This window comes from Arthrobacter sp. Marseille-P9274, assembly GCF_946892675.1.
GTDB lineage: Bacteria > Actinomycetota > Actinomycetes > Actinomycetales > Micrococcaceae > Crystallibacter.
Window position 1 is genome coordinate 54,351 of record NZ_CAMPOV010000005.1, and the last position, 55,405, is coordinate 109,755.

58 protein-coding genes and 2 riboswitches (2 of these 60 only partly in view) are annotated in these 55,405 nt (G+C 68.4%); of the genes, 40 read left to right on the forward strand and 18 right to left on the reverse strand.

The features are described 5' to 3' along the window. Positions 1-538 carry the 3' portion of a LacI family DNA-binding transcriptional regulator gene (locus OC550_RS21305; RefSeq protein ID WP_262107958.1) on the forward strand. The gene continues 503 nt to the left of window position 1, outside the view, so 538 of the gene's 1,041 nt are visible here — the last part of the coding sequence; its start codon lies beyond the left edge, outside the window; it ends in the stop codon at positions 536-538. Here the strand turns inward: OC550_RS21305 and OC550_RS21310 are convergent. Then, positions 535-786, reverse strand: coding sequence for a hypothetical protein (locus OC550_RS21310; RefSeq protein WP_262107959.1), 252 nt, complete (start codon positions 784-786; stop codon positions 535-537). The two genes, OC550_RS21305 and OC550_RS21310, sit on opposite strands and share 4 nt — an antisense overlap. Before the next feature lie 209 nt (positions 787-995). Here OC550_RS21310 and OC550_RS21315 point away from each other — a divergent pair, with 209 nt between their 5' ends. Continuing rightward, positions 996-1,652 carry a GntR family transcriptional regulator gene (locus OC550_RS21315; RefSeq protein ID WP_262107960.1) on the forward strand — a complete coding sequence of 219 codons (657 nt, stop codon included), beginning with the start codon at positions 996-998 and terminating at the stop codon, positions 1,650-1,652. Between the two features lie 34 nt (positions 1,653-1,686). Here OC550_RS21315 and OC550_RS21320 read toward each other — a convergent pair whose 3' ends face one another. Then, entirely contained in the window at positions 1,687-3,672 is a 1,986-nt protein-coding gene (locus OC550_RS21320) for an MFS transporter (protein ID WP_262107961.1), read from the reverse strand. A 112-nt stretch (positions 3,673-3,784) separates the two neighbouring features. Between OC550_RS21320 and OC550_RS21325 the strand changes: the two genes are divergently transcribed. From OC550_RS21325 to OC550_RS21365, 9 genes are all read left to right on the forward strand, one after another. Beyond that, positions 3,785-4,849, forward strand: a complete 1,065-nt coding sequence (locus OC550_RS21325; RefSeq protein ID WP_262107962.1) for a M4 family metallopeptidase — start codon at positions 3,785-3,787, stop codon at positions 4,847-4,849. Further along, on the forward strand, positions 4,846-5,277 hold the full coding sequence (locus OC550_RS22330) for a protealysin inhibitor emfourin (RefSeq protein ID WP_306556952.1): 432 nt from the start codon (positions 4,846-4,848) through the stop codon (positions 5,275-5,277). Before OC550_RS21325 ends, OC550_RS22330 begins: the two co-directional genes overlap by 4 nt. Positions 5,278-5,317: 40 nt before the next feature. Continuing rightward, positions 5,318-5,833: a DinB family protein gene (locus OC550_RS21335; protein WP_262107963.1), complete on the forward strand. Its 516-nt coding sequence runs from the start codon at positions 5,318-5,320 to the stop codon at positions 5,831-5,833. A gap of 134 nt (positions 5,834-5,967) precedes the next feature. After that, a riboswitch (glycine riboswitch) is annotated at positions 5,968-6,058 on the forward strand. A 359-nt stretch (positions 6,059-6,417) separates the two neighbouring features. Beyond that, positions 6,418-7,875 (forward strand): D-serine/D-alanine/glycine transporter, encoded by a 1,458-nt coding sequence (cycA, locus tag OC550_RS21340; protein ID WP_262107964.1) that lies wholly within the window; start codon positions 6,418-6,420, stop codon positions 7,873-7,875. A gap of 143 nt (positions 7,876-8,018) precedes the next feature. Continuing rightward, positions 8,019-8,117: riboswitch (glycine riboswitch) on the forward strand. A 153-nt stretch (positions 8,118-8,270) separates the two neighbouring features. Next, positions 8,271-11,144 (forward strand): aminomethyl-transferring glycine dehydrogenase, encoded by a 2,874-nt coding sequence (gene gcvP / locus OC550_RS21345; protein ID WP_262107965.1) that lies wholly within the window; start codon positions 8,271-8,273, stop codon positions 11,142-11,144. A gap of 21 nt (positions 11,145-11,165) precedes the next feature. Continuing rightward, positions 11,166-12,302, forward strand: a complete 1,137-nt coding sequence (gene gcvT / locus OC550_RS21350) for a glycine cleavage system aminomethyltransferase GcvT (protein WP_262107966.1) — start codon at positions 11,166-11,168, stop codon at positions 12,300-12,302. Positions 12,303-12,423: 121 nt separating this feature from the next. Further along, positions 12,424-12,804, forward strand: a complete 381-nt coding sequence (gene gcvH, locus OC550_RS21355; RefSeq protein ID WP_262107967.1) for a glycine cleavage system protein GcvH — start codon at positions 12,424-12,426, stop codon at positions 12,802-12,804. After that, positions 12,801-14,126, forward strand: a complete 1,326-nt coding sequence (gene glyA, locus OC550_RS21360) for a serine hydroxymethyltransferase (RefSeq protein ID WP_262107968.1) — start codon at positions 12,801-12,803, stop codon at positions 14,124-14,126. The genes gcvH and glyA overlap by 4 nt, the downstream gene beginning before the upstream one ends. A 9-nt stretch (positions 14,127-14,135) precedes the next feature. Beyond that, a complete protein-coding gene (locus OC550_RS21365) occupies positions 14,136-15,551 on the forward strand; it encodes an L-serine ammonia-lyase (protein ID WP_262107969.1) in 1,416 nt (471 codons plus the stop codon). 49 nt (positions 15,552-15,600) lie between these two features. Here the strand turns inward: OC550_RS21365 and OC550_RS21370 are convergent, their stop codons facing one another. Further along, positions 15,601-16,602, reverse strand: coding sequence for an Lrp/AsnC family transcriptional regulator (locus OC550_RS21370; protein ID WP_262107970.1), 1,002 nt, complete (start codon positions 16,600-16,602; stop codon positions 15,601-15,603). 141 nt (positions 16,603-16,743) lie between these two features. Between OC550_RS21370 and OC550_RS21375 the strand changes: the two genes are divergently transcribed. From OC550_RS21375 to OC550_RS21390, 4 genes are all read left to right on the forward strand, one after another. Continuing rightward, entirely contained in the window at positions 16,744-17,502 is a 759-nt protein-coding gene (locus tag OC550_RS21375; protein ID WP_262107971.1) for a DUF5058 family protein, read from the forward strand. A gap of 28 nt (positions 17,503-17,530) precedes the next feature. Then, positions 17,531-18,244, forward strand: coding sequence for a hypothetical protein (locus OC550_RS21380; protein WP_262107972.1), 714 nt, complete (start codon positions 17,531-17,533; stop codon positions 18,242-18,244). Positions 18,245-18,279: 35 nt separating this feature from the next. Beyond that, a complete protein-coding gene (locus OC550_RS21385; protein ID WP_262107973.1) occupies positions 18,280-19,506 on the forward strand; it encodes an amidohydrolase in 1,227 nt (408 codons plus the stop codon). An 85-nt stretch (positions 19,507-19,591) separates the two neighbouring features. After that, positions 19,592-20,488 (forward strand): SDR family oxidoreductase, encoded by an 897-nt coding sequence (locus OC550_RS21390; protein WP_262107974.1) that lies wholly within the window; start codon positions 19,592-19,594, stop codon positions 20,486-20,488. Positions 20,489-20,501: 13 nt separating this feature from the next. On the opposite strand, the gene OC550_RS21395 is transcribed toward OC550_RS21390, so the two are convergent. Beyond that, positions 20,502-20,843 carry a hypothetical protein gene (locus tag OC550_RS21395; protein ID WP_262107975.1) on the reverse strand — a complete coding sequence of 114 codons (342 nt, stop codon included), beginning with the start codon at positions 20,841-20,843 and terminating at the stop codon, positions 20,502-20,504. A 299-nt stretch (positions 20,844-21,142) separates the two neighbouring features. Then, positions 21,143-21,832 carry a hypothetical protein gene (locus tag OC550_RS21400; RefSeq protein WP_262107976.1) on the reverse strand — a complete coding sequence of 230 codons (690 nt, stop codon included), beginning with the start codon at positions 21,830-21,832 and terminating at the stop codon, positions 21,143-21,145. Positions 21,833-22,006: 174 nt separating this feature from the next. Between OC550_RS21400 and OC550_RS21405 the strand changes: the two genes are divergently transcribed. Continuing rightward, on the forward strand, positions 22,007-23,215 hold the full coding sequence (locus OC550_RS21405) for an MFS transporter (RefSeq protein ID WP_262107977.1): 1,209 nt from the start codon (positions 22,007-22,009) through the stop codon (positions 23,213-23,215). A 97-nt stretch (positions 23,216-23,312) separates the two neighbouring features. Beyond that, the gene (locus tag OC550_RS21410; RefSeq protein ID WP_262107978.1) at positions 23,313-23,621 is read left to right on the forward strand and encodes a PRC-barrel domain-containing protein; all 309 of its coding nucleotides are present in this window, start codon (positions 23,313-23,315) and stop codon (positions 23,619-23,621) included. Between the two features lie 45 nt (positions 23,622-23,666). Here the strand turns inward: OC550_RS21410 and OC550_RS21415 are convergent, their stop codons facing one another. The 7 genes from OC550_RS21415 to OC550_RS21445 all read right to left on the reverse strand — a co-directional run bounded on the left by OC550_RS21415 (position 23,667) and on the right by OC550_RS21445 (position 28,075). Continuing rightward, entirely contained in the window at positions 23,667-24,521 is an 855-nt protein-coding gene (locus OC550_RS21415; RefSeq protein ID WP_262107979.1) for a DNA-3-methyladenine glycosylase, read from the reverse strand. Then, on the reverse strand, positions 24,522-24,914 hold the full coding sequence (locus tag OC550_RS21420) for a universal stress protein (protein ID WP_262107980.1): 393 nt from the start codon (positions 24,912-24,914) through the stop codon (positions 24,522-24,524). It lies immediately after the preceding gene. Between the two features lie 148 nt (positions 24,915-25,062). Beyond that, positions 25,063-25,665 (reverse strand): DNA-3-methyladenine glycosylase I, encoded by a 603-nt coding sequence (locus tag OC550_RS21425; RefSeq protein ID WP_262107981.1) that lies wholly within the window; start codon positions 25,663-25,665, stop codon positions 25,063-25,065. Positions 25,666-25,701: 36 nt separating this feature from the next. Then, on the reverse strand, positions 25,702-26,379 hold the full coding sequence (locus OC550_RS21430; RefSeq protein ID WP_262107982.1) for an alpha-ketoglutarate-dependent dioxygenase AlkB: 678 nt from the start codon (positions 26,377-26,379) through the stop codon (positions 25,702-25,704). Next, the gene (locus tag OC550_RS21435) at positions 26,376-27,032 is read right to left on the reverse strand and encodes a methylated-DNA--[protein]-cysteine S-methyltransferase (RefSeq protein WP_262107983.1); all 657 of its coding nucleotides are present in this window, start codon (positions 27,030-27,032) and stop codon (positions 26,376-26,378) included. The genes OC550_RS21430 and OC550_RS21435 overlap by 4 nt, the downstream gene beginning before the upstream one ends. Next, positions 27,029-27,526, reverse strand: coding sequence for an RNA polymerase sigma factor (locus OC550_RS21440; RefSeq protein WP_262107984.1), 498 nt, complete (start codon positions 27,524-27,526; stop codon positions 27,029-27,031). Before OC550_RS21440 ends, OC550_RS21435 begins: the two co-directional genes overlap by 4 nt. A gap of 48 nt (positions 27,527-27,574) precedes the next feature. Next, the gene (locus OC550_RS21445; RefSeq protein WP_262107985.1) at positions 27,575-28,075 is read right to left on the reverse strand and encodes a methylated-DNA--[protein]-cysteine S-methyltransferase; all 501 of its coding nucleotides are present in this window, start codon (positions 28,073-28,075) and stop codon (positions 27,575-27,577) included. 146 nt (positions 28,076-28,221) lie between these two features. On the opposite strand from OC550_RS21445, the gene OC550_RS21450 reads away from it, so the two are divergent. Then, complete coding sequence (locus OC550_RS21450) at positions 28,222-28,353, forward strand: hypothetical protein (protein WP_262107986.1); 132 nt, start codon at positions 28,222-28,224, stop codon at positions 28,351-28,353. Between the two features lie 118 nt (positions 28,354-28,471). Then, positions 28,472-29,524, forward strand: coding sequence for an iron-siderophore ABC transporter substrate-binding protein (locus OC550_RS21455; protein ID WP_262107987.1), 1,053 nt, complete (start codon positions 28,472-28,474; stop codon positions 29,522-29,524). Positions 29,525-29,615: 91 nt separating this feature from the next. Here OC550_RS21455 and OC550_RS21460 read toward each other — a convergent pair whose 3' ends face one another. Next, positions 29,616-30,986 carry a short-chain fatty acid transporter gene (locus OC550_RS21460; RefSeq protein WP_262107988.1) on the reverse strand — a complete coding sequence of 457 codons (1,371 nt, stop codon included), beginning with the start codon at positions 30,984-30,986 and terminating at the stop codon, positions 29,616-29,618. A 172-nt stretch (positions 30,987-31,158) separates the two neighbouring features. Here OC550_RS21460 and OC550_RS21465 point away from each other — a divergent pair, with 172 nt between their 5' ends. Both OC550_RS21465 and OC550_RS21470 read left to right on the forward strand, forming a co-directional pair. Then, positions 31,159-32,223 carry a glutathione S-transferase family protein gene (locus OC550_RS21465; protein ID WP_262107989.1) on the forward strand — a complete coding sequence of 355 codons (1,065 nt, stop codon included), beginning with the start codon at positions 31,159-31,161 and terminating at the stop codon, positions 32,221-32,223. Then, a complete protein-coding gene (locus tag OC550_RS21470; protein ID WP_262107990.1) occupies positions 32,220-32,969 on the forward strand; it encodes a gamma-glutamyl-gamma-aminobutyrate hydrolase family protein in 750 nt (249 codons plus the stop codon). The genes OC550_RS21465 and OC550_RS21470 overlap by 4 nt, the downstream gene beginning before the upstream one ends. A gap of 88 nt (positions 32,970-33,057) precedes the next feature. Here OC550_RS21470 and OC550_RS21475 read toward each other — a convergent pair whose 3' ends face one another. Beyond that, positions 33,058-33,831 carry a TipAS antibiotic-recognition domain-containing protein gene (locus OC550_RS21475; RefSeq protein WP_262107991.1) on the reverse strand — a complete coding sequence of 258 codons (774 nt, stop codon included), beginning with the start codon at positions 33,829-33,831 and terminating at the stop codon, positions 33,058-33,060. A gap of 108 nt (positions 33,832-33,939) precedes the next feature. On the opposite strand from OC550_RS21475, the gene OC550_RS21480 reads away from it, so the two are divergent. Beyond that, positions 33,940-34,962, forward strand: a complete 1,023-nt coding sequence (locus OC550_RS21480) for a DMT family transporter (protein ID WP_262107992.1) — start codon at positions 33,940-33,942, stop codon at positions 34,960-34,962. Between the two features lie 17 nt (positions 34,963-34,979). Here the strand turns inward: OC550_RS21480 and OC550_RS21485 are convergent, their stop codons facing one another. Continuing rightward, a complete protein-coding gene (locus tag OC550_RS21485; RefSeq protein WP_262107993.1) occupies positions 34,980-36,083 on the reverse strand; it encodes a GTP pyrophosphokinase family protein in 1,104 nt (367 codons plus the stop codon). Between the two features lie 62 nt (positions 36,084-36,145). Continuing rightward, entirely contained in the window at positions 36,146-38,098 is a 1,953-nt protein-coding gene (locus OC550_RS21490; protein WP_262107994.1) for an acyl-CoA dehydrogenase family protein, read from the reverse strand. Positions 38,099-38,250: 152 nt separating this feature from the next. On the opposite strand from OC550_RS21490, the gene OC550_RS21495 reads away from it, so the two are divergent. Beyond that, positions 38,251-39,306, forward strand: a complete 1,056-nt coding sequence (locus tag OC550_RS21495; protein ID WP_262107995.1) for an LLM class flavin-dependent oxidoreductase — start codon at positions 38,251-38,253, stop codon at positions 39,304-39,306. A gap of 73 nt (positions 39,307-39,379) precedes the next feature. Here the strand turns inward: OC550_RS21495 and OC550_RS21500 are convergent, their stop codons facing one another. Then, positions 39,380-40,114, reverse strand: coding sequence for an alpha/beta fold hydrolase (locus OC550_RS21500; protein WP_262107996.1), 735 nt, complete (start codon positions 40,112-40,114; stop codon positions 39,380-39,382). Positions 40,115-40,449: 335 nt separating this feature from the next. Here OC550_RS21500 and OC550_RS21505 point away from each other — a divergent pair, with 335 nt between their 5' ends. Both OC550_RS21505 and OC550_RS21510 read left to right on the forward strand, forming a co-directional pair. After that, positions 40,450-40,809 (forward strand): iron chaperone, encoded by a 360-nt coding sequence (locus tag OC550_RS21505; protein ID WP_262107997.1) that lies wholly within the window; start codon positions 40,450-40,452, stop codon positions 40,807-40,809. Between the two features lie 27 nt (positions 40,810-40,836). Further along, positions 40,837-41,073, forward strand: a complete 237-nt coding sequence (locus OC550_RS21510) for a hypothetical protein (protein ID WP_262107998.1) — start codon at positions 40,837-40,839, stop codon at positions 41,071-41,073. A 285-nt stretch (positions 41,074-41,358) separates the two neighbouring features. On the opposite strand, the gene OC550_RS21515 is transcribed toward OC550_RS21510, so the two are convergent. After that, the gene (locus tag OC550_RS21515) at positions 41,359-42,108 is read right to left on the reverse strand and encodes an alpha/beta fold hydrolase (protein WP_262107999.1); all 750 of its coding nucleotides are present in this window, start codon (positions 42,106-42,108) and stop codon (positions 41,359-41,361) included. Between the two features lie 391 nt (positions 42,109-42,499). On the opposite strand from OC550_RS21515, the gene OC550_RS21520 reads away from it, so the two are divergent. The 15 genes from OC550_RS21520 to OC550_RS21590 form a co-directional block, all read left to right on the forward strand. Then, positions 42,500-42,685, forward strand: coding sequence for a hypothetical protein (locus OC550_RS21520; protein ID WP_262108000.1), 186 nt, complete (start codon positions 42,500-42,502; stop codon positions 42,683-42,685). Positions 42,686-42,945: 260 nt separating this feature from the next. Then, on the forward strand, positions 42,946-43,929 hold the full coding sequence (locus OC550_RS21525; protein ID WP_262108013.1) for an iron ABC transporter permease: 984 nt from the start codon (positions 42,946-42,948) through the stop codon (positions 43,927-43,929). A 59-nt stretch (positions 43,930-43,988) separates the two neighbouring features. Further along, positions 43,989-45,020 (forward strand): iron chelate uptake ABC transporter family permease subunit, encoded by a 1,032-nt coding sequence (locus OC550_RS21530; RefSeq protein WP_262108014.1) that lies wholly within the window; start codon positions 43,989-43,991, stop codon positions 45,018-45,020. Next, complete coding sequence (locus OC550_RS21535) at positions 45,021-45,830, forward strand: ABC transporter ATP-binding protein (protein WP_262108001.1); 810 nt, start codon at positions 45,021-45,023, stop codon at positions 45,828-45,830. Further along, positions 45,827-46,819 (forward strand): siderophore-interacting protein, encoded by a 993-nt coding sequence (locus OC550_RS21540; protein ID WP_262108002.1) that lies wholly within the window; start codon positions 45,827-45,829, stop codon positions 46,817-46,819. The genes OC550_RS21535 and OC550_RS21540 overlap by 4 nt, the downstream gene beginning before the upstream one ends. Positions 46,820-46,874: 55 nt before the next feature. After that, a complete protein-coding gene (locus tag OC550_RS21545; RefSeq protein WP_262108003.1) occupies positions 46,875-47,213 on the forward strand; it encodes a YnfA family protein in 339 nt (112 codons plus the stop codon). Between the two features lie 41 nt (positions 47,214-47,254). Beyond that, the gene (locus tag OC550_RS21550) at positions 47,255-48,028 is read left to right on the forward strand and encodes an SGNH/GDSL hydrolase family protein (RefSeq protein ID WP_262108004.1); all 774 of its coding nucleotides are present in this window, start codon (positions 47,255-47,257) and stop codon (positions 48,026-48,028) included. Between the two features lie 104 nt (positions 48,029-48,132). Continuing rightward, positions 48,133-48,876, forward strand: coding sequence for a VIT family protein (locus OC550_RS21555; RefSeq protein WP_262108005.1), 744 nt, complete (start codon positions 48,133-48,135; stop codon positions 48,874-48,876). A gap of 423 nt (positions 48,877-49,299) precedes the next feature. Continuing rightward, entirely contained in the window at positions 49,300-50,949 is a 1,650-nt protein-coding gene (locus tag OC550_RS21560; RefSeq protein WP_262108006.1) for an MFS transporter, read from the forward strand. A 135-nt stretch (positions 50,950-51,084) separates the two neighbouring features. Continuing rightward, on the forward strand, positions 51,085-51,576 hold the full coding sequence (locus OC550_RS21565; protein WP_262108007.1) for a MarR family winged helix-turn-helix transcriptional regulator: 492 nt from the start codon (positions 51,085-51,087) through the stop codon (positions 51,574-51,576). 394 nt (positions 51,577-51,970) lie between these two features. After that, positions 51,971-52,207, forward strand: a complete 237-nt coding sequence (rpmB, locus tag OC550_RS21570) for a 50S ribosomal protein L28 (RefSeq protein WP_262108008.1) — start codon at positions 51,971-51,973, stop codon at positions 52,205-52,207. After that, positions 52,207-52,374, forward strand: coding sequence for a 50S ribosomal protein L33 (rpmG, locus tag OC550_RS21575; protein ID WP_005266311.1), 168 nt, complete (start codon positions 52,207-52,209; stop codon positions 52,372-52,374). Before rpmB ends, rpmG begins: the two co-directional genes overlap by 1 nt. Before the next feature lie 3 nt (positions 52,375-52,377). After that, on the forward strand, positions 52,378-52,683 hold the full coding sequence (rpsN, locus tag OC550_RS21580; protein ID WP_262108009.1) for a 30S ribosomal protein S14: 306 nt from the start codon (positions 52,378-52,380) through the stop codon (positions 52,681-52,683). Positions 52,684-52,932: 249 nt separating this feature from the next. Beyond that, complete coding sequence (locus OC550_RS21585; RefSeq protein ID WP_262108010.1) at positions 52,933-53,217, forward strand: HU family DNA-binding protein; 285 nt, start codon at positions 52,933-52,935, stop codon at positions 53,215-53,217. 258 nt (positions 53,218-53,475) lie between these two features. Next, positions 53,476-55,405: the 5' portion of a bifunctional copper resistance protein CopD/cytochrome c oxidase assembly protein gene (locus OC550_RS21590; RefSeq protein WP_262108015.1), read on the forward strand. Its footprint extends 104 nt past the window's final position; the window shows 1,930 of its 2,034 coding nt (coding positions 1-1,930); the start codon lies at positions 53,476-53,478; the stop codon falls past the right edge of the window.

The window sequence follows — 55,405 nt, forward strand, 5'->3', positions numbered from 1 at the left end:
GGTCGACGTCGACGGGGCGGCGGGCACGGCGGCGGCCACCCGGTTCCTGCGGGACCGCGGATACGCCGCCGTGGGGTTTGTAGGCTGGACGGCCGAGACGGGCCCCGGCGGGGAGCGGCGCGACGGCTGGCTGCGGGCCATGTCCGGGGGCCTGTCCGCCGGGAAGCTGGCAGAGCTGCAGGCGGCGGCAGAGGACACGGTCGAGGGCGGCGCCGATGCGGCGCGCCTGCTGCTGGAGCGAGGCGCCGAAGCCCTGGTCTGCGCGAGCGATTCGCTCGCGCTGGGGGCGTTCGCCTACCTGCGCAGCGCCGTGCCGGGGCGGACACCCGCCGTCGTCGGCTTTGACGACACTCCGGTCGCGGAAGCGGTCGGCCTCAGCAGCCTCTCGCCGCCGATCGCCCGGGCGGCCCGGCAGATCATCGACGTGCTGTCCCACCGCTTGGCCGGCCGGCCGGAGGGCCAGGGGCCGGAGCAGCATCTGCTGCTGGAACCCTCGCTGGTGGTGCGGACACCCCGCGATCTGGGCCGGCCCTCCTAGATATCGAAGCCGTCCCGCTCCGGTGCCTGGTCGCCCTCCGGAGTCCAGGTCAGCGTGATCTCCACCCCGCCGCGGATCGCCCCGATCACCAGCTTCAGGTCCTCGCCGTACAGATCTTCGTGGCTCACGTCCCCGCCGTCTTCGCGCCGCTGCTCGATGAGTTCCGTCAGGGCCGCCGCCATGGCCCGGCCCCAATCCTGCGGGTGGCGGCTGCTGGCTTCCGCCGAAGCGGTATATTTCCTGATCATCGGTGGGTCCCGTCCTCGCCGGCAAGGGGCATTCCGCCCCGGGCCGCGGTGGAATGATTGCGCGTCCGAATCTGCCCGCGATCCTGTGATGCAGATCTCACTAGGTTAGGATGGGGGATGCATCTTTGCCAATGACCGGGGCGGTTTACCCTGAACATGGCGATCGGGGAACGAGCCGTGCGAAGACCGTCCGAAGACAAGGAGACGCGATGGGAGACGATTTTCCCGCGAGCCGCGGCCCCGACGTTGCGGAGGCGCTGCGCCGGCAGATCTTTGCCGGGGCCCTCCCTCCGGGATCCCCGCTTGACGAGGCCCGGCTGTCGGAGGAGCTTCATGTGGCCGCCGGGCTTGTGCCCCAGGCGCTGGCGCAGCTGACCGACGAGGGGCTGGTGGAAACACTGCCGGACCAGACCCGGCAGATCGCCGTCGTCAATGAATTGCATGCCATCCAGCTGCTCGATGTCCTCGAAGTGGTGCTCGTGGCCGTCTTCGAACGCGCCGCCCCGAGGATCGGCAGCAGCGGCATTGCCGCCATGGAGGCGCGCGCCCGGCAGCTGGAGGACGCGCTCAACAGCGGGGATATGCCGGGGTCCCGGGAGATCCTGCTGGACCTGATCCGCATCATCATCGACGCCGCCGACCATGATGAGCTGCGCGCGGTGAATGAGCATGTCCTGAAGCGTTCGCTGGGACGGCTCTATCTGTACCGGCGCTCGGAGTTCTACTTCCTCTGGATCGACGGCTGGAAGGAATCGGTGGCGCTGCTGAAAGCGGATGAGCCGGACGCAGCGGTGCAGCGGCTGCGGCGCATGTTTTGGGTCCTTACCGAGGAGCTGCGCGGCAGCGGCTCGCCCGCGGAAGCCTAACCGGACTCAGGCAGCAGGTTCTCAGGCAACAGGTTCAGAGGAGGGTTTCCCGGGCGGCGCCGACCACGTCGAAGTTGGCCACCGTCGATTCCGCCCTGAGCACGAGGGTACGGGACTGCGTGCGCTGCGTGTCGGGTTCCACCACCGTCATCACGTACCGGCCCACGGGCGGCAGCCGCAGTTCGTACCTGCCCGCGTCATCGGTCCGGGTCGAGGCGATGTACTCCCCGGAATGCGCGCTCAGCGCGACCAGGGCTCCCGGCAGGGCCGCGCCGCCGCGCAGCACCCAGCCGGTGACGGTGAGCCGCTGGGTCAGCCTGATCCGTTCGTCGCGTTCCGTTCCCGTGAAGCGGACGACTTTCGACGTCGGCGCCCAGCCGTCGGCATTGGCCACCACCAGGTACTCCCCGGGGCCGGGGAGCGCGAGGGAGAATTCGCCGTCGTTGTTGGCCCGGCTCCAGTCCACGGGCTCGCCGGACGTCTTCATGACGGTGACCACCGCGTGGGCGATCGGCTGGCCGTCGGGGCGCTGCACCGTCCCGCCGACCACCGTCTCGGCGCTCTCGCCCGCCTGGGTAACCGCCGCCGCCCTTTCCGCGGGTGCGCCTTCCGGCACAGGTTCCGGAAGGACACGCGGGACGAACCCGACCACCGCGCAGGACGCGAGGGAAGCCAGCGCCGCCAGCCAGAACACGTCCTGGAACGCGGCCATGGAGGGGTAAACCGTGCCGCCGACGCTCACCGTCACGCCCGCCAGGATGGCGGCGACGGCGGCGCTGGAGGACGAGGTTCCGATGGCCCGCAGCAACGCGTTGAGGCCGTTCGCGGAGGCCGTCTCCGTGATCGGGACGTTGGCCATGATCAGGCTTGGCATCGCGGCATAGGCCACGGCCGAACCTATGCTCACGATCGTCGAACCAATGATGACCGCGGCGATGGAATCGCTGAAGAACACACGGCCGATATAGGCGGCGGCCATGATGGCCGAACCTGTGATCAGGGTGGCCTTTCCGCCGTAGCGGTTGATCAGGGCGCCTGAGACCGGAGAGAAGACCACCATGGCGAGCCCGGACGGAATCATGGCCAGCCCCGCGGCCACGGGATCCAGCCCGAAGCCGTGCCCGGAGGCGACCGGCAGCTGGAGCTGCTGGGTGCTCAACAGCATGTTGGCGAAGAGCGCGAAGCCGACCATGATGGAGCCGATGTTGGTCAGCAGCACCGGCCGCCGCGCGGAGGTACGCAGGTCGACCAGCGGCTGGCTGACTTTCAACGAGTACGGAATCCAGAGCGCCAGCCCCACGGCGGTGACGACGAAGAGCAGGATGGTCCGCTCGCTGCCCCAGCCCCAGCTGCCGCCTTTTGAGATGGCCAGCAGCAGCGCTGTCAGGATCACCGAGAGCATCACGGCTCCGAGGAAGTCGAAGCGGCCGCGCGTCATGACATCGGATTCGGAGACGACGGCGAACACCGCCACCAGGATCGCCGCGCCGACGGCGGCGGACAGCCAGAAGACGGATTCCCACCCGGCCTGCTGGTACAGGATCCCGCCCAACGGCAGTCCGAGCGCGCCGCCGATGCCCAGGGTCGCGCTCATCAGCGCGATGGCCGAGCTGACCTTTTCGCGCGGGAGCTCGTCGCGCATGATGCTGATGCCGACCGGGATCAGTGCGGAGGAAAAGCCCTGCAGGGAGCGGCCGGCCACGATGGTGGCAAAGTCCGAGCCGAGGGCGGCAACGATGGAGCCGGCCGTCATCAGCACGATGCAGACGAGCATCATGAGCCGCTTGCCGAACATGTCCGCCAGACGCGCCACGATGGGGGTGGCGACGGCGGAGGTCAAAAGCGTTGCCGTGACCAGCCAGGAAGCGTCGTCGGCGGAGACGCCGAGCAGTTGCTGGAACGCCGGCAGAAGCGGAACCACCATGGTCTGCTGCAGCGACACCGTCGTGCCGGCTAGGCACAGGACGGTGATGACGGCCCAGATAGGCATGCGCTTGCGCGCGGCGGCAGACTCAGGCATGCCACCAGAGTAGCGGCCGGCGGTGTCCGGACGGGGGCCGGAGCAGCCGTTCGAGGGAGAGCAAAATGTCGGATCCGGCGCCTAGGCTGAGGGTAGACGCAAGGAGGTCTGCATGCACTGCTCATTCGTTCCGCCTTATCTGCTCCGCCGCCTGGCCCTGCTGGAAGACCGGTCCTTCCTGCCCGTCGCGGAAGCGGCGCAGCGTGCCCTGGGCAGGGATGCGCTGATCCGGCGGCGCCGGAACGTGTCCTGCGCCCGGATGGCGGAGCTCCCGGGGATCCTGCCGTCAACCGGGTCGGGCGGGACGGGCCTGCATCCGACGCGGCAGATCAACGACGCGCAGCATCAGGAGCGGTTGCCGGGCGTCCGTGTCCGCACCGAGGGGGAGGCCGAAGTGCAGGATCCCGCCGTGAACGAGGCGTACGACGGGCTGGGCCACACCTTCGACCTGTACGCGCAGGCGTACGGGCGCAATTCGCTGGACGGTGCGGGCGAGATCCTGCGTGCCACCGTCCACTACGGCGAGGACTACGACAACGCCTTCTGGAACGGGACCAGGATGGTGTTCGGCGACGGCGACGGCAGGATCTTCCAGCGCTTCACCAAGTCGCTGTCGGTGGTCGGGCACGAACTGACCCACGGGGTGATGCAGCATACGGCCAATCTCGTGTACCAGGGCCAACCCGGGGCGCTGAACGAATCAGTGTCCGATGTCTTCGCGGCGCTGGTCGAACAGCACCGGCTCGGCCAGACCGCGGAGGAGGCGGACTGGCTGATCGGCGCGGGCCTGTTCACGGACGAGGTGAACGGCACCGCCCTGCGGTCGATGAAGGCGCCGGGCACCGCATACGACGACGATGTCATCGGCAAGGATCCGCAGCCGGCCACCATGGCGGGCTACGTGGACACCCGCGGTGACAACGGCGGCGTGCACCTGAACTCGGGCATCCCCAACCACGCCTTCTACCGGCTGGCGGTCCAGCTGGGCGGCAAGGCGTGGGAGCGGGCGGGGCAGATCTGGTACGACACGATCACTGGAGCCCTGCTCAGCCCCGACAGCGGTTTCGCGGCCTTTGCGGAGGCTACTGCGGCCGCGGCGGAAAGCCGCTACGGTAAGGAATCAGAGGAACTCAAGGCCGTCACGGCAGCCTGGACAGAGGTGGGCGTAGTGGAATGAAGATCGCCGTCAGGCGCACCGGCGGGTTCGCCGGACTGACTACGCGGTGGGCGGTGGACGTCGCCCAGCCGGAGCTGCGCGACGTCTGGATGCCGCTGATCGACTCGTGCCCGTGGGATGACGTGCCTGACGACGCCAACCAGCCCGACCGCTATGTCTACTCCATCATCGCGGGGGAGCACCAGGCGACGCTGCCTGAACGCCATGTGACCGGCCCTTGGCGGGCCTTGGTGGACAGAACCAGGGACGCCGCCCGCGCCGGCGGCCCAAGCGAAGCAGGCCGCTCCGGACCGGAACCAGCCGTGGACCGGGACGAGGACGTCCTGGAACCGGAACGGCCGGTGACGGAGCCGTCCCGAAGGGCTACCGAACCCGGGCAGAGGCTGTTCCCGCCGCCGCAGCACGGCCCTGGCGAAGACGGCCGCTAGCGTCGCACGCGGCTCCCCGCCGTCGTCGTAGGCTAGCTCCATGAAACTCAACGACCTGCTGATCGACGCCTACGGCCGCGCCCAGGAACGCGTCCACGACATCCTCGAAGGGCTGGAGCCGGAGCAACTCGCCGTGCGGCCGGGCGGGGGCGGGAACTCCATCGGCTGGCTCGTCTGGCACCTCTCGCGCGTGCAGGACGACCACATCGCCGACGTCGCCGGGACGGGGCAGAAGTGGACCGCGGGCGGATGGGCCGCGAAGATCGGCCTGCCATTGGAGGCCGGGGACACGGGCTTCGGGCACAGGTCCGGGCAGGTCGACAAGGTGCGCGTCGCTTCACCCGCGCTGCTGCGGGAGTACTTCGACGACGTCCACGCCGCGACCATCGAGTACCTGCGCGGACTAACCGAGGAGGACCTGGACCGCGTGGTGGACACGCGCTGGAACCCGCATGTGACGCTCGGCGTCCGGCTGGTGAGCGTCCTCGATGACTGTCTGGAGCACTGCGGCCAGGCCGCATATGTGAAGGGCATGCTCGGGCGCGGGGAAGCCTAGTTCCGCGCGCGGATTCCGGTTGCGCCGGCAGGATCCCGCCGGGCCGGCCCGAACGGTCGGTCGGAAAGGAGGTTGCGTTGTGCGGCGGAAAACCGCTAAGGTGTGAGTCGCGTCACTCGTGGCGCACTAGCTTGTGATCTGCGGCGGGAGAGTCCTGCCGGTGCAGGCGCCGAAGGAGCAAACCCTCCCCGGGAATCTCTCAGGCCCACGTACCGCCGCGGCGAGGCACCTCTGGAAAGCAGCTGCGCATCAGCGCGGCTCACCGTCGGGGCAAGGGCGCATGCAGCGATGCAGCACCCCGAATCTCTCAGGTTCCATACAGAGTGGGGAGGAACCCGAATCAACGTGGCGTACCTGCGCCACCTGACGTGATGGAGTTCCTGATGGCGATCCCGAGCGAGAGCGCCAACGCCCCCCAACCAAGGCGCAGCTGCGCCTACCCCCTCCATCCGGCCCTGGCCCCCTGACTGGACCACTGCCGACCTCTATTTCCGCGCGGACAAGGGCTGGGCTTTCGGCTGACATCCGGCTGTCCTGCATCGTGCCCAAGAGGAACGAAACCCTGTCAAATCAAGGAGCTGTACGTGAAAACTGATGCCGTCTCGACTGAGAAGGCGCCCCATCTGGAGCGCCAGCTCAGCAACAGGCACATCCAGCTGATCGCCATCGGAGGTGCGATCGGCACCGGCCTGTTCATGGGTTCGGGCAAGACGATCTCCGTTGCGGGTCCGTCCGTAATCTTCGTCTACATGATCATCGGCTTCATGCTGTTCTTCGTCATGCGGGCGATGGGCGAGCTGCTGCTGAGCAACCTCAACTACAAGTCCTTCAGTGACTTCGCCGGCGACCTCCTCGGTCCCTGGGCCGGGTTCTTCACCGGCTGGACCTACTGGTTCTGCTGGGTCGTCACCGGCATCGCGGACGTCATCGCCATCGCCGGCTACGCCAATGAATTGGTGCCGGGCATCCAGCTCTGGATCCCGGGCGTGTTCACCGTGGCCGTCCTGCTGTTGCTGAACCTGGCCACCGTCAAGGCGTTCGGCGAGACCGAGTTCTGGTTCGCCCTGATCAAGATCGTCGCCATCGTGGCGCTGATCGTCACCGGCCTGGTCATGATCTTCACCGGTTTCGAGTCCGATGCCGGCCCGGCCTCCTTCAGCAACCTGTGGAGCCACGGCGGCTTCTTCCCGCAGGAGTTCATGGGCTTCGTGGCGGGCTTCCAGATCGCAGTCTTCGCCTTCGTGGGCATCGAACTGGTGGGTACGACGGCGGCGGAAGCCAAGGATCCGGAGAAGAACCTTCCCAAGGCCATCAACTCCATCCCCGTCCGCGTGCTGCTCTTCTACGTAGGCGCCCTGGTCATCCTGATGGCCGTCACCCCGTGGACCGAGTTCCAGGCCGGGCACAGCCCCTTCATCGGCATGTTCTCGCTGGCAGGACTCGGGATGGCCGCCACCATCGTCAACCTCGTGGTGCTGACCTCGGCAATGTCCTCGGCCAACTCCGGCGTCTACTCGACCTCCCGCATGGTGTTCGGCCTCGCCCAGGAAGGCGACGCTCCGACCACCCTCGGCAAGCTCTCCTCGCGCAAGGTTCCGCAGAACGCACTGTTCCTGTCCTGCGTCCTGCTGCTCGCCGGCGTCGTCCTCCTCTACGCGGGCGACAGCATCGCCCTGGCGTTCGAAATGGTTACCACGGTCTCCGCGGTCTGCTTCATGTTCGTCTGGTCCATCATCCTGGCCAGCTACCTCGCCTTCCGGAAGCGCCGGGCGCAGCTGCACAATGAGTCCAAGTTCAAGATGCCCGGCGGCATCGCGATGGTCTGGGTGGTGTTCGCGTTCTTCGCCTTCGTCCTCTGGGCCCTGACCACGCAGCCGGACACGCTCACCGCGCTGCTGGTGACCCCGCTCTGGTTCGTCGTCCTCGGCGTCGCCTGGGCCATCCTGCGCCGGCGTCCGGTGCACATGGCACGGGCGGAGATGTTCCGGGCCCAGCTGCGCGAGCAAGAGGCGCAGCAGGAAAGCCCCGCAGACGTGCACTGACCCCGCACGTCGGTCCGGCAGGCCGCCGCGGAGACCCCGCGGCGGCCTGCCCTGAACGGGCTGTCACCGGGCGGCGACCTTCTTGTGGAGGCCGGTCCGGAACGGTTACGATGCTCACATCGACAATAACTGAATCATGCCTTCGACATGCGGCGGGAGAGTCCTGCTGGTGCTAGTCAGCAGGCGCCGTAGGAGCAATACCTCCCCAGGAATCTCTCAGGCACCTGTACCGCCGCGGAGAGGCAACTCTGGAAAGCAGCCGGACACATGAAACCGGCTCACCGACGGTGCAAGCGGATTCGTTCCGCGGAATCTCTCAGGTCCAATACAGAGTGGGGAGGGACCCGATCCACATGGCGTGCCACGCATGCCAGCCCAATTAACGGAGTTCCTTCATGACGGTTCAACCCACCATCGCCCCTTTTGCCGAGCGCCATATCGGCCCGCGCAGCAGCGACGCCGAGACGATGCTCAAGCAGGTTGGCTACGCCAGCCTCGACGAGTTGGTTGACACGGCAGTTCCCGCCGACATCCGCCAGCAGGCCCCGCTGGACCTGCCGGCGGCCCGTAGCGAAGCCGAGGTGCTGGCCGACCTGCGCGCACTGGCAGCCAAGAACATCACGGCGGTCCAAATGATCGGCCAGGGCTACTACGACACGATCACGCCGCCGGTCATCCGCCGCAACGTCGTCGAATCCCCTGCCTGGTACACCGCGTACACGCCGTACCAGCCGGAAATCTCCCAGGGCCGGCTCGAAGCGCTGCTGAACTTCCAGACCATGGTCGAGGACCTGACCGGCCTGGCCATCGCCAACGCCTCCTTGCTGGACGAAGCCACCGCCGTCGCCGAGGCCGTGCTGCTCATGCGCCGCGGCAACAAGAAGCACGCCGACGGCAAGACCGTCCTGGACGCCGACCTGCTGCCGCAGACGATCGCCGTCGTCAAGGGCCGCGCCGAGGCACTCGGCTTCGAGGTCGAGGTCGCCGACCTGACCGCCGGCCTGCCCGAGGGCGACCTGTCCGGCATCGTGCTCCAGCAGCCGGGCGTCTCCGGCCGCGTGGCCGACCACACCCAGGTGATCGCCGAAGCGAAGGAACGCGGCGCCATGGTCACCGTCGCCGCCGACCTGCTGGCGCTGACCCTGATTACGCCTCCCGGCGAGCAGGGCGCGGACATCGCCGTCGGCAATTCGCAGCGCTTCGGCGTGCCGCTGTTCTACGGCGGCCCGCACGCCGCGTACATGGCCGTGCACAAGGGCCTGGAGCGCCAGCTGCCCGGACGCCTGGTCGGCGTTTCCAAGGACTCCGCCGGACGCCCGGCCTACCGCCTGGCCCTGCAGACCCGCGAGCAGCACATCCGCCGCGAGAAGGCCACCTCCAACATCTGCACCGCGCAGGCACTGCTGGCCATCGTGTCCGGCATGTACGCCGTCTACCACGGTCCCGAGGGGCTCAAGGCCATCGCCCAGCGCGCCAACGCGCAGGCCCGCACGCTCGCCACCGTGCTGCGCGACGCCGGACTGGAACTCGCCGCCGAGCAGTTCTTCGACACCCTCACCGTCAAGGTTCCGGGCAAGGCTGCCGAGGTCATCGCCGCGGCGGAGGCCAAGGGCATCAACCTGCGGGTCATCGACGGGGACCACGTGGGCATTTCCACCGGTGAATCGACGACGGCGGAGCACCTGGCTGCCGTGGCCGAGTCCTTCGGCGTGGACGGCGCCGCCGAGCGCATCGCCGCCGCGGCCGGCTCCGGCCTGGGCTTCGAGTTGGATGCGTCCGTGCAGCGGACCTCGTCCTACCTGAACCACCCGGTCTTCCACAGCCACCGTTCGGAAACCCAGATGCTGCGCTACCTGCGCCGCCTCTCCGACCGCGACCTGGCGCTGGACCGCACCATGATTCCGCTGGGCTCCTGCACCATGAAGCTCAACGCCACGGCCGAGATGGAATCCATGACGTGGCCGGAGTTCGCCACCATCCACCCCTTCGCCCCGGACCACCAGACCCAGGGCTGGCGCGAGCTGATCGAGGACCTGGAGGCGCGGCTGTCCGCGATCACCGGCTATGCCGGCGTGTCCATCCAGCCGAACGCCGGTTCGCAGGGCGAGTACGCCGGCCTGCTGGCCATCCGCCGGTACCACCTGTCCCAGGGCAACGAGCAGCGCAACATCTGCCTGATCCCGGCCTCCGCGCACGGCACCAACGCTGCCTCGGCAGTGCTGGCCGGCATGAAGGTCGTTGTCGTCGCGACGGCTTCCGACGGCACGATCGACCACGCGGACCTCGACGCCAAGATCGAGCAGCACAAGGACAACCTGGCTGCCATCATGATCACCTACCCGTCCACGCACGGCGTGTACGACGCCGACGTCCGCCAGGTCTGCGATGCCGTGCACGCGGCAGGCGGGCAGGTCTACATCGACGGCGCCAACCTGAATGCGCTGGTCGGCCTCGCCCAGCCCGGCAAGTTCGGCGGGGACGTCTCCCACCTGAACCTGCACAAGACCTTCTGCATCCCGCACGGCGGCGGCGGCCCCGGCGTCGGCCCGGTCGCAGTGGCGGAGCACCTGGTGCCGTTCCTGCCCGGCAATGCGGCGCTGGCCGAGCACGAAGGCAAGGGCGTCCCGGTTTCGGCCTCGAAGTACGGCTCCGCGGGCGTGCTGCAGATCTCGTGGGCCTACGTGGCCATGATGGGCGGAGAGGGCCTGACCAACGCCACCAAGACGGCGCTGCTGGCCGCGAACTACATCGCGTCCCGCCTGAACGAGCACTTCCCGGTGCTCTACACCGGCAATAAGGGCCTGGTCGCCCACGAGTGCATCCTGGATCTGCGCGAGCTCACCTCCAAGTCCGGCGTCACCGCCGAGGACGTGGCCAAGCGCCTGATCGACTACGGCTTCCATGCCCCGACGCTGGCCTTCCCGGTGGCGGGCACGCTGATGGTGGAGCCGACCGAGTCCGAGGACCTGGCCGAGATCGAGCGCTTCATCGAGGCCATGATCGCTATCCGCGGCGAAATCGAGCAGGTCATCAAGGGTGACTTCGGTGTCGAGGAGAGCCCGCTGCGGCTGTCCCCGCACACCGCGGCCGCCGTGGTCAGCAGCGACTGGGACCGCAAGTACTCCCGCGAGCAGGCCGTGTTCCCGCTGCCGAACCTGAAGGTGGACAAGTACTTCGCTCCGGTCGGCCGCATCGACGGCGCGGCCGGAGACCGGAACCTGATCTGTTCCTGCCCGCCCATCGAAGAATTCGCCGAGTCGGCCAACTAACGAAAAGGTTCCGTAGAGACCATGAATGCTGAAACCACCACGCAGCGCTATACCGCACTGTACGAAGAGCACCAGAAGCTCGGCGCGTCCTTCACGGACTTCGGCGGCTGGCAGATGCCGCTGAAGTACAGCAGCGAACTGGCCGAGCACCACGCCGTCCGCAAGACGGCCGGGCTGTTCGACCTCTCCCATATGGGCGAGCTATGGGTCACCGGCCCGGACGCAGCGAAGTTCCTCGACTACGCCCTGGTGGGCAAGCTGTCGGCGATCGCCGTCGGCAAGGCCAAGTACTCGCTGATCTGCAACCAGGACGGCGGTATCATCGACGACCTGATCAGCTACCGGCGCGGTGACGACCGCTACCTCGTGGTGCCGAACGCAGGCAACGCGGACGCGGTCTTCGAGGCGATGGCCGAGCGGGCCAAGGACTTCGACGTCACCGTGGAGAACGCCACGGCCGCCACCTCCCTGGTGGCTGTCCAGGGTCCGGACTCGGTGGACATCCTGCACAAGCTGGTCCCGGCCGCCGAGGCCGGCGTCGTCAGCGACATGAAGTACTACGCCGCGGAGGACGTCACCTTCACCGTGGGCGGCGCCCCGGCCAAGCTGCTGCTGGCCCGCACCGGTTACACCGGCGAGGACGGCTTCGAGATCTACGTGCCGAACGAGCAGGCCGCCGCGCTGTGGACCGCGCTGCTGGAAGCCGGCAAGGAGCACGGCCTGGTTCCGGCCGGCCTCGCCTGCCGCGACTCCCTCCGCCTCGAGGCCGGAATGCCGCTGTACGGCAACGAGCTCTCCCTCGAGTTCAGCCCGTACGATGCAGGCCTCGGCCCCGTCGTCGCGCTGAAGAAGGAAGGCGAATTCGTCGGCCGCGCGGCGCTGGTAGCCCAGAAGGAGAAGGGCTCTGCACGCAAGCTTGTCGGGCTCAAGGGCCTCGGCCGCCGCGCGGGACGCGCCCACTACCCGGTGCTGAAGGACGGCAAGACGGTCGGCGAGGTTACCTCCGGCCAGCCGAGCCCGACCCTCGGCTACCCGGTTGCCCTGGCGTACGTGGACGCCGAGTTCGCCGAGCCGGGCACCAAGCTGGACATCGACCTGCGTGGAAAGGCAGAGCCCTTCGAGGTCGTCGGCCTGCCCTTCTACAAGCGCGAAAAGTAACAAAACCACCGGCGGCTCAGGATCCGGCAACAAGGCTGAACGCCGACGCGTAGCCTTGTTGCCGGGTCCCGTCCGGTGCCACCCGTTTTCCATCACCTTCTGTTTGAAAGGGTTCCTCCCAATGAGCAAAGTCCTGTCCAGCCTGCGCTACTCCGCCGAGCACGAGTGGGTAGACGGCGCCAGCCCCGTTAAGGTCGGCATCTCCCAGATCGCGGCCGACGCGCTGGGCGACGTCGTCTACGTTGACCTGCCAGAGGCCGGCTCCGCCGTCAGCGCGGGCGAGACCTGTGGCGAGGTCGAGTCGACCAAGTCCGTCTCCGACCTCTACGCTCCGGTGACCGGAACCGTGGTCGAGGTCAACCAGGCCGCCATCGACGACCCGGCCCTGCTGAACTCCGACCCGTACGGCGAGGGCTGGCTCTTCACCGTCGAGGTCTCCGAAGAGGGCCCGCTGCTCTCCGCCGACGAGTACGCTTCGGCAAACGGCGGTGAGGTCGCATGACGCAGGCACTCACGGCGGTCACCAGCGCCAGCCTGAACGCTGACCTGGGCGCCCTCGATCCGGAGATCGCCGCCCAGATCGACAACGAGCTGCGCCGCCAGCAGGGCGGCCTGGAAATGATCGCCTCGGAGAACCACACCGCCGTCGCCGTGATGCAGGCGCAGGGCTCGGTCGTCACCAACAAGTACGCCGAGGGCTACCCGGGCCGCCGCTACTACGGCGGCTGCGAATACGTGGATGTCATCGAGCAGCTGGCGATCGACCGGGTGAAGGCGCTCTTCGGAGCCGGTTTCGCCAACGTCCAGCCGCACTCCGGCGCGCAAGCCAACGCCTCCGTCATGCACGCGCTGATCAAGCCCGGCGATACCATCCTGGGCCTGAACCTGGCGCACGGCGGCCACCTGACGCACGGGATGAAGATCAACTTCTCCGGCAAGCTCTACAACGTCGTGGCCTACGGTGTCTCCGAGCAGGACTACCTGATCGACATGGCCGAGGTCGAGCGCCTGGCGCAGGAGCACAAGCCGCAGCTGATCGTCGCAGGCTGGTCCGCCTACCCGCGGCAGCTGGACTTCGCCGAGTTCCGCCGGATCGCCGATTCCGTGGGCGCTTACCTCATGGTGGACATGGCGCACTTCGCCGGACTGGTCGCCACCGGGCTGCACCCGTCGCCGGTCCCGCACGCCCACGTGGTCACGTCCACCACGCACAAGACCCTCGCGGGTCCGCGCGGCGGCATCATCCTGACCAACGAGGCGGACATCGCCAAGAAGATCAACTCGGCGGTGTTCCCGGGCCAGCAGGGCGGCCCGCTTGAGCACGTCATCGCGGGCAAGGCGGTGGCGTTCAAGATTGCCGCATCGGAGGAATTCGCCGAGCGCCAGCGCCGCACCCTGGCCGGTTCGAAGGCCCTCGCCGAGCGCCTGTCGCAGCCGGACGTGGCCGCGAAGGGCGTCACCGTCCTGACCGGCGGCACGGACGTGCACCTGGTCCTGGTGGACCTGCGCAACTCCGAGCTGGACGGGCAGCAGGCGGAGGATCTGCTCGCCGCGATCGACATCACCGTCAACCGCAACGCCGTCCCGTTCGACCCGCGGCCGCCGATGGTGACCTCGGGCCTGCGGATCGGCACCCCGGCGCTGGCTACCCGTGGGTTCAGCGAGGAGGCGTTCCGCGAGGTCGCCGACATCATCGCCGAGGCGCTCATCGCCGGTCCGGATGCGGACCTCTCGGGCCTGAAGGCCCGGGTTGACGCCCTGGCGGAAGCACATCCCTTGTACCCGGACGTCGCTCCGGTCTCCAAGGAAACCGAAGGGCACTAGGAGGCCATCATGGCTGTAGGCGTATTCGATCTCTTCACTGTCGGCATCGGCCCCTCCAGTTCGCACACTGTGGGTCCGATGCGGGCCGCCGCCGTCTTCGCCGAGGAGCTGGTTTCGACCGGAGTCCTCGACCGGGTGGCCGGGCTGCGGGTGGACCTCTACGGTTCGCTCGCCGCCACCGGCCGCGGGCACGGCACCTTCACGGCAGTCATGCTGGGACTGGAAGGCTTCCATCCGGAGCTGATCCTTCCCGACGAGGTCGATTCGCGCCTGGCTGACATGGCGGAATCCGGCAGGCTGCAGCTCTGCTCCCAGGTCAGCGGTGCTGCCGGGGCCGCGATCGACTACAAGGTGGAGGACATGGTCCTGCACCCGTTGACCGTGCTGCCCCGGCACACCAACGGCATGAAGCTGCAAGCAAAGAACGACGCCGGGGACGTGCTCCACGAGGCAACGTTCTTCTCTGTGGGCGGCGGCTTCATTGTCCGCGAGGGCGAGGAAGACGCCGCCGCGGAGGAGCTCGAGGAGTCGAAGGAGCAGCTGCCGTACCCGTTCCGCACGGCGGCCGAGCTCCTGGACCACTGCCGCAACACGGGCCTGGGCATCAGCGACATCATGATGCTCAACGAGAAGGCCTCGCGCTCGGAGGAGGAGATCCGCTCCGGCCTGCTGCACATCTGGCAGGTTATGGAGGAGTGCAAGGATTCCGCGATCAAGCGCGAAGGCACCCTGCCCGGGGGGCTGAACGTCCGCCGTCGTGCGCCTGACTGGCATGACCGGCTGCGCAAGGAAGACAAGGACCGGGACCCCAAGTACTGGCAGGAATGGGTCAACCTGGTGGCGCTGGCCGTGAACGAGGAAAACGCGTCGGGCGGCCGCGTGGTCACGGCTCCGACCAACGGCGCCGCCGGCATCATCCCTGCCGTCATGTTCTATGCCACGCACTACGCGCCCGGCATGGACAAGGCCACCCAGCAGGATCGCGAAGACGTCGTGGTGAAGTTCCTGCTCGCCGCGGGCGCCGTCGGCGTGCTGTACAAGGAGCAGGCCTCGATCTCCGGCGCCGAAGTCGGCTGCCAGGGCGAAGTCGGCTCCGCGTCCTCGATGGCGGCGGCCGGCCTCGCGGAGGTGCTCGGCGGCTCGCCGGCGCAGGTCGAGAACGCGGCGGAGATCGCGATGGAACACAACCTGGGCCTGACCTGCGATCCGATCGGCGGACTCGTGCAGGTGCCGTGCATCGAGCGCAACGCCATCGGCGCCGCCAAGGCCGTCAATGCGGCCAAGATGGCGCTTTGGGGCGACGGCACGCACCGGGTTTCGCTGGACGAGGTCATCATCACCATGCGCGAGACCGGCAAGGACATGAGCGACAAGTACAAGGAAACCGCGATGGGCGGCCTGGCCGTCAACGTGGTGGAGTGCTGACGCCGCGCTGAAGGGGCATTGCGTCCCCTATGGTCCCGGGCGGACCGGCCTACCAGGCCTCGCCCGGGACCACGACGTCCCCGCTCGCCGTTCCGTCCGGATTGAGCATCCAGCCCACGCGCTTGGGGATCCTGGCGACGACGACGCTCTCGACCAGGTCCAGCCGCGGGATCAGCTCCCCGATGGAGCGCTCTGCGGCCATGATGTCCGCCGGGCGGCGAAGCCACATCAAGAACATGAAGTTGGTGGCCCCGGTCGTCGAGGCGCACAGGCGCAGTCCGCCCAGGCCGGCCAGCACACGCGCCGCCTCGTCGTGGTCGCCTGCCGGCAGCCGCCCGGTCCATTGGCAGACAATCGGATAGCCCGCGAGGCTGTGGGCCACCTCGCAGCGGAAGGTCATGGTCCGGCTGCTGAGGATGCGCTGCAACTGCCGCCGGGCCGTCGCCGGATGCAGCCCCGTGGCCTCGGCGATGTCCGCCGCCGTGGCCCGGCCGTTGCGGGCCAGCTGCTGGATGATGTCCCGGTAGGTGGCTGGAAGCGGCCCGTGGTTTTGCTCCGGCGGCGCGCCCAGCTCCCGCAGCCTCCGCACCTGGCCGGGGGAGAGTGCGCCCAACTGCCAGTCGGCCGCGCCGTAATGGAGCTTGGTACAGAAGGATGACTGGTAGCGGATGAGGCCGGGGATGCGGTCCAGCTGCGGATAGACGGACTCCGCCAGCCAGGTGGTGCTGGGCGTGATGACGGTGAGCATCATGTCCCGGTTGCGGTGGCACTCCTCAATGGTGAAGACATCCGGCAGCAGGGCCACGGCGGCCGCAACCTCCTGGCGGCGGGCGGGATCGCACTGCACATCATGGAACGACAGGGTCATCTGCTGCGGGTCGCCCAGCGGATGCGCGTTGATCCACGCCACTCCGGCCGAGGTGAGCCGGTCCCAGCGGGCCGCCAGCGACGTCGGATGCCGGTCCAGCACTTCGCCCAGCTGCGTCCAGGGCAGGCGCGGCCCGATCTGCAGCGCGTTGATGAGCTGCAAGTCCTCCTCGTCCAGTTCCATGGGGCTCCTGATCGTTTTTTCGATCCTTCGGGGTCTCAGTGCATATTATCAGCGATTTATCTCCGTGTGGGGCACATCACTGCAGACTATAAGTCAGTTTTCAGTACGTACCCCACGGCTTCGCACACGGAGAAGAGCATCATGACACCTCTCGCCCTACCCTTGGACGGAAGCTCCACGGACATTTTGGCGGTCGCCAACTCGCCGATCCTGTGGATCTGCGGTCTCGGCGTCTTCGCGGTGATCATCATCCAGTCGGTGATCTACATCCGCGCCGCCCGCAAGGCTGCACCCGCGGCCGGCATGACAGAGGCGGAACTCAAGACGTCCTTCCGCTCCGGCGCGATCGCCGCCATCGGCCCGTCGCTGGCCGTGGTGCTGGTGGCGGTGGCGCTGCTGGCCCTGTTCGGCACGCCGGCGGTGCTGGTCCGTATCGGCCTGATCGGATCGGCCGCCTACGAGACGGGTGCAGCCAATATCTCCGCGACCACGATGGGCGCCGCCCTGGGCGCCGACACCTACACACAGCAGGTCTTCGCCGTGGCCTTCTTCGCGATGAGCCTGGGCGGCGCGATGTGGATGCTGGCCACTTTGATCTTCACTCCGATCCTCAAGCGAGGCGGACACAAGCTAGCCAAGGTGAATCCGGCGATCATGACGGTGGTGCCCGCGGCGGCGCTGCTGGCTGCCTTCATCTCCCTGGGCACCGCGGAACTGCCCAAGAGCGCCGCCCACGTGGTGACGCTGCTGTCCGCGGCGGCCGTGATGGGACTGTGCGTCTTCCTGTCCAAAAAGCTCGCCAAGAACTGGCTGCGCGAATGGGGTCTGGGATTCGCGATCCTCGCCGGCCTGGCCGTTGCCTACTTTGCCCACGGCGCCGGCCTCGGTCCCGTCGCCTAATCCACCAGAACCGAAAAGGACTCCTCCCATGTCGACATCGCTGATCACCGAGGCCAGCACCGCCAGCCTCGACGAATTCGACCGCACCACGTCCCGCTGGGGACGCCTGACCATGATCGCCGGACTCATCATCTCGCTGGCCGGCCCGATGTACCTCGTTGTGTTCGGCAACCTGGACGTGGCAACGTCCCAGCTCTGGACGGCGTTCGCCGCCGTGGCGGGCACCTTCTTCGTCATCTGGCTGGTGGAGCCGCTGACCTATTTCCCGATCCTCGGCCCGGCCGCCATGTACCAGGCTTTCATGATCGGCAACATTTCCAACAAGCTGCTGCCCTCGGCGTTGGTCGCGCAGGCCAACATCGGCGCCAAGCCCGGAACCAAGCGCGGCGATCTTGCCGCCGTGATGGCGATCTGCGGCGCCGCGGCCGTCCACCTGACGTCCCTGCTGGTCTTCGTCGGCCTCCTGGGCACCTGGCTGATCAGCGTCATCCCCGAGGACCTCATTGCCGTGGCGCGCCTGTACGTGCTGCCCGCCGTCATGGGCGCCGTAATCGTCCAGGCCATCGTGTCCATGAAGCAGTTGCGGCCGACGCTGATCGCGTTCGGCGTCGTCCTGGTCGTCCAGTTCGTCCTCCTGCCGCTGGTGCCCGGATTGACCATGATGTCCACGGCCCTTTCCGTGATCGGCACGATCTTCATCGCGTGGTTTGCCCGCAAGCGCACCTCCGCCGTCGTAGCCTGACTGCATTACGTCCCTTCCGTAGGAGAGAACCCCTGATGACATCGCTGCCCCAGCACTTCCGACTGACCGCCGACCAGCAGGACCGCCTGCACGACCTGTACCGGCACCTCCACGCGCACCCCGAACTGTCCATGCAGGAGCACAAGACCGCGGCGCTGGTCGACGAGCGGCTCCGGGCCTGCGGGCTGGAGACCTTCGCCTGTGGCGGTACCGGCGTCGTGGGTATCCTGAGCAACGGGGAGGGGCCGACGGTCGCCTTCCGGGCGGACACCGACGGCTTGCCGATCCGGGAAGACACGGGACTGCCCTATGCCAGTACCGCCACAGGCGCCCTGGAGGACGGGACCGAGGTCCCGGTGATGCACGGCTGCGGACATGACACCCACACCGCGGCGCTGCTGACCGTGGCGGAGCTCTTCGCGGGAGCGAAAAGCCATTGGTCCGGCACGATCGTGTTCATCTTCCAGCCCGGGGAGGAGACCGCGGCCGGAGCCAAGGCCATGGTGGAGGACGGGCTGTGGTCCAAGGCGCCCAGGCCCGAGGTAATCTTCGGCCAGCACGTGATGCCCGGCCTGGCCGGGACCATCCAGTACGCCGCGGGGCACACCATGAGCCAGGCTGACTCCTGGAAGGTGACGCTGTACGGGAAGCAGTCGCACGGCTCGCAGCCGCAGGACGCCGTCGATCCCATCGTGCTTGGAGCGCACATAATCACCCGGATCCAGACGATTGTCTCCCGGGAAATCGATCCCCGGCGCGCCGCCGTCGTTACCGTGGGAACCTTCCACGGCGGGCTGAAGGAAAACATCATTCCCGCCTCGGCCGAGTTCACGCTCAACATCCGGACGTTCGACGACGACGTGCGCGGCCGGGTCCTCGCAGCGCTCCGGCGCATCATCAAGGCGGAGGCCGAGGCCTCGAACGCGCCGGAGCCGACCATCGAGGAGCTTTACACCTTCCCGCGGAACTACAACGATCCTGCTGCCACCGCCGCGGCCGTGGAGGCCCTTCGCGGAGCGCTGGGGGAAGCGAACGTGAGCGAGGTGGAGCCGCTGATGGGCTCCGAAGACTTCGGCACGCTGGCCGAAGCCATCGATGTCCCTTCCGTTTTCTGGTTCTTCGGCGGGCACTCCGAAGAGACGCTGGCCAGCGGGTCGGTGCCGGTCAACCACTCGCCGTTCTTCGGGCCTGTCATGGAGCCGACGCTCTCCACCGGAGTCGAGGCCGCCGTCGCGGCGCTCCTCTCGCGGGTCGGAGCCTGATTCCGGGCAGGGCGTTGACAGCGGGACGGCTCCCCCTAGGCTGGTAAGTAAGCTTACCAATTCCGAGGCAGATTGGAGCCGTCCCATGGCCCAGGACCAGTACACCTTCCAGGATCCCGTCACGCGCTACCCCAGCATCGAGCCGCCCGAACAGGACCAGCCGGAACCGGGGCTGGACAAGGAGTTGGTCCCGCACACGGACCGCGGCGAGGATACCTACCGCGGGACCGGCCGGCTGGAGGGGCGCAAGGCGCTGATCACGGGATCGGACTCGGGCATCGGCGCCGCGGTTGCCATCGCCTTTGCCCGCGAGGGGGCCGACGTGGCGATGTCCTACCTGCCGGAAGAGGAGGAGGATGCCAAGGTCGTCGCGGAGCTGATCGAAAAGGAAGGCCGCAAGGTGGTGCAGCTGCCGGGCGACCTGACGGATTCGGCGACCTGCCGCGACGTGGTCCAGCGCGCGGCGGACGGCCTCGGCGGGCTGGACATCCTCGTTAACAATGCGGGGCGGCAGATCGCCGTGAAGAAGCTCGAGGACCTGAGCGACGAGCAGTTCGACCGGACGTTCAAGACCAACATCTACGCGTTCTTCTGGATCACCAAGGCTGCGCTAGCGCACCTCGAGCCGGGATCCTCGATCATCAACACGACGTCGATCCAGGCATACATGCCCTCGCCCACGCTGATCGACTATGCGGCGACGAAGGGCGCGATCAACAACTTCACCAAGGGCCTGGCCCAGCAACTGGCACCGCGCGGGATCCGCGTCAATGCGGTTGCGCCGGGACCGTTCTGGACGCCGCTGCAGGTCAGCGACGGCCAGCCCAAGGAGGAACTGCCGGAGTTCGGGAAGTCGACGCCCATCGGGCGTGCCGGCCAACCGACCGAGCTGGCTCCGGCCTACGTGTTCCTCGCGTCCTCCGAGTCCAGCTACGTGATGGGGGAGACGCTCAACGTCAACGGCGGCATGCCCGCCCCGTAGCCGCAGCTGCCGGTCAGAAGCCGGCTGACTGCGGGATGTAGGCGGCCGCTTCAGTGAGGCCGAGCTGCTGGCCGAACTGGACCATGGCCAGCACGCCGCCGACCATCAGCGCGCCCAGGCCCGCGAAGGCACCCGTCATGATGCCCAGCAGCTTGCGGTCGTCAGCGGTCAGGCCCGTAAACCCCACCGTCTCCGGCATGTCGGGGGAGATCAGGTTCGGGGCCCGGTCCACCCGGCCGTCGTCCAGCAGCGCAACAACGGAGTTGGTGCGCCGGTCGAGGCGCATGCTGGTGATGGTGTTTCCGTGGCGGGCCAGCAGGATGTCGTGGCCCACACGCTGACGGGTGCGAAGCATAGGGGTCTCCCGGAAAGTGTGTAAGAAGGGGTGCCGGCCTGGATAGTGGGGGCACTTCAATTTTACGAGCCGCCAACGTCCGCCCTGCGCGAAAGAGGGGTGAATCCTACCACCCAGGCCAGTGAAGTGTGCCGCATTCCAGCCCACACCTGCGTGGCATCCCGCCCATTATTGTCCGGTCACCGGGGCGGGTCGCGCAGCGGTACTGGCCCCGTGCCTGGGAGGCTGCTGCCAGCGAACCGGCCCATGGAGCGGTGCTGCCGGCCACGTGGCTCAGGTCGCGCTGCCGGCCACCCGGCTCAGGTCGCGCTGCTGCCGTCCTTCCGGGCATTCCCGGCGGTTCCGATGCTCGGCGGGCAAGTCGGCGGCGCGGGCATCCGGGTGGGTGGCCCCGGAAGCCGGACCGGTGGTGCAGGGATACCGGCGGGCATTCGGGGCGGCCGGGCCGGGACAATGGTCCGAGGAGTGGCTGGGTCCTGGGCCGGTTCGGTCGCAGCCTTGGGAGCTGGCCGCCGGCTGGCAAGCATGGGGTCCGCGGCGGAATTGGCCAGCCGCGGAGATGCGGACGGGCGCGGCGGCACAGGCACCCGGACCAGCGCAGCGATGCGCCGCAACGTCGGCAGGCGGACAAGCGTCGGCAGGCGGACCAACGTCGGCAGGCGGACCAACGTCACGCGGGCCGGGGCCACTGTCCGGGCCAGCACCGAGACCCAGGCCCGGCCTGCCGCCCAGTCGCTCCGCCGGGGCCATTCGGCCAGCATTATGGCGCCGGCCGTGAGCCCGGCGAGAGCGGATACGGGGACGACGACGGCGCTCGCGTAGAGCACCAGGACCAGCGCCTTTGGCGATTCGGCCAAGGCATCGAGCCCGCCGGCCCCGCCCAAGAGCAGCCAGATCCAGAACACGATAACCAGAATGAGCACGGCCCGGGCACGCCGGAACCGAACCATCGACTTGGAGCCGGAGCGCTCCATCCAGCGAGTCCCCACGCGATCTTCCCCCAACAACAGGTCCCCGCCGTGGGGACACGGTTTGATCCTAGCCTCGCCGCTAGGCGAAACGCGGCAGCCGGGGCCGGGGCGCGGGTTCCTGCCGCGGCTGCCCGTGCGGGTACCCTGCATAACGGGGCAGCCGCGCTCCACGAACCAGGAGATCCTCAGCACATGACCAAGCAGCCCGCCGGCGCCCTCTTGTTTGTCCTCACCTGCGCCATGGGTGTCGGCCCGCTGCTGAACTACGGGTTGAGTGCGACGAGCCCGCTGATCATCGAGGACCTGGGCATCACCGAGGGCCAGTTCGGCCTGCTGGCGACGGCGATCTTCGCCAGCGCCGCCGTGTCCAGCATGTGGCTGGGCCGGCTCAGCGACCGGATCTCCAGCCGCGCCCAGCTGATCCTGATCTTCGGTGGCACCGCGCTGGCCTTGGTGGTCGGCGCGTTGGCCCCGCATTACTGGGTCCTGCTGGTCGCGGCCGTCCTCGCGGGCCCCGCGCAGGCAATATCGAACCCCACCACCAACCGGATCATCATCGACAACGTGGCGCCGCCGAAACGTCCGGGGTGGATCGGGGTCAAGCAGTCCGGGGTGCAGGGCAGCCAGCTCTTCTCCGGCCTGTTCTTCCCCGTGATGTCACTCTGGGTCGGGTGGCAGGGCGCCACGGGGCTCGCTGCCGTCGTCGCACTCGCCCTTCTGTTCTACGGATTGCGCCGCCTTCCGGACGAAAAGCCCATAACGACGCCGGGGCCTCCCGCCGCGCGGGCGGCACCGGCCGCGGCTCCGGGCAAAGGGTTCCCGCTCGCGGTCTGGCTCTTCGCCAGCTACGCCCTGCTGTCCGGCCTGGGAATGCAGGCGACGAACGTCTACCTGCCGCTCTTCACGGTTCGGGAACTGGGTTTCTCCCTGCTGCTGGGCGGCATCGCCGCCGGCGTCTCCGGTGTTGTCGGCGTGACGTCCCGCATCCTCTGGGGCCGACAGATGGCGAGAGGCGTGCGGGCCTCTTCGTTGCTGATCATGCTGGGACTCGGCGCAGTGCTCGGAGCCGCTGCGCTGCTGGGCGCGGGCGAGTTCGATGCTCCCGCGCTGCTCTGGCTGGGTGTGGTCCTGCACGGGGCTACGATCCTTGGCACCAATGTCGTGATCATGGCCGGTGTGATGAGGGTTGTTCCTGCCGCCCGCGTCGGCGCGGCCACCGGCGTGGTTTCGATGGGGATGTACGCCGGGTTCGCCACCGGGCCGCTGCTGACCGGCCTGCTGCTGGAATCCACGGGCAACTTCAATACCGGCTGGGTTCTCGTCGGCGCGGGCTACGCGCTCTGCGTGGTGCTCGCCCTGTTCCTGCGCCACCACGGCAACCGCTCGGGAGTGCCCCGCTGAGGCGAAACCGTTGACAAGTCCGAACCTGCTGCTAGGTTCGTTACTCAGCAGGCTTCCTAGTGGGGAAGTGCCGTTGCGGTTATTAAGGAGCATTCGAATGAACGAAGACATCCACGAGCTGCAGGACGCCACCGCGTGGGACAGCGAAGGACATAAACTTGGGCAGGTCGGCCAGGTGCACCGCGACCGCGGATCGGGCCGGATCGCCTGGATTACCGTGACACTGGGCCTGCTGGAGACCAAGCCCCGCTTCGTGCCCATGGCCGGCGCCCGCGTCGAAGGAACCGACGTCCATGTGGCGTACGACGGCGACACAATCAAGGATTCGCCAAACCTCGACATCGATGCCGAAGAGGGTCTCTCTCCCGAGCAGGAAGCGGAACTGGCCGCGTACTACCGCCTCTGAGTTCCGCCCGCCGACCGGACTGCGGGGAGGCTTGGAACCGGCCGGTCATGGAAGGTAGGCGTGCGCCGTCCAGAGATGGAAGACGGCGTAGGCGCGCAGCGGTGACCAGGCCGAGCCGTGGGCCCTGACTTCCTTGACTGACTCCAGCCCGAGGGCCCGCCGGAGCACCAGGTCGCCCTCGGGGAAGGCATTGCGGTCATGCAGGGCGCGCATGGCGAGGTAGTCGGCCGTCCACGGGCCAACGCCCGGGAGCTTTAGCAGCTCGCGCCGGACCAGGCGGTGCTCGCCTTCCGGCGAGATGTCCAGGCCCGCGGCGCAGGCTTCGGCCAGGGCATGAACGGTCCGGGCGCGGGAACCGGTCAGGCCGACCGCGGCCCGGACGGCGTCGGGTCCCGCGGCAGCAAGGCCCTCCGGCGAGGGGAAGGCGTGAAGGCCGGAGGGATGGCCGGTGCCGAAGGCGGCAACCAGTCGCCCGGCGAAGGTGCGGGCGGCGGCGAGCGACACCTGTTGGCCCAGCACCGTGCAGACCGCCCCTTCGAAGCCGTCCACGTAGCCCGGGATGCGGAGTCCCGGGCGGGCTGTCACCAGCGGGCCGACCCGCGGATCCGCTCCCAGAACCGCGGCCACCGCTGCTGGATCGAGGTCCAGATCAAGCCACCGGCGCACGGCAGCGGTGACAGCGGAGGCGGCTGCACTGTCCCGGGTCTCCAGCTCAAGGTGCGTGCCGGCCGGTCCGAGGGACACGGTGCCGAGGACGGGCCCGGCGGGCGAGGCGAACAGTCGGGTGCAGGTGCCCCCGGCGGTGTCTACCGACTCGAGCCCGGGAACGGCGTGCGCGGCGAGCGCAGCCAGCAGGGCAGGCCCGTCGAACGGGGCCGTCAGCTGGAGCCGCAGGTGCACCTAGCGGGCTTTGACGGCCAGCACCGGGCAGTCCACGGTCAGCAGGATCTGCTGGGCCGTGCTGCCCATGATCAGCTTGCCCACCGGTGAGCGCTTGCGCAGGCCGATGATCAGCAGGGAGGCGGGCAGGCTTTCGGTCAGGTCCTGGATCTCCTCCACGGCGTCCTTCCCGCGGACCAGTTGCCTGAACTCGGCATCCAGGCCCGAGTTATTCAGTTCGCGCTTGACCCAGTCAGTGTCATGGCTGTCGGCCAGGGCCGGGTCCTTGTGCGGCCCGCCTGTGCTGGCATTGACGACCAGGAGCTTCTCGTTCTGGGTGGTGGCCATCTGGATGCCCTTGGCGAGGGCGGCGCGGCCTTCCGGGCGCGGGGCGTAGGCAACGAGAATGGTCACGTCTTCTCCTTAACGGCGGAACGTTCAGCGTCACCGGGACGGCCTCTTTGCCGTGCCGGAGAAGGCCGGGTCCGTTCCCGGCGCATCTGCCACTCATTGTGGCACGCTTCACCATCGCCGGACGGCACGGCTGCTCCTTTGTGACAGGTCAGGTCCAGAGGCCCGAACTGCCGCGGCGGTGGCTGTCGACCAGATGGGTGTCGATCATGCCGATCGCCTCCATCAGGGCGAACATCGTCGTCGGCCCGACAAAGGCGAATCCGCGTTTGCGCAGGGCCTTGGACAGGGCGACGGATTCCTCGGATGTCGTCGGGACTTCGCCGATATGCCGTGGAACTGGAGTCACGGGAGGCTGGAAGGACCAGACGAAGTCGCTCAGGCCGCCGTCGGCACGCAGGGCGATGGCGGCGTTTGCGTTTGTGATGACGGCGCTGATCTTGGCCCGGTTGCGGACGATGGAGGCGTCCTGCAGCAGCCGTTCGACATCTTTCTCCGTGAAGGCCGCGACCTTGTCCACCTGGAAGTCGTGAAAGGCGGCGCGGAAGGCCGGGCGCTTGCGCAGGATGGTCGCCCAGGACAGGCCGGCCTGAAACCCCTCGAGGCTGATCCGCTCGAAGACCGCCTGCTCGCCGCGCACCGGCACGCCCCACTCCGTGTCGTAGTACTCGCGCATCAGCGGGTCGGTTGCAGCCCAGGCCGGCCGCGCAAGGCCGTCCTCACCGAGCACAACGCCGGAAACCGTCTTCTCCATGTCCTTGATTCTCCTTGATCTTGGATCTCTGGCCTGTCAGGACAGCCCTGTCACACGCATGGTCAGGTTGAGCCGGCCGCCGGTGAGCCCGCATTCCGGATCCGCGGTGCCGGGGTAAATGCGGGGCACGCCGTGGTACGCGAACCGTGCGGGGCCACCGAAGACGAAGAGGTCTCCGGACCGCAGCCGGATGTCCGTGTACGGCTGGGTCCGGGTCTCCGTGTTGCCGAACCGGAACAGGCAGTCATCTCCGACGCTGAGCGAGACGACGGGGAAGCCGGCCCGCTCGTCCTTGTCCTGGTGCATGCCCATCTTTGCCGTGTCCTCGTAGAAGTTGATCAGCGCGGTGTCGGGCTCATAGGTGCCGGGCTCATAGTCGCCCTCCTGCGGATCTCCGTAGGCATCCGCCAGGGCCCGGCGTCCCCAGTCCGCTAGCCACGGTGGAAAGCCGAGCACGTGCGCCCCGTTCACGTCCTCGGCGGTCCGGGTGTATTTATAGGGAGCCCAGTGCCAGCCCAGGCAGAGGGTCCGCACGCTCATCTCGTGGCCGCCGGGCAGCTTCGCGGCGCGGTACGGTACCGGACCCCGGCCGAACTCACGGCACGCTTCCACCAGCGCGCGTTGCTGGTCAAGGCTGAGCCAGCCGGGGATATGCACGGCGCCGGGGGACACCTCGCGCGGTTCGCCGCGTCCGGCTTCGAAGAGCGCGTTCACGCGGCGGCCTCAAGGTTGAGCAGCCAGGTCTTGGCCTGCGGGCCGCCGAGGTAGCCGCCCGCGGAGCCGTCCGAGCGCAGGACACGGTGGCAGGGGACGATGACGGGCAGCGGGTTGGTGGCGCAGGCGCTGCCGACGGCCCGCACCGCCTTCGGGTTTCCGACCGCCGCCGCCACCTGCGCATAGCTCTCGGTGCGGCCGTACGGGATCAGGGGCAGGTGCTGGTGCACGCTGAGCCGGAAGCCCCTGGACAGCCGCCGGTCCAGTGACAGGTCGAACGCGTGCCGGCGCCCCGCGAAGTATTCCTCCAGTTGGCGGGTTACCTCTGCCAGGCGCTCCGGGGCGCGCAGGATCCGCGGGCTCACGACAGCGGCCAGCGCTGCCAGGACCACGTCGTGGTCCTCGTTCGCGAAGGCGACGCGGACCAGGCCCTGCCGTGTCGCCGCCAGCAGCAGGGGGCCGAGCGGAGTGTCGACCGTTGTGTAGGCGACATCGAGCAGGTCGGACTCGAGGGCGGCGGACTCCAGCCTGCCGTGTAGTTGCTCCAGTAGTGCGGCCTCAAAAATGCTCAGCCGGTCCAGCGGTTCCGGCAACGCCGGCCCGGTCCGGTCCGCTCGGGCGGGCAGCAGGGCGGGGGTGGAGTGGGAAGTCATCGCAGGGCTCCTTCCGTGGAGTTCTCAAGCGCGCCGTAACGGGCCCGCAGCTTGGCGATGCCGTCCGACGCCGCCCGCCGGACCGCATCGGCAGAGGAACCGGTCAATGCCGCTGCCTCGGCATAGGGCAGGCCGGCGAGGTAGTGAAGTGCCACGGCCTCGCGCTGGCGCAGGGGCAGTGCCGCGACGGCCTGGCGCAGTTCGTCGTCGTTGTTTCCCGGGATGCCCAGCGTGGACGGCCGCTCCGGCAGGTGTTCCGCGGGAATCGGAGTCCTGGACCGCTTGCGGAGCAAGTCGATGGCTTTGCGCCGGGCGATTGTCACCAGCCAGGCTTCGTGGTTGGCGTCGGCGGGCAGGAGGGGGTAGGCCTTCAGGGCGGACAGGAAGGTTTCCGACCAGGCATCGTCGGCGTCCGCGCCGGGTCCGACCATGAGCCGGCAGACGCGCAGCACCATGGCGCCGTGGTCAATGACCAGCTGCTCGAACGGTTTCATCTGCACATCCTGTAGACGCTCTTCGGCGCGGTTGCGTGAGTGACTCAATCAGAAAAGTTTCGCGGCCTTGGCCTCGTCCGACTCCTCCAGCTCCAGCAGGAAGCGCTTGCGCTCCAGCCCGCCCGCATAACCGGTGAGCGACCCGTCCGCGCCGACCACCCGGTGACAGGGCACCACGATGGACAGCGGGTTCCGCCCATTCGCCCTGCCGACGGCCTGCGCCAAATGCGGATCCCCGAGCTCGGCGGCCAGCTGGCCATAGGAGCGTGTCTGTCCGTACGGGATGGCGCACAGCAGCGCCCAGACCTTCTGCTGGAAGGCATCGCCCTTCGGCGCCAGCGGAAGGGAGAACTCCCGGCGCTCGCCGGCGAAGTACTCGGTGAGCTGGGCCTTCGCCTCCTCGAAGCCCCGGTCGGTCCGCTCGCCGAACTCCGAAGGGTCCGGCAGCCGCTTGTGTGAGGGGAAATAGAGGGCCGTCAGCGCGCCGTCCTCGGCGACCATGGTCAGCTCGCCGACCGGCGTGTCCATGGTGGTGTACGTGCGGCTCATTGTCCTGATGCTCCCTGATCCATGCTCGCGGGCTTGTCCCATTCTCTCCCAGTACAACGACGCCGGCGGGCCGGTCGTGAGGCTTTGGGGGCATCGGACTTGCTTAGCACATCCTGGTTGCACATGTTGCCACCTGGCTGGGAAGCATGAGTGCCCCGTTCTTTGTGGCCGCCGGCTGCTGCATTGTCGCCGCGGGCCTGCTGATCTTCCGGCGGGCCGAGGCGCCGGCGGACCCGCAAGTCGTGCCGGCGGATGCCGCGGCAATCGGCGCGGACTGAGGCATTCCCCGGTCGGTCAGGTTCACTCGACCTAATACGCAACAAAACGTTTCCCTAATGAGGCTGAGTGTAGGCTACCCTTACTTTGTTCCCGTCACTTGAGTCAAGGAGGCCACCGTTGGCCCTTTCCCGATTGCGCGCAGCTGCTGCGGCCGCCGCCGTCCTGCTGTCCCTCACTGCCTGCTCCACCGGACCCGCGGGCGGAGCGTCGGAAGGCGGGACGGCAGCCGCATCCGACGCTGCCTTCCCCGTCACGATCGAGCATGCCTATGGCGAAACGGTCATTGACGAACAGCCCCAGCGCGTGGCGACCGTCTCCTGGGTGAACGACGACGTCTCCCTGGCCCTCGGCGTCGTTCCCGTGGGGATGCCGAAGGTGGAGTGGGGCGGCAACGAGAACGGCTCCACCCCGTGGAAGGACGCCAAGCTCGAGGAACTGGGTGCGGGCGCCGGCTCGGATAAGGCGCCGAAGCAGTACTCCGAGACGGACGGCATCGCGTTTGACGAGATCGCCGCGCTGGAGCCGGACGTCATTCTGGCCGCCTACTCGGGCCTGACCCAGGAGGACTACGACACGCTCTCCAAGATCGCGCCCGTTGTCGCGTACCCGGAGACCGCCTACGGCACGGACTGGCAGACCTCGACCGAGATGATCGGCAAGGCCTTGGGGAAGAGCGCCGAGGCCGAGGAGCTGATCGCCACAACCGAGGCCACGATCGACGAGAAGGCCGCGGAGTACCCGCAGCTGGCCGGCAAGACCTTCATCTACGGCAACCTCGACCCCGCGGCCAGCGATGCCGTGAATGTCTACACCGCCAACGACAACCGGCCGAAGTTCCTGAGCAGCATCGGCATGAAGCAGGCCGATGTGGTCACCGAGGCCACCGGCGACTCCGAGGAATTCTTCCTGCCGTGGTCCGAGGAGAAGGCCAACGAGCTGGAGTCCGACGTTTTCGTGACCTGGGTTCCGGATGCCAAAACCAAGCAGCAGGTACTGGATGACCCGCTGCTCGGCCAGATTCCCGCCGTCGAAAAGGGCGCGCTGGTGGCGGACTCCGACAACACGCTGACGCTGTCCATCTCCGCGGCGTCGCCGCTGAGCCTGCCCTGGGCTTTGGACACCTTCCTGCCGATGCTGGCCGAAGGCGCGGACGCCGCCGACAAGAGCTAGCCCGTTTTTGCGCCGAGGGCGTTCCGCGTGCCACCCGGTGGGCGGAACGCCCTTGCGGCATCAGCGGCCAGGGCCCGAGGAAACGGCCTGGCTACCCCGCCCCGACGATCAGCAGGGTGACGGCAAAAACCAGCCCGGAGGCAATGAGCGTGACCGTAGTGTAGCCGAGGATGTCGCGCATTTTGAGCCCGGCGATGGCCAGCAGCGGCAGCGCCCAGAATGGCTGGACCATGTTGGTCCATTGGTCGCCGTAGGACACCGCCATGATCGGCACGGACGGATCCACGCCGAGCCGCTCGGCCGCATCGAGCATGATCGGCGCCTGCACGGCGAACTGGCCGCCGCCGGAGGGCACGAAGAAGTTGACCAGGCCGGCCGAGAGCAGCGCCAGCACGCCGAAGGTCTGCGGCGTGGAAATGCTGACGAACAGGTCCGAGAACACCGTGATGAGGCCGGACGCGGTCATGATCCCGAGGATGCCGGCGTAGAGCGGAAACTGCAGCAGGATGTCTCCGACGTTGGAAGCGGCGTTCTTGACCAGCGCCATCAGCTCGAACGGGTTGCGGACCAGCAGGAAGATCAGCGCCAGGAAGGACCAGTTCACAATGTCCAGCGTCAGCGAGCCGCCCTGCGCGAAGTGGATCGTGAGGTAGGCGACCAGGGCCAGTCCGACGACGGCGGTCAGTATCCGGCTCGCATCCAGGCGGTCCGCCGGGGTCACCACGTCTTCGTCAATGTCGACGCCGGTGTCCCGGGCATCGATTTCGAGTTCAATGATTTTGTCGTCGCCGCGGGGAGCCACGGCGGCCAGGGCCAAGCCGACGACGATGACCGTGGCGAGCGCGGCCAGGATGTTCCAGAGGGAGAAGGTGGTCTCGCTGATCGGCACGGTGCGGCCCAGCTGCTCGGCGATGAAGGAACCGTCGGTGGCGGCGGTCAGCGGCCCGGAGCCGGAGTAGCCCATGTGCCAGACCACGAAACCCGAGAAGCCTGCGGCCACCAGCATGGGGAAGTGCAGCCGAACGCCCTTGGCCCGCAGCTGCGCCGCCACCTCCTTCGCGAGCAGCGCGCCGACCACCAGCCCGAGGCCCCAGGTGATCAGCGAAGCCACTGCCGCCACCACGAATACGAAGACGTAGGCCTGCACCGGGCCGCGCGGCAGCCCGCCGAGGAAGGCCAGCAGCCTCCGGACCGGGCGGGTGTTGGCCAGCGTGTGCCCCAGCAGCAGGACCAGCGCCATCTGGGTCATAAAGGCCAGCAGCCCGGAGAGCCCGTCGCCCCAGCCCTTCACCACCTCCACCGGACCGGCGTCGGTCAGGGCCAGCGCGAGGAAGGCGACGATCAGGGTCAGGACGATGCCGAACACGAGGGCGCTGGGGATAAAACGTTCCACCAGACTGTTGACGGGCCGCATCATGGCCGAGACCGGATTGCGGCGGCCCTGCTGGTTCACCGTGGACATGCAGAATCTCCTTCAGGTACGAGTGGTGCCGGCTGGGCCGGCGGCGCGGACGGGGACCCCAACGCCCCCACTCTAGCGATCCACATCACACTTTCCGCCACCTGCGGCGCCGGGCGTGGCAGGAACGCGGCCATCCCGGCGGACTGTCCCCGGCGGGCGCTAGGCTGAAGCCATGAGCCAAAGCCAAGCTTCCACCGAATTCAGCACCAAGGGCGCCTACGTGCATACGGGCGAGGAGTTCAACCGGGACACCCATTACATCGAGGACCGGATCCTTCGCGGCGGGGACAACCCGAACGAGGGCCGCTGGCCGGTGGAACCTGGCCGCTACCGGCTGGTCGCGGCGCGTGCCTGCCCCTGGGCCAACCGCACCATCATCGTGCGCCGGCTGCTCGGGCTCGAAGACGTCATCTCCATCGGCATGCCCGGTCCGACGCATGACGTGCGCAGTTGGACCTTCGACCTTGACGACGGCGGCAAGGACCCGGTGCTCGGCATCGAGCGTCTGCAGGAGGCGTACTTCAAGCGCTTCCCCAACTACCCGCGCGGCATCACCGTGCCGGCGATCGTTGAGGTGGCTTCGGGCGCCGTCGTCACCAACAACTACCCGCAGATCACGCTGGACTTCTCCACGGAGTGGACCGAGTATCACCGCGAGGGCGCCCCGGACCTCTACCCGGAGCATCTGCGCGAGGAGATGGCGGTAGTCAACAAGCGGGTCTTCACCGAGGTCAACAACGGCGTCTACCGGTGCGGCTTCGCAGGTTCGCAGGAAGCGTATGACAAGGCCTACGACCGGCTCTGGACCGCGATGGACTGGCTGGAGGAGCGGCTGAGCACCCGCCGCTACCTGATGGGCGACACCATCACCGAGGCCGATGTCCGCCTGTTCACCACGCTGGCCCGATTCGATCCCGTCTACCACGGCCACTTCAAGTGCAACCGGAACAAGCTCACCGAGATGCCCGCGCTCTGGGGCTACGCACGGGACCTGTTCCAGACGCCCGGCTTCGGGGACACGATCGACTTCGAGCAGATCAAGGCCCACTATTACGTGGTGCACGAGGACATCAATCCGACCCAGATCATCCCGCAGGGGCCGGCCCTGTCCAACTGGCTCAGCGACCACGGCCGGGAGAGCCTCGGCGGCAGCCCGTTCGGCGACGGAGTAGCCCCCGGGCCGGTCCGCGAGGACGAGCGGGTCGCCGCCGGCCACAACCCGCTGTATCCGGCATGAACAACGGAACAGACCGGCCGCGGATCGCGGTCAGCTACGCCCAGGACGCGCCGTCCCACTCGGCCTGGTTCTCCGAAGAGCTCGCCGGACTCGCCCGGAATGCCGTGGCGGGGCTTGAGGCAGCCGGCGCTGACGCCGTCGTTATTAATTCCGCCTCCGGCCACGTCTTCAGCGCCGTGGATTACGACGGCGTGCTCATCCTGGGCGGCGGGGACGTGGACCCGACGCGCTACGGCGGCAACACCGGGGAGCCGACGGTGCACGCCGTGGACACCACCGCGGACGAGACCGAGATCGACCTGGTCATCGGGGCGGTGGAGAACGGCCGGCCGGTGCTCGGGATCTGCCGCGGGCTGCAGCTGATCAACGTCGCGTTCGCCGGCTCGCTGATCGAGGACCTCGGGCAGGACTCCGTGCACAAGATCCACGAGGAGCGTCCGCCGATGACCGGGCATGCCGTCTCCGTCCAGCCCGATTCGCTGCTGGCGGACGCGCTCGGCGTCGGCGAGATCACCGTGCAGTCCGGGCACCACCAGGCCGTCCGCCGGCTCGGCGACCGGCTGCGCGTGGTCGCCACGGCCTCGGACGGTGTGGTCGAGGCCGTCGAACTGGCGCGTCCGGACGAGGGCTGGCTGCTGGCGGTGCAATGGCATCCCGAGGAGCCCGACTCGCCGGACGGCCAGCTTGCCGCGCTGCTGACTCCGTTTGTCGAGGCCTGCCGCTACGTCGCAGCCGTCCGCGGCTGAGCCGCCGCCTGTCCGAATCTGTTGGCCCTGTAGTGGCTGCTTTGGGCCGCCAAAACTGCCACTACAGGCCAATCGTTGAGGACCCGGCCTACGCCAGGTGCCGGTCCGCGTAGACCTGCATCGCGTCGCGCACGAACGAGGCCCCGGTTTCGCCGCCGTAGTTGGCGCCGAAGCGCGGGTCCGCTACGTACATCTCGCCGAGCCCGGTGAAGTAGCCGTAGGACACGTCCTGCCCGCCGTTGGCCGCGGCCAGCCAGTCGAACTGCCGCCGCGCCAGCTCCTGCGCCTCCGCGCTGTCCGGCGCCGCACCCGAATCCGCCGCGGCGATCCAGTCCTGCATCAGCCGCCGGTTCCGCTCCTGCCAGGCCGACCGTTCCGCCTCGGTCAGGCCGCGCCACCAGCGGTCGCCCCTGGCATACGCGTCCTTGCCCCAGCGCTCCTCGACCTCCTCCTTGTACTGCGTGTGGTCGAACCCCTTGAACATTTCCTCGGCCATGAGCTCCTCGCCCCTCTCTGTCTTCCTGATGGTGGTCCGGACGGACTCGATCTGCCGCTCGAGGCGCTCCTTTTCCTGCAGCAGCAGCTCCAGGTGCCCGCGCAGCGCCTCGGTCGTGTCCGCGCTGCCTTCAAGCACGGCGGCAATCCCGGGCAGCCCCAGCCCCAGTCCGCGCAGCAGAAGGATCCGCTGCAGCCGAAGGAGGCATCCGCCGTCGTAATAGCGGTAGCCGTTGTGCCCGATCCTGCTCGGCACCAGCAGCCCGACGTCCTGGTAGTGCCGCAGCGTCCGGCTGGTGGTGCCGGCCGCCCTGGCCACCTCCTGTATGGACCATTCTGCGGTCCGGCGTTCCGGTCCTGTTGTCATGGGTTCCACTATGGAGGTTGACGCCGCGTCAAGGTCAAGGGGGAGCTGACGACGGCGGATTGCGGCTTGGCGTGGTCGGTTTGATGCGGCGACGGTAGCGTTGGGCTCGTGCGATCCGAGCGTCCCCGAGTCCATCCCGCGCGCGAAGGCATCCGGCTGCCGGCGCCGCTGGCGTTGGGGCTGGCGCTCCTGGGCGGGTCCGGGCTGGCGGTGCAGAGCCGGGTGACCAGCGAGCTCGGCATCGTGCTGCAGGACCGGCTGGGCGCGGCGCTGGCGAGCTTTGCTACCGGGCTGATCGCGGTGCTGGCCTTCGCGCTGCTGCGGCCGGCCTCCCGGGCCAGGCTCCGCGCGGTCCCGGCGGTCCTGAAGCGCCGCGAGTATCCGCGCTGGTGGCTGGTGGCCGGAACGATCGGCGCGTTCTATATTTTCGCCCAGGCCGCCACGGTCGGTCCGATCGGACTGTCCCTGTTCACCATCGCGATCGTCACGGGCCAGATGGTCTCGAGCCTCGCCGTCGACCGGATGGGGCTGGGGCCGGGCCGAAAGATCGGCGTCAGCGGTGCCCGGGTGGCGGGGGCCGTGCTGGCCTTCGCCGCCGCGGTTGTCGCGGCGAGCGCGCATTTCGCTGCCGACGGGCGGCCCGGCGGCAACGGGCCGGACGGCGGTCCGCTGGTCCTGCTCATGCTGATCCCGCTGTTCTCCGGGCTGCTGCAGAGCGTGCAGCAGGGCATGCTCGGCCAGATCGGCACCGTGCACGGCAGCCCGGTCATCTCCACGTTCCTGAACTTCGCCGCCGGGACGGCCGTGCTGCTGGTCCTGTGGGCGGCGCAGGCCGTGCTGACGGGCCGGGCGGTGCTGGTGACCGGACCATGGTGGCTGTACATCGGCGGCCCGCTCGGGGCGCTGGTCCTGGCGAGCGCAACCATCAGCGTTGCGAGCACCGGCGTCCTGCTGACCAGTCTCACGGTGATCTGCGGCCAGCTGGTCGGTTCTGTCGTGCTGGACATCGCCTGGCCCTCGGCCGGGAGCACGGTGGGGCCGCTGACCCTCGCCGGGATTGCCCTGACGGCGGTGGCCATGCTGGTCGCCACCGGCAAGCCCGGCGCCTGGCTTCACCGCCGCAGGGACTGAGCCCCGGGCGGCGCGCCTCAGCCGTCGCCCTCGTGGGCCTGCCGGTACGCCTCCATCTGCCGGTGCCGCCGGAGCAGGCTCTCGCGCCGATGGTTGTCGTCCCCGGCGGTGAGCTCGATGTGCCGCTTGCCGAAGCGCCAGAGCAGGACGTCGTCCAGGAGCCGGTCGGGTCCGGGGGAGTAGCGGTGCTCCAGCGCCCGCCGGACCTTGGTGATCGCGTCCGCCTCGAGCAGCCCCGCCAGCTCGATCGTCCGGCGCAGCCCGTGGGCGGCGAGCAGCTCGGCCGCCCAGCCCCAGTCGTCGTCGGCCTTCCTGTCCACGTGCGGCAGCAGCGTCTGCCACACCTCCCGGATCCGGTTGGGCGTCAGCGGCGCGTCCCCCTCGCCGTCCTCGTCCCAGTAGCCGGTCACCGCCTCGTAGCGTTCGTGCAGTTCGGAGAAGACGGTCTCCACGGATTCCAGCATCGCCGCCGTCGCGATGAACTGGCGGTCGAAGTACGGGCTCCAGGCCCGCGGATCCGCCGCCTTGAACCGGATGCCGTGCTCGATCTCGGACCACGCGTGCGCCAGGATCGTCCGGATCTGGACCTCGAAGATGTAGCTGCCGTTCGGCTTGGCCGGCTCGCCGAGCACGCGCTGGTACTCCTTGACGACGTCGTTCTGGATGGTCCGCATGATCAGGTGCCGGCTGGAGTAGCCGTAGGTGCCGGACTCGATGTAGCCGATGTCCTTCTCCCGGTCGCTGCGGCAGTCGAACTCGCTGCGCTGGCGCTTGAGCAGGTGCGCGGCCTCGCGGATTTCGTGCGGCAGGCTGACGATCACGCGCACGCCGACCAGGTCGTTCAGCTGCCGCAGCGGATCCGGGAACTCGAGCACCGGCGGGTGGCCAGGCTCCTGCGCAAGCATGGTCCGGGACGCCTTGTCGCGGAAGGACTCGAGGCTCTTGGTCCGGGCGGCGACGAACAGCGGCGCGGGTTCCGCGTCCCGGAACACGTCCCGGATGGTCGACTGCATCTCCCGCGTGACCTTCTCGAGCTCCGGGCGCACGCGCTCGAACTCGTCGGTGCTGGCCTGGACCTGCGGGCGCAGGCTATCATCGAGCCGGTCCCAGTGCCTGCCCATGCGGAACTCCTTAACGACGACGGCGGGGGCTGGGTCCACTGTATCGGCCGGGGAGGGCGCGGCTAGCGGTAGCGGCGGTGCAGGTCCTCCTTCGCGGGAGAACCGTCAGCCGGCTCCGCGATCCACGGCCCGGTGCCCTCGGACGGGTCGAGCACGCCGCTTTCCAGCCAGGCGTAGTTCCCGCCGAGGACCCGGTCCGCCAGGCGCTTATCTGACGCGTCGGAGTTGCGCCACAGGTCCGCGAACAGCGTCCGCACCCGCTCGCGGGACTGAAGGCAGAACGTGTCCGCCAGCTCGTAGGCCGCCTTGCCGCGCTCCGGCTGCTGGGACAGCAGCAGCTGGGCGCGGCTGCAGCAGGCGGCCATGGTGAAGAGCTCGGCGCCGATGTCCACGATCCGGCCGAGGAAGACCTGGTGGTGCTCCAGCCTGGCCTGCCAGCGGCCCATGCCCGCGAAGGTGTGCCGGGCCAGCTTGCGGCTGCTGCGTTCGACAAAGCGGAGATGGCCGGCCAGCTCGCCGAAGTCCCGGTAGGCGGTCGGGTTCATGCCCTCGCCGGCGAACAGGCCGGGCAGCCAGCGTGCGTAGAAGCCGCTCGCACCCATCGCCGCCTTGGCCTTCGCCGCGAGGTCGGCATCGGCGGAGGCCAGTTCCCCGGCCGCGGCCAGGTGGGCATCGACGGCTTCCCTCGCGATCAGCAGGCGCATGATCTCACTGGAGCCCTCGAAGATGCGGTTGATCCGCAGGTCGCGCAGCTGCTGCTCGGCCGGGACCGCGCGTTCGCCGCGCGCCGCCAGCGAGGCCGCCGTCTCGTAGCCGCGGCCGCCGCGCAGCTGGACGAGTTCGTCGGCGATGCGGCACGCCATCTCGCTCGACCAGAGCTTGGCCAGGGCCGCCTCGATCCTGATGTCCCGCGCCCCGACATCAGCCATCGACGCGGACAGCTCGAACACCGCCTCCAGCGCGAACGCCGTCGCCGCGATGAACGCGAGCTTCTGGCTGACCGCCTCGTGCTTGCCGATCGGCCGGCCCCACTGCACCCGGGCGCCGGACCACTCGCGCGCGATCTTCAGCGACCATTTCCCGGACGCGGCGCAGAGCGCCGGGATGGAGAGCCGGCCAGTGTTGAGCGTAGTCAGGGCGATCTTCAGGCCCTGGCCTTCCTTCCCGAGCCGGTTCTCCGCCGGCACCCGCACGTTATCGAACCGGGTCAGTCCGTTCTCGATCCCGCGCAAACCCATGAAGGCGTTGCGGTTCTCCACGGTGATGCCGGCCGAATCGGCCTCCACCACAAACGCCGTGATGCCGCCCGGGCCGCCGTTGTGCGGCGGAACCTTGGCCATGATCACGGCGAGCTCGGCGATGACGCCGTTGGTCGTCCAGAGCTTGGTTCCGTTGAGCAGGTAGGCCGCACCGTCGTCCGTCGGCACCGCGGTGGTGCCGAGGCGCGCCGGGTCCGAGCCGACATCCGGCTCCGTCAGCAGGAACGCCGAAACGGCGCCGCCCGCGCAACGGGGAAGGAACTGCCGCTTCTGCGCCTCGGTGCCGAAGACCTTGACCGGCTCCGGCACGCCGATCGACTGGTGCGCGGAGAGCAGCGCCCCCAGGCTGGGGTGGACCGAACCGAGCAGCATCAGCGCCCGCCCGTAGTGCAGCAGGGACAGCCCCAGGCCGCCGTATTCCACGGGGATCTTCATGCCGAAGGCGCCGAGCCGCGCCAGCTCCGCCAGATACTCGTCCGGAATCAGCGACTCACGTTCAATCCGCGCACCGTCCATGGTCCGCGCGTACTCCTCGAGCCGCACCAGGAAGGATTCGCCCGCGGCCTCGGCGTCGGGCGTGGGCACCGGATGCGGATGGATCAGCCCAAGATCGAACCGGCCCAGGTACAGGTTCTTGGCAAAGCTGGGCCGCCGCCACTCGGACTCGCGCGCCTGTTCGGCCACCTCCCGGGCTTCGCGCTCGCTGACGTTGGCCCCTCCGCCGGCGGTCGCGTGACGATCGGTTCCAGTGCTCATGGCAGTCCCCTTTGACTCCAGGTTCGTGCCAAGGTCCGGCAGAACCTTTTAGCTGTCATCCAATGTTACTCCCGGGTAGCCCCTTTCGGGAGGAATAATCGGCATTTGATGAAGCTTCAAGTATTAGCGGCAATCTTCGACGACCATCGTCAATGAGGAGCAGATCAGTGGACTTCGGCATCTTTACCTTCGGGGAGCTGACCCGGAACCTCACCACCGGCGAGGCGCTCTCCCCGCACCAACGGCTGAAGGAGCTGATCGAACTCGCCAAGCTCGCGGACCAGGCCGGTATCGGCTTCATCGGGCTGGGGGAGCACCACCGCAAGGACTTCGCCATCTCTGCCCCGGAGGTCGTCCTGGCCGCCATCGCCCGCGAGACGAGGAACCTCCGCCTGGCCACCGCCGTCACGGTCCTCTCCACCCAGGATCCGGTCCGCCTGTTCGAACAGTTCGCCACCCTGGACCTCATCTCGGACGGCCGCGCGGAGATCATCGCCGGCCGCGGCGCCTTCACCGAGTCCTACCCGCTGTTCGGCTACGAGCTGTCGGACTACGACGGCCTCTTCGAGGAGAAGCTGCAGCTCCTGCTGGCCGCCCGGGAGCAGGAGCAGCTGACCTGGCGCGGCACCTTCCACCACAGCATCGACGGCATGGACATCGCCCCGCGCCCGCTTCAGGAGCGGCTGCCCGTCTGGGTCGGTGTCGGCGGCACGCCTGCCTCCTTCGAGCGTGCCGGGCGCCTCGGCCTCCCCCTTTACATCGCGCTGCTCTCCGGCCCGCAGCACTTCGCCCGGCATGTGGAGTACTACCGCCAGACCGCCGCCGCCCACGGGCACGACCCGCAGCAGCTGCCCATCGGCACCGGCGGCCACTTCTTCGCCGCCCCCACCTCGCAGCAGGCGCGCGACACCTTCTACCCCTACTACCGCGCCTACTTCGAGCAGAACATGCCCCGCCCCGCCGGGCACTTCCCGCGCGAGACCTTCGAAACCTGGGCCGGACCCGGCGGCGGCCTGCTCGCCGGAAGCCCGCAGGAAATCATCGACAAGCTCATGGTGCAGTACGAAATCTTCGGCCACGACCGCTACATGGCGCAGGTCGGGCTGGGCGGCCTGCCCTTCGCCGAGACGGCCAAATCGATCGAACTGCTCGCCACCGAGATCATGCCCGTCGTGCAGAAGGAAACCCACGCCGCCCGCCGTCCCTGAGCCTGCCGCTCACTGAGCCCGCCGTCCCCTCGGGCATCGGCCGCAGGCCCGCTGTGATCCCGCTGCCCGGGGACTAACCGGCCTCGGCGCGGGCGACGTGCCTCAGCAAGGCATCGGCGCAGGCCTCCGGGCGCTCCCAATGCACCATGTGGCCGGCATCCATGATCAGTTCGTGCGACCATGCGGAGTGCCCGAGCAGGAACTCCTTCACCGCATCGGGAGTACGCGTGCCGTCCCGCGTCCCCGTCACCACGAGCGTCCGCACACTGACCAGGTCCGGCACGTCCGGCGCGGCGCCGGTAATCCCGGCCTCCATGCTTCGGCGTACGACGGCGGGCGGCAGCCTGAAGGGGGCCAGGAACCTCTCGCGGTCCTCGCCCTGCGGCTCCTCGCCGCCGCGAAACCAGGCCGCGAGCATCTCCTCGGCCGCATCTTCATCCGGCGCTCCCGGTCCGCCGAACAGCCGGCGCAGCTTTTCCTCCGCCGCCGCGGACGGCGCCACCGGCACCATGCCCACCAAGGTGAGCGACGCCGTCGTCCGCGGATAGCGCGCCGCGATGGTGGCGGCGATACTGCCGCCGAGTGAATGGCCCACCCAATGGACCGGCGAGCGGCCGGAGAGCTCGAGCGCGAACACAGCCGCGACGTTCTCCACCGTCCACTCAAAGCCGGCCTCGAGCGGCGTTCCGTAGCCGGGCAGGTCGAGGTTCAGCACCTCGCGGCCGGCCTCGCGGAGTAGCCCGGCGACCGGGTTCCAGTAGCTCGCCGGGCAGGCCCAGCCGTGCAGCAGGACAATGGGCGCGCGCATAGTCCGATTATGCCGTGGCCTCGGCTGCTGCGAGCCTGACCGGCCTCCCTCTGCTGTCGCTGCCCCGGCTACCCGCGGGTACGTGGTTTGCGCGCACCGTCTCGGGGCATCATGTTGCGTCGCATCGCCCGACTGAACCCGGTGACGGCGGTATAGACCCGGGCGGGCCGGAAGACGGCCCGGTCCATGTGGTCGACGAATGGCAGCGGCTATTGATCGGTCGGTGATATTTGACGGCGGCAATCCATGAGTGCAGCTGTAATAGGATCGGGCCTGCACCATCGCTCAAGATGCGACCGTCGCTCCACATGACGTCGGCGAAAAGGGGGACCACCATGACAGCGAGTTCGATCATCGAGTACATCGATGGGTACGACGGTGATGTACGGCACCGGCTGCTGACCGTGTACGAACTGATCCGGTCGGCCGTGCCTCATGAAGCGGCAGAATCGATCAGTTGGCGTATGCCGACCTTCAAACTCGGCAGCGAGCCGTTGTTCTTCTTCACCGGAACAAAGCGCCACATCGGGTTCTATCCGACTTCAGACGCGATCGCGCATTTCTCGACAGAACTGGCCGCATATGGAACCACCGAGCACGCTATCCAACTGCGCCATGATGCCCCGCTCCCGACCGAACTCCTCCGCGAGATAATCGCGTGGCGGCTACAGCAGCTGCCTTCAGACAAGGTTTGAGTCCGACGGGAAAGGTGAGGCGCCGTAGTGGCAGATACGGAACCGACCTTTCAGGAGTGGTATGCCGATGCCGGACCGCGGCTAACGCCGAGCGAGAAGAAGATCGGCGAGTTCCTGTGGAAACTTCCTCTGTTTGATACTAGCCACGTTGGCCCGCTTGGGGGCAACAATAGTTGGGCCAGAAGGCCGCTCAAACTGAACGAAGAAGCGCAAACCCGCACGATCGACAAAGCTCCGCGCCGGTGCTTTGTATACATCCTTTGAGGAACGCAGCACCAGTGGCCGGACTCCTCCGGTTCGGCCAAGGCGCGCAGCAGAATCTCCGGCAGCGAGGGATCGTCCAAGGTGCGGAAGTGCCCTGCCGAATCCAGCTCGATGTAGCCTCGCGAAGGTAACCGGCGACCAGTGCGGCCATCCGGTCCGGCCGGTAGGGCGCCGGATCGGCGCGGAACAGCAGGCCGTCCAGCTGCCTGAGGCCCGCATGGCAGTAGTCCAGCAGCCACCACCAGCCGCGGGCCGGCAGCCGGGCAGCGGCCTTTCCTATGCGTTTCACGATCTGGCCGCCAGTTCAAGGCAATGCCGGGCCACGGCCACCGGGCTCCGGTACATCACGGCATGGGCCTCGCCGGGAACCTCCGCCACGACCGCAGCCCTGCCGACAGCCGCTAGCTCGGCCAGCCACGACCGCGGGGCGAGGGGATCGTGTTCGCCCCGCACAAGGACGATCGGGACCCGGACCAGCGGTAGCCGCTCCTCCAGCCGGTTTCCGATCATCTGCGCCGCATTAGCGTAGTACCAGCGGCGCCCGCAGCGTAGGTAGTCGCCGGCCGCCGTCCAGGCCACCGTGGGCGGCTCCCGGAGAGTGTCCTGGATCAGTCGCCGCCGCTGAATCCGGATGGTCCGCTCCCGGCTGTTGATAGAGGGCCCGAGCAGCACCAGCGACCGGACCGCGGCCGGGTCCGCCAGCGCCATTTCGACCCCGATTAGGCACCCCATGGAATGTCCGACGACGATGAACCGGCCGACGTGCAGCTGCCGCAGCGCCTGCGCGGCCAGCCGGCCGGTTTCCCGGATCGGCACCGCCTGCACCGGGCGCTCTGCCGCACCGAAGCCGGGCAGGTGCAGGGCATGCACCGTTGCTGTGGCCGCCAGTTCCCGGGCCAGGGGGACAAAGTACCGCGGGGACATTCCAATTCCGGGCACCAGCACGAAGCAATCGGACCCCGAACCCCGGGTTTCGATCCTGAATTCAGTGCCTTCCACGCGAAGGCACTGCCGTTCCACGTCGCTGATGGTCACACTGCCTCCATATGCCCGCCGCACAGGCAGGCACAGGTCTATATTAACGCGGCTGCCCCAAAATAAGCCGCGCCTTATCCGCGTACTTGCACGGACGGGTGCACCGTTATCGAAAGTTCGACCGCGCCCCGACCCCGGCAGGGGTCCTTTTTGTTGAAAGAGCCGAGTGGAGTGCTTGGGGATGGTCCTTCGAACACGAACTCGGTCCCACGGTTCATCCCGCGCTGCCTCGGCGCCGCCGTGACCAGAGCGTGGCTCCGGCGATGGGGGTGGCAATCAGGGCAGACGGAGACGGTCCGCCGCGGGCCCTTACTGCAAGCCGTGGGCAACGGGTGCTTCCGTTGTCGAGATGCGGCTTCGCCGTCATCATCGCCGGGCGCACCAACGTCGGATGGCGGAGGTGCTGCTCCAGGCCGAGCACGTAGCCGCCCGGTTCATGGACGGCCGTGCGGCCGCCGGCGAACCGGGCTTCGCCGGCACATGGGACGATGCGGCGAAACGCAGGTTTGCCGACAAGATTTCGTGGATCGAGCGGAACGCGTCCATTTTGGCTGAGGCACTGCTGTTGGAAGATTGAGCCGCAGTTTGGCAGGACATTAGGGCAGTAAATCGTTTCGTAATCGCGGTCACCGTAGGCTAGCCTTACTTAAGCTTGTTTGGGCCAGTCCGGAGGTGAATGTGGGAGCAGAGGCGCGTGTGCCTGTCCGTGCTGCGCTGCGCCCGTCAGCCGGAGGTGCCTCCGACGCTAATCCGGCGGCTTCGGGAGGGGACGACAAGGCGGGCCGGCTGCTGACCTCCGGTTCCACGGCGTTCCGCGAAAAGGCCGGAGCCGGACGCCTGGTTTCCGGGCTGGTGCTGGCTCTCGGAGTGCTGGCGCTGGTGTGCCTGGCGTCGCTGGCCTTCGGGGCGCGGCAGATTCCGTTCGAGACGCTGGTCCAGGCGCTGACCAATTTCGACCCGGCCGACGGTGACCATGCCGTGGTGCACTCCCGCATCCCGCGGACGGTCACCGGCCTTCTGGTCGGTGCCGCGCTCGGGGTGGCAGGCACGGCGATGCAGGGCGTGGCGCGCAATCCGCTCGCGGACCCCGGCATTCTTGGCGTCAACGCCGGGGCGGCACTCGCCGTGGTCACCGGCATCTACCTCTTCGGCGTGGCGGAACTGACCGGCTACATCTGGTTCGCCTTCGCGGGGGCAGCGCTCGCCGCCGCCGTGGTCTACTGCATCGCCAGCATTGGCAGGGAGGGCGCGACGCCGATCAAGCTGGCGCTGGCCGGGGCAGCACTGACCGCCGGGCTGAGCTCGCTGATGAACGGGATCCTGGTGAGCAGCCAGGACACGCTGGACGCCTTCCGGTTCTGGCAGATCGGCAGTGTTGGCGGCCGCGGCTGGGATGCGATCGTGCCCGTGCTGCCCTTTATCGGTGCCGGGCTGCTGCTGACCCTGTTCACGGGCCGGCTCCTGAACAACTTCGCGCTCGGCGACGACGTGGCCCGCGGGCTGGGCCAGCGCGTGGGGCTGAGCCGGGCCTTCACCGCGCTCGGTGTCGTAGTGCTTTGCGGCGCGGCCACGGCCCTGGCCGGCCCGATCGCCTTCGTCGGGCTGGTCATCCCGCACCTGGTGCGTGCGTTCAGCGGCCCGGACTACCGCTGGATCCTGCCGTACGCGCTGCTGCTCGCGCCGGTGCTGCTGCTCGGCGCGGACATCGTCGGCCGGCTCGTCGCGCTGCCGGGCGAGATCCAGGCCGGGATCATGACTGCGGTCATCGGCGCCCCGGTGTTCATCTGGATTGTCCGGCGGCGGAAGGCGGCAGGCCTTTGAGCGTCCCCGCTTCCACCCTCGCCTGGCGCGCTGTGTCCCCGACCGCCACGGCTGCCGGCGTGCCCCGCCACCGGGCCCGGCACCGCCGGCGCCTCGTGACCGCAGCCCTGGCGGGCGCCGTTGTCGTTCTGTTCCTTATTAACGTGCTGCTGGGCACCTATACCGTGACCATTCCGGACTTCCTGCGGCTGCTCGCGGGGGAGCGGATTCCTGGCGCGAGCTTCATCGTGATGGAGAGCAAGCTGCCGCGGGCGGTGATCGGCACGCTGATCGGGATCGCCTTCGGCATCGCCGGCTCGATCTTCCAGACCATGCTGCGCAACCCGCTGGCCAGCCCGGACATCATCGGCATCAGTTACGGGGCCAGCGCATCGGCGGTCACGGCCATCGTGGTCTTCGGGGCGACAGGGCTGGCCGTGTCCGCGTCCGCGATGCTCGGCGCCCTCGGGATCGCGCTGCTGATCTACCTGCTGGCCTACCGTCGTTCCGGTCCGTCGGCAGCCGCCGGGGCGCGGCTGGTGCTGGTGGGCATCGGCTTCGCCGCCATGATGCAGGCGCTGGTCAGCTACCTGATGACGCGCACCGACATCCGCACGGCGCAGGACGCGCTGGTCTGGCTCAACGGTTCGCTTAACTCCAGCAACTGGGACCGCGTACTGGTGCTCGCCGCGAGCCTGGCGCTCCTGCTTCCCGCCGCGGCGCTGCTCGCGCGCAGCCTGCGCGGGCTGGAAATGGGCGACGACGCGGCGGCCGGCCTCGGCGTGCGCGTGGCACCCTCGCGGCTGGGACTGGTGGTGACCGCGGTGCTGCTGGCCGCCGTCGCAACTGCCGCCGCCGGACCGGTGGCATTCGTGGCGTTCCTGTCCGGCCCGATCGCCCGCCGGATGCTGCGCGGCGCGGGCTCGCTCGCGGTCTCCGCGCTGGTCGGCGCGGTGATCGTGCTGGCGGCGGACTTCACCGGCGCCAACCTGTTCCCCCTGTACCTGACCGACGGCACGTCGCTGCCGGTCGGAGTGGTGACCGGCGCCCTGGGAGCGCCGTTCCTGCTCTGGCTGCTGGTCACCACCAACCGCGTCGGCCGAGGAGGCTAAATGCGCACCCTGCAAGCCCGCGACCTCACCCTCGCCTACGACCGGCGCACCGTCGTGCAGGACCTGAGCGTGGAACTGCCGGCCGGCAAGGTCACGATCATCGTCGGCGCCAACGCCTGCGGCAAGTCGACGCTGCTGCGCGGACTGGCGCGGCTGCTCAGGCCAGCCGCCGGCTCTGTGCTGCTGGACGGCAAGGACATCCACGGCCAGTCCACCCGTGACGTGGCCAAGGTGCTCGGGCTACTGCCGCAGACCCCGGTGGCGCCGGACGGCCTGACCGTGGCCGAGCTGGTGGGCCGCGGCCGCTACCCGCACCAGGGCTGGTTCCGCCAGTGGACCGCCCGCGACGAGGACGCCGTCAACTCCGCGATGGCCGCGACCGACACCCTTGAACTCGCGGGCCGGGACGTGGACGAGCTCTCCGGCGGCCAACGGCAGCGCGCCTGGATCGCGATGGCCCTGGCGCAGGAGACCGACATCCTGCTGCTCGACGAGCCCACCACCTTCCTCGACGTGACCCACCAGATCGAGGTGCTGGACCTGGTCACCGACCTCAACCGGCGGCACGGGACCACCGTCGCGATCGTGCTGCACGACCTGAACCTTGCCGCCCGCTACGCCGACCACCTGATCGCCATGAAGGCAGGCGCCGTGGTCGCCGAGGGCGCGCCGGCCGACGTGGTGACCGGGCCCCTGGTCGCCGAAGTCTTCGGCCTCGAATCGTATGTCATGCAGGACCCGGTATCCGGCACGCCGATGGTCATTCCCGTCGGCCGCCATCACAGCCAAACCGAACGGAGCACACCATGACCGCTGTTGCCACCGAAACCGCCGCCGTCACCCCGGTGCTGGCCTTCGACGTCGAGGTCGCCGCGGTGCGCGCTCTCTCGCCGAGCTTCCGCCGCGTGACGTTCGCGGGGGAGGGGCTGCGCCAGTTCGGCGTGGGCGGTCACACCCTGGACCTGCGGATCAAGGTGGTCATTCCGGCCACGGACGACGGCGGTGCAACGGTTCCGCTGCCGGAGTTCGGTGTGCCCGGGGCCGTCAACGGTCTGCGTGAACTGACGGGCGGGTGGTACCAGCACTGGCTCTCGCTGGACGAACGCACCCGCGGCTCAATGCGCACCTACACCGTCCGGGAACTGCGCGGCGGGGACCGGCCGGAGCTGGACGTGGACTTTGTGATGCACTTCGACGCGGACGGCAACGGCGGCCCGGCCTCGGTCTGGGCCAGCGCTGCGTCACCGGGCGACCGGGTGACCATCATCGGGCCGAACCTTGAGGCGGCGACCTGCCCCACCGCCAAGGCCTACGGCGGGATCGAGTGGCGGCCCGGCCTGGCATCGCACGTGCTGCTGGCCGGTGACGAGACCGCCGTGCCGGCCATCGCCGCGATCCTGGAGGCGATGCCGGCGGACATGAGCGGCCATGCCATCCTCGAGGTCCCGGCCGCCACCGATTTCCAGCCGCTGGTGCACCCGGCGGGCGTGCAGGTCAGCTGGCTGGCCCGGGGCACCCGGCCGCACGGTGAACTGCTGGACGCCGCGGTGCGCACAGCCGTCGCCGTTCCCGCCGCCGGCCTGACCCCGGAACGCGGTGCAGAGCCGGAGGACGTCGACATCGACCAGGTCATCCTCTGGGAAACCACCACGGGCTCCACCCGTCCGTTCTACGCCTGGATCGCCGGCGAGGCCGCCGTCATCCGCGAACTGCGCCGCTACCTGGTCCGCGACGTTGGCATCGACCGCAAGCAGGTGGCCTTCATGGGCTACTGGCGCCGGGGCAAGGCCGAGCTCTGAGCCGACGGGCCGCTCCGGGCCGTACGCTCCGCGTGCCGCGGGCGAGAATGGAGCCATGACCCTCGCCAAATCCGCACTCCTGTTTGCCCTTGCCGCGCTGGCCGAGATCGGCGGCGCCTGGCTGATCTGGCAGGCCGTGCGGGAAGACCGCGGCTGGTGGTTCGCCGGGTTCGGCGTCATGGCGCTGGGCGCTTACGGCTTCATCGCCGCCCTGCAGCCTGATGCCAACTTCGGCCGCGTGCTGGCCGGCTACGGAGGGGTCTTCATCGCCGGGTCGTTGGCCTGGGGCGTGGTCGTGGACGGCTTCCGGCCGGACCGCTGGGACTACATCGGGGCGGGCATCGCGCTCGCCGGGGTGGCCGTGCTGATGTACGCGCCGCGCAACGACGGCTGACCGCGCAGGCGCGTACCGCCGTCGTCCATTAGCCTGTGATGGTGACTTTTACGCACCGTTTTGTTGCCCTGGGCGATTCCTTCACCGAAGGCGTCGGCGACCGGGATCCCAAGCTGCCCAACGGCGTCCGCGGCTGGGCGGACCGGGTGGCCGAGCAGCTGATGCTCGCCGACGCGGATTGGGGCTATGCCAACCTGGCGATCCGCGGCCGGAAGCTGCGGCAGGTCGTCGAGGAGCAGCTCGAGCCCGCGCTGGCGCTGCGGCCGACCCTGGTGACGCTCTACGCCGGCGGCAACGACATCCTGAGGCCAAGCGTGGATATTGACGCGCTGATGCAAATGTACGACGACGGCGTGGCCCGGCTGGTGGATTCCGGCGCCGACGTGGTGCTCTTCACCGGTTTCGATTCCGCGAAGTCCGCCGTCTTCGGGAAGACCCGCGGCCGCACCGCGATCTACAACGAGTGGGTTCGCGAAATCGCCGACCGGCGCGGCGCGAAGCTCGTGGACTACTGGCGGCTGCGCGAGTTCCAGGACTGGCGGTACTGGGACGAGGACCGGCTGCACATGTCCGCCGCGGGCCACACCCTGATGGCCAAGCGCGTGCTCGAGGTGCTGCAGCACGACGACCTGATCGAGCTGCCGGAACTGCCGGCGCTGTCCACGCTGTCCCGGCGGGAGTCGCTGGCCGCCAACGCGCGCTGGGCCCGGGAACACCTCGGCCCGTGGCTGGGCCGCAGACTGCGCGGGGTTTCCTCCGGCGACAGCCTCCGGCCGAAGTACCCCGAGCTGACCGCGCTCTCGCCGCGCAGCTGAGGCCCCGGCACGCCGCGACGGCCGACACGGACGTTGGCCGTCCCGCGATGAGGCTTGGCTTTCCTCGCTGGAAGCGGCCGCAGAATGGTGGTTCGCTAGGAATCATGGGCAGCCAACCTGATTTCTCCGCCACGGCCAGCGGCCAGCACGACGACGAGCCGCACGGCGGCGGCATCGCGACCAGGCTCAACTGGCTCCGGGCCGGCGTGCTCGGCGCCAATGACGGCATCGTCTCCGTGGCCGCCATCGTGGTGGGCGTGGCAGGGGCGACCACCGACCTTGGCACCTTGCTCACGGCCACGTTGGCCGCGGTGATCGGTGGCGCCATTTCTATGGCCTTGGGCGAATATGTCTCGGTCTCCAGCTCCAGCGACAGCCAGAAGGCGCTGATCGCCAAAGAGACCTGGGAACTGAAGACCATGCCCGAGGAGGAGCTCGCCGAGCTGGCCGCCATCTACGAGGCCAAGGGCGTCAGCTCCGCCACTGCGCAGCAGGTCGCCAAGGAACTGACCGAACACGACGCGCTCGGGGCGCACCTGGAAGCGGAGCTGGGCATCGATCGGCACGAGGTGGTCAGCCCGTGGCACGCCGCCTTCGCCTCTTTCGTGGCGTTCATCGCGGGCGCGGTGCTGCCGGCCCTGGCCATCCTCCTGCCGCCCGAGGGGCTGCGCGTCCCGATCGCCTTCGTCGCGACGCTGCTGGCACTCGCCGGCACCGGTGGACTGGGTGCCTACCTCGGCGGGGCACGCATCATGCCGGCAGTGGTGCGGGTGGTGCTCGGCGGCCTGCTGGCGCTGGTGGCCACGTACCTGATCGGCACCTGGCTGGGGGCCGCGGGGGTCGTCTAATCCCCACGGTCCGGCGGGTGCGGCTCCAGCCTGGCCGGAGCCACGCGAAGCGATCCAAGCGGCAGTCGTTTCGGGCCCGAATTCGCCGTCGTTTCGGCCCCGAAATCGCCGTGCTAGCGGCCGCCGTGACGCATACAACAAAAATTATCCCGGGTTGCGTCCGAACCCGGGGCTTTTTCGCGCTCCCGCGGTCCATGGATATGCCGCTGAATAACAGGGGTAAACGGAAGATCGCCGGACCGTCGCAGCCACCGTTCCGGAGGCCGCCGGAGACAGGACTTTCGACCCTGTTCAGAGGGCCGATTCCGCCTCGCGAACTGTGACGGACACGTCCATCCCGGTAAAGTACTGGGCTTGTCCGAAGCCGTCAGCGGTCACGGACAGGGAAAGTCCCGCGCAAATGACCTCTGAGAGAAGGCCCAAATGCCGAAAGACGTCCACCACAATTCCGCCGCCGCGCCGCCCGGTTCGTCAGCCGGTTCGCACGGCACCGGACGCGCCGCGAGGTCCGCCGGCAAGTCCGCCCCGCGGTTCCGGAAGCGGCGCCTGCGCGTCGACGACGTCACCGTCGTCGAAAGGCCGATGCTGCGCAAGGCTGTCGGCGGGAGCGTCGTCGGCAACGGCATGGAATGGTTCGATTTCGGCATCTACGGCTACCTGGCCGTCACGATGGGCCAGCTGTTCTTCGCTGGGGGAGCGGAAGGCGAAGGCCTGCTGGGCAGCCTCGCGGTCTTTGCGGTCAGCTTCCTGGCCCGGCCGATCGGCGGACTGGTCTTCGGCCGCCTCGGCGACCGGATCGGCCGCCAGCGCACCCTGGCGGCCACCATGATCATGATGGCGGCCTCCACGTTCGCCATCGGGCTGCTCCCGACGTACGCGGCGATCGGCGGCTGGGCCACCGTACTGCTGGTCCTGTGCCGCCTGCTCCAGGGCTTCTCCACCGGCGGCGAATACGCCGGCGCCACCACCTTTGTCAGCGAATACGCCCCGGACAAGCGCCGCGGCTTCCTGGCCAGCATCCTGGACACCGGCAGCTACCTCGGCTTCGCCCTCGGCGCCGCCGTGGTTTCCCTGCTGCAGGTAGTCCTGGGCAACGAAACCATGCTCGAGTGGGGCTGGCGCGTGCCGTTCCTGCTCGCCGGCCCGCTGGGGCTGATCGGCCTGTACTTCCGGATGCGCATCGAAGAGTCGCCGGCCTTCCAGGCGGCCCAGGACGCGCAGGAGGACAAGGCCAAGTCTGCTGCCGTCGATGGACCGATGACCTACCGGCAGATCATCGCCGGGTTCTGGCGCCCGATCGTGATGGCGATGCTGCTGGTCGCCGCCGCCAACACTGTCGGCTACGCGCTGACCTCCTACATGCCCACGTACCTGCAGGAAACCATGGGCTATGACGCCTTCCAGGGCACGCTGCTCACCATTCCGGTGCTGGTCCTGCTCTCGGCCTTCATTCCGTTGACCGGCCGCCTCTCGGACCGGATCGGGCGCCGGCCGGTGCTGATGATCGGCTCGCTGATCACGATCGTGCTGGGCATCCCGGCGTTCCTGCTGATCGGCATGGGCAACGTCGTGGCGACCTTCGCCGGCCTGGCCGTGCTTGGCGCGGCCACCGCCTTCTACGTCGGCAACCTGGCCTCCGCGCTGCCGGCCCTGTTCCCGACGGCCGGCCGCTATGGGTCCATGGGCATCGCCTACAACTTCGCCGTCGCGATTTTCGGCGGCACGACGCCGCTGATCACCCAGGCGCTGATCGAGGCCACCGGCGATGACCTGATGCCGGCCTACTATCTGACGATCATGTCCGTCCTGGGCCTGCTGGCCATCTGGCGCATGCCCGAGAGCGCCAAGCGCCCGCTCCCCGGAGCCCTGCCGTCGGTGGATACGCAGGCCGAGGCCCGGGACCTGGTCGCCGGGCAGGACAACAACCCGCTCCTGAGCATCGGCGACATGCCCCTGGACCTGGTGCCCGCCGGCCACGCCACGGCATCGCCGTCCGCCGAAGCGGTGGCGCTGCCCGCCGGCATGGAGCTACCGGAGGTCCGCGAGCCTGAGGTCGTCGGAACCCGCGGCTAGCTTCCGGATGTGAAGTACGACGGCGGCCGGTCACCTGCGTGCGCAGGGGCCGGCCGCTTGCGTCGGGACATGGGTGGCGAAGAATACCCACGGCGTTTGACAGTTGAAGCCTCAAGTATGTGGCAAAATGGAAGCATGACTTCCGAACGTTGGCTCGATCCCGAAGAACGCCAGGCCTGGCTCGCATTGCTCGCCGTGACAACCCTCCTGCCGGGGAACCTGGATGGAGTCTTGCAGCAGGAGGCCAAGGTCACACTTTTCGACTACACGGTCCTGGCCATGCTGTCGGAGGCTGAGGACCGGACGCTGCCGATGAGCGAGCTGGCGTCGCGGACCTACTCGTCCCTCTCCCGGCTGTCCCACGTGGTGAAGAAGCTGGAGCAGCGTGACTGGGTGGCCCGCAGCCAGTGCAAACAGGATGCCCGCGTGACCATGGCGAGCCTGACCGAGCAGGGCTTCAAGACCATCGCGGAGGCGGCGCCGGCGCACGTTGAGTCGGTGCGGAAGGTGGTCTTCGACGGGCTGGACCGCCGCGATGTGGCCGATCTGGAGCGGATCGGCAAGAAGATCGTGCAGCTGCTGGAGCCCACCAGCTGGGTGCTGCGCGAGCCGCGGCTGAACAGCTGAGCGGCCCTCCCAGTCCGAAACCGCGTGCACTGGCCCGGTTTGGCGGCACCGCCGTCGGACTTTACGATGGGAAGGCGTTGAGTCACGCAACCGCAGCTGTTCCGCCGATCTTCGGCGGGAGCGGCCAAGTTGCGTGAATTGCCGCGTTTGCCTAGAATTTAAGGCTGTTGCTGGGTCGGTTCCTTCGGGAATCAGCATCAAGCAGCGCCTGGACTTCACCGTCTTCCCCGCGGCGAGGAACTTCGGCTGGATCTCACCCCGCCTGGTCAACCTCCGGAAAGTCGCAGTAATAACGGTGTCAAAACTGGTGACGGGCGCTCTTACACGCAGATTAGGCAATACAGCTGCATCTGTGCAGGTCCGTCAATATTTACTAAAACTGGAGGAGAGATCAATGGCAGCACACTGCCAGGTGACCGGAGCCAAGCCCGGCTTTGGCCACAGCATTTCGCACTCGCACCGCCGCAACAAGCGCCGGTTCGACCCGAACATTCAGAAGAAGCGCTACTGGGTTCCGTCCCTGCGCCGCAACGTCACGCTGCAGGTTTCCGCGCGTGGCATCAAGACCATTGACGTCCGCGGCATCGACGCTGTCGTCACCGAGCTCCTTGCGAAGGGTGTGAAGCTCTAGTGGCAAAGGACAAGGACGTACGTCCGATCATCAAGCTCAAGTCCACTGCTGGCACCGGCTTCACTTACGTGACCCGTAAGAACCGTCGTAACGATCCGGACCGCCTGGTCCTGAAGAAGTACGACCCGAAGATCCGCAAGCACGTCGAATTCCGAGAGGAGCGCTAAGACATGGCTAAGAAGTCAAAGATTGCTCGCAACGAGCAGCGCAAGGTCATCGTCGAGCGCTACGCTGAAAAGCGCCTCGAACTGAAGAAGATCCTGGTTGACGAGAACGCGTCCGACGAGGCCCGCGAAGAGGCCCGCCTGGGCCTGCAGAAGCTGCCCCGCAACGCTTCTCCGGTCCGCCTGCGCAACCGCGACCAGATCGACGGCCGCCCCCGCGGCACCTTCCAGAAGTTCGGCATCTCCCGCGTTCGCTTCCGCAACATGGCGCACGCCGGCGAACTGCCCGGCATCAAGAAGTCCAGCTGGTAAGAGCCTTTCGCGCCCTGCCAGCCTGACAGCTGACTCAATGGCGGCAGCCCCTCGGGGTTGCCGCCATTTGCATGTCCGGGGCGCGATCGCCAGCGGGAAAGCGTCGAAAACGCCCGAAATACCGGAAAAAACGCCCAGATCACGCGGAATTTGCCGGATCTGCGCGGGCAAGCTGGTAAGTTTTCGCACAGAAGCTTTGCACGCCCGTGTGAAGCTCGGACAAACCGAAGCAGTCCAGGAGGACATAAATTGGCTATCAACCGAAGTGAACTGGTCGCAGCTGTCGCCGAGAAGGCCGGCACCAGCCAGACTGCTGTCAACGGCGTTCTGGATGCCGTTTTCGACATTTTCGCGACTTCTGTTGCCAAGGGCGAGAAGATCACCATCCCGGGCTGGCTCGCAGTGGAGCGCACCGATCGTGCTGCCCGTACCGGCCGCAACCCGCAGACCGGCGAGACCATCCAGATCGCTGCCGGCCACAGCGTCAAGCTGACCGCTGGCTCGAAGCTGAAGGCCGCTGTCGCCAAGAAGTAACCACCGCTGACTTCTGCAAAGCCGCCGCCGGATTACCGGCGGCGGCTTTGCAGCTTAACCCAAGCCCTGCCGCCTAGGGTCGTGCTGCCCGCGGATTCGCCGAATTTCTACTGGGGGTAGAGAATGGATACCGTGCCAGCACCATCTGTACAGCAGTCTTCACCGCGGCCCAATCCGGGACCGCGGGCCGCTATCTCTGCCGAAGGAATCGGCAAGGCGTGGCTCCTGGCCGGCGCCGCCGCCGTCGTTCTCGGATTGGTGGGCGCGCTGATCTTCTCCGGTGCCGCAGCCACCCGGCAGCTCTCGGACCCGGGCGCGCTGACGCGCTGGGGCCTGCCGGTCGCGAAGGCCATCCATAATCTCTCCATTGCCGCGGTGATCGGCGCGCTGGTGTTCGCCGTCGGAATCCTGCCGAAACGGCTGCGGCCCTCGCGCAAACCGGACAGCGAAGACGATGGGCCGGAGCACCCGGCGTTTGCGCGGACCATGGCGCTGGCCTCAGTCGCCGCGATCGTCTGGACGCTGTCCGCGGTGGCGGTGCTGGTCCTGACCTTCTCCGATGTCGCCGGCATGCCCATGAACGGCAGCGAGGCCTTCACCTCCGCGCTGGTCGGTTTCATGACGGGGATCGGTACCGGACAGGCCTGGCTGTCGATCACGATCGTCGCCGCCATCACCGCCACCCTGACCTTCGGGGTCCGCTCGATCAGCGCCCTGGCCTTCACGCTCGCCCTGGCCACCGTGGGCGGGCTGCTGCCGATGGCCCTCATCGGCCACTCCGCCGGGGGCGACGACCACTACGGGGCGGTCAACTCCATCGGCCTGCACCTGCTCGGCGTCTGCCTCTGGGTGGGCGGGCTCATCGCGCTCGGCTTCGTATCCCGGACCCTCGGCACGAAGGAGACCGTCGCCAAGGTGCTGCAGCGCTATTCCGCGCTGGCCCTGGTGAGCTTCGGCCTAGTGTTCTTCTCCGGCCTGATCAATGCCGGCATCCGGATCACGTCGCTGGACCAGGTCGCCTCCGACTACGGCGCGCTGGTGGTGGTCAAGGCGCTGGCCACCCTGCTGCTCGGCGCCATCGGCTTCATGCACCGCCAGTGGGTCATCCCGCAGCTGTCCACCAAATCCGCCGCCCGTGTGCTGTGGCAACTGGTGGCCGTCGAGCTGCTGATCATGGGCGCGGTCTCCGGCGTCGCCGTCGCGCTGGCACGCACGGCACCGCCGACCCCCGAAGAGCTGCCCACAGACGCCTCTCCGGCGCGCATCCTGACCGGCTACCAGCTGCCGCCGGAGCTGACCGGCTCCGCGTGGATCACGCAGTGGCGCTGGGACTGGCTGTGGGTGGCGTTCGCGCTGATTGTCGGCATCGCCTACCTGGTCGGCATGCTGCGGGTGCGCCGCCGCGGCGACAAGTGGCCGCTGGCCCGCGGCGTCTCCTGGATCGTGGGGCTGCTGGCCCTGACCTACGTGACGTCGGGCGCCCCGGCGGTCTACGGCATGGTGCTCTTCAGCGCCCACATGCTGGACCACATGGCCCTCACCATGGTGGTGCCGCTGTTCCTGGTGCTGGGTTCCCCGGTCACCCTGGCCCTGAAGGCCCTGACGCCGCGCGGCGATGGCAGCCGCGGCCTGCGCGAGTGGATCCTGTGGCTGGTGCACTCGAAGTACTCGGCGGTGATCACGAACCCGCTGTTCGCCGCGGCAAACTTCGCCGGCTCGATCATCATCTTCTACTACACGCCGCTTTTCGGCTTCGCGTTGCGCGAGCACGTGGGCCACGAGCTGATGAACCTGCACTTCCTGCTCACCGGCTACCTGTTCATCCTCACCATGATCGGCGAGGACCCGCTGCCGCGCCGCGCGCCGTACCCGCTGCGGCTGGTGCTGCTGTTCGCCACCATGGCCTTCCACGCGTTCTTCGGCGTGGCCCTGACCAGCTCCACGTCGCTGATCCAGGCGTCCTGGTTCGGCAGCATGGGCCGGGACTGGGGCGCCTCCGCGATGGACGACCAGCAGCTCGGCGGCGCCATCATGTGGGGGATCGGCGAAATCCCCACCCTCGCGGTCGCCGTCGGCGTTGCCCTGATGTGGTCCCGGTCAGACGCCCGGGAAACAAAGCGTAAAGATCGGGCAGCCGACAGGAATAACGAAGCCGACCTCGCGGCTTATAACGATATGTTTGCCAGAT

Coding starts and splice junctions, on each gene's coding strand:
- OC550_RS22330 (WP_306556952.1), top strand. CDS start 4,846: ATGAAGATCGCCGTCAGGCGCACCGGCGGGTTCGCCGGACTGACTACG.
- OC550_RS21315 (WP_262107960.1), top strand. CDS start 996: ATGGGAGACGATTTTCCCGCGAGCCGCGGCCCCGACGTTGCGGAGGCG.
- OC550_RS21440 (WP_262107984.1), bottom strand. CDS start 27,526: ATGAAACCGTTCGAGCAGCTGGTCATTGACCACGGCGCCATGGTGCTG.
- OC550_RS21310 (WP_262107959.1), bottom strand. CDS start 786: ATGATCAGGAAATATACCGCTTCGGCGGAAGCCAGCAGCCGCCACCCG.
- OC550_RS21565 (WP_262108007.1), top strand. CDS start 51,085: ATGACTTCCGAACGTTGGCTCGATCCCGAAGAACGCCAGGCCTGGCTC.
- OC550_RS21385 (WP_262107973.1), top strand. CDS start 18,280: ATGACATCGCTGCCCCAGCACTTCCGACTGACCGCCGACCAGCAGGAC.
- OC550_RS21370 (WP_262107970.1), bottom strand. CDS start 16,602: ATGGAACTGGACGAGGAGGACTTGCAGCTCATCAACGCGCTGCAGATC.
- OC550_RS21500 (WP_262107996.1), bottom strand. CDS start 40,114: ATGCGCGCGCCCATTGTCCTGCTGCACGGCTGGGCCTGCCCGGCGAGC.
- OC550_RS21555 (WP_262108005.1), top strand. CDS start 48,133: ATGGGCAGCCAACCTGATTTCTCCGCCACGGCCAGCGGCCAGCACGAC.
- OC550_RS21475 (WP_262107991.1), bottom strand. CDS start 33,831: ATGACAACAGGACCGGAACGCCGGACCGCAGAATGGTCCATACAGGAG.
- OC550_RS21460 (WP_262107988.1), bottom strand. CDS start 30,986: ATGTCCACGGTGAACCAGCAGGGCCGCCGCAATCCGGTCTCGGCCATG.
- OC550_RS21445 (WP_262107985.1), bottom strand. CDS start 28,075: ATGAGCCGCACGTACACCACCATGGACACGCCGGTCGGCGAGCTGACC.
- OC550_RS21380 (WP_262107972.1), top strand. CDS start 17,531: ATGTCGACATCGCTGATCACCGAGGCCAGCACCGCCAGCCTCGACGAA.
- OC550_RS21465 (WP_262107989.1), top strand. CDS start 31,159: ATGAGCCAAAGCCAAGCTTCCACCGAATTCAGCACCAAGGGCGCCTAC.
- rpmB (WP_262108008.1), top strand. CDS start 51,971: ATGGCAGCACACTGCCAGGTGACCGGAGCCAAGCCCGGCTTTGGCCAC.
- gcvT (WP_262107966.1), top strand. CDS start 11,166: ATGAATGCTGAAACCACCACGCAGCGCTATACCGCACTGTACGAAGAG.
- OC550_RS21535 (WP_262108001.1), top strand. CDS start 45,021: ATGCGCACCCTGCAAGCCCGCGACCTCACCCTCGCCTACGACCGGCGC.
- OC550_RS21505 (WP_262107997.1), top strand. CDS start 40,450: ATGACAGCGAGTTCGATCATCGAGTACATCGATGGGTACGACGGTGAT.
- gcvP (WP_262107965.1), top strand. CDS start 8,271: ATGACGGTTCAACCCACCATCGCCCCTTTTGCCGAGCGCCATATCGGC.
- OC550_RS21325 (WP_262107962.1), top strand. CDS start 3,785: ATGCACTGCTCATTCGTTCCGCCTTATCTGCTCCGCCGCCTGGCCCTG.
- OC550_RS21560 (WP_262108006.1), top strand. CDS start 49,300: ATGCCGAAAGACGTCCACCACAATTCCGCCGCCGCGCCGCCCGGTTCG.
- OC550_RS21540 (WP_262108002.1), top strand. CDS start 45,827: ATGACCGCTGTTGCCACCGAAACCGCCGCCGTCACCCCGGTGCTGGCC.
- gcvH (WP_262107967.1), top strand. CDS start 12,424: ATGAGCAAAGTCCTGTCCAGCCTGCGCTACTCCGCCGAGCACGAGTGG.
- OC550_RS21365 (WP_262107969.1), top strand. CDS start 14,136: ATGGCTGTAGGCGTATTCGATCTCTTCACTGTCGGCATCGGCCCCTCC.
- OC550_RS21470 (WP_262107990.1), top strand. CDS start 32,220: ATGAACAACGGAACAGACCGGCCGCGGATCGCGGTCAGCTACGCCCAG.
- OC550_RS21450 (WP_262107986.1), top strand. CDS start 28,222: ATGAGTGCCCCGTTCTTTGTGGCCGCCGGCTGCTGCATTGTCGCCGCG.
- OC550_RS21485 (WP_262107993.1), bottom strand. CDS start 36,083: ATGGGCAGGCACTGGGACCGGCTCGATGATAGCCTGCGCCCGCAGGTC.
- rpsN (WP_262108009.1), top strand. CDS start 52,378: ATGGCTAAGAAGTCAAAGATTGCTCGCAACGAGCAGCGCAAGGTCATC.
- OC550_RS21425 (WP_262107981.1), bottom strand. CDS start 25,665: ATGGAGAAGACGGTTTCCGGCGTTGTGCTCGGTGAGGACGGCCTTGCG.
- OC550_RS21410 (WP_262107978.1), top strand. CDS start 23,313: ATGAACGAAGACATCCACGAGCTGCAGGACGCCACCGCGTGGGACAGC.
- OC550_RS21495 (WP_262107995.1), top strand. CDS start 38,251: ATGAGGAGCAGATCAGTGGACTTCGGCATCTTTACCTTCGGGGAGCTG.
- OC550_RS21435 (WP_262107983.1), bottom strand. CDS start 27,032: ATGACTTCCCACTCCACCCCCGCCCTGCTGCCCGCCCGAGCGGACCGG.
- OC550_RS21405 (WP_262107977.1), top strand. CDS start 22,007: ATGACCAAGCAGCCCGCCGGCGCCCTCTTGTTTGTCCTCACCTGCGCC.
- glyA (WP_262107968.1), top strand. CDS start 12,801: ATGACGCAGGCACTCACGGCGGTCACCAGCGCCAGCCTGAACGCTGAC.
- OC550_RS21335 (WP_262107963.1), top strand. CDS start 5,318: ATGAAACTCAACGACCTGCTGATCGACGCCTACGGCCGCGCCCAGGAA.
- OC550_RS21395 (WP_262107975.1), bottom strand. CDS start 20,843: ATGCTTCGCACCCGTCAGCGTGTGGGCCACGACATCCTGCTGGCCCGC.
- OC550_RS21390 (WP_262107974.1), top strand. CDS start 19,592: ATGGCCCAGGACCAGTACACCTTCCAGGATCCCGTCACGCGCTACCCC.
- OC550_RS21520 (WP_262108000.1), top strand. CDS start 42,500: ATGGCGGAGGTGCTGCTCCAGGCCGAGCACGTAGCCGCCCGGTTCATG.
- OC550_RS21490 (WP_262107994.1), bottom strand. CDS start 38,098: ATGAGCACTGGAACCGATCGTCACGCGACCGCCGGCGGAGGGGCCAAC.
- OC550_RS21545 (WP_262108003.1), top strand. CDS start 46,875: ATGACCCTCGCCAAATCCGCACTCCTGTTTGCCCTTGCCGCGCTGGCC.
- OC550_RS21320 (WP_262107961.1), bottom strand. CDS start 3,672: ATGCCTGAGTCTGCCGCCGCGCGCAAGCGCATGCCTATCTGGGCCGTC.
- OC550_RS21375 (WP_262107971.1), top strand. CDS start 16,744: ATGACACCTCTCGCCCTACCCTTGGACGGAAGCTCCACGGACATTTTG.